This is a genomic window from Rhodococcus sp. AG1013, from assembly GCF_003350365.1.
Lineage (GTDB): Bacteria > Actinomycetota > Actinomycetes > Mycobacteriales > Mycobacteriaceae > Prescottella.
This window is the reverse complement of the sequence record NZ_QQAT01000004.1, coordinates 1-57091: the sequence shown is the minus strand read 5'-3', so window position 1 is coordinate 57091 and position 57091 is coordinate 1. Positions and strand designations below refer to the sequence as shown.

57 protein-coding genes, 1 rRNA gene and 2 pseudogenes (1 of these 60 cut by a window edge) are annotated in these 57091 nt (G+C 69.2%); 22 read left to right on the top strand and 38 right to left on the bottom strand.

What is annotated here, in order from left to right; genetic code table 11:
- Nucleotides 1-347, bottom strand: partial view of a translation elongation factor Ts gene (tsf, locus tag DEU38_RS07310; RefSeq protein ID WP_114719556.1) — the start only. 478 nt of this gene lie to the left of the window's left edge; 347 of the gene's 825 nt are visible here — the first part of the coding sequence; it begins with the start codon at nt 345-347; its stop codon lies beyond the left edge, outside the window.
- Between the two features lie 108 nt (nt 348-455).
- Nucleotides 456-1352, bottom strand: coding sequence for a 30S ribosomal protein S2 (gene rpsB / locus DEU38_RS07305; protein WP_114719554.1), 897 nt, complete (start codon nt 1350-1352; stop codon nt 456-458).
- Between the two features lie 321 nt (nt 1353-1673).
- Between rpsB and DEU38_RS07300 the strand changes: the two genes are divergently transcribed.
- Entirely contained in the window at nt 1674-2255 is a 582-nt protein-coding gene (locus DEU38_RS07300; protein ID WP_114719552.1) for a M23 family metallopeptidase, read from the top strand.
- Here DEU38_RS07300 and DEU38_RS07295 read toward each other — a convergent pair.
- The gene (locus DEU38_RS07295; protein ID WP_114719550.1) at nt 2240-3178 is read right to left on the bottom strand and encodes a tyrosine recombinase XerC; all 939 of its coding nucleotides are present in this window, start codon (nt 3176-3178) and stop codon (nt 2240-2242) included. The two genes, DEU38_RS07300 and DEU38_RS07295, sit on opposite strands and share 16 nt — an antisense overlap.
- Nucleotides 3179-3263: 85 nt before the next feature.
- On the opposite strand from DEU38_RS07295, the gene DEU38_RS07290 reads away from it, so the two are divergent.
- Nucleotides 3264-4499: a multidrug effflux MFS transporter gene (locus DEU38_RS07290; RefSeq protein WP_114719992.1), complete on the top strand. Its 1236-nt coding sequence runs from the start codon at nt 3264-3266 to the stop codon at nt 4497-4499.
- Between the two features lie 8 nt (nt 4500-4507).
- Here the strand turns inward: DEU38_RS07290 and DEU38_RS07285 are convergent, their stop codons facing one another.
- Together DEU38_RS07285 and DEU38_RS07280 are read right to left on the bottom strand one after the other, a co-directional pair.
- Nucleotides 4508-5281, bottom strand: coding sequence for a siderophore-interacting protein (locus DEU38_RS07285; protein WP_114719548.1), 774 nt, complete (start codon nt 5279-5281; stop codon nt 4508-4510).
- A gap of 86 nt (nt 5282-5367) precedes the next feature.
- Nucleotides 5368-6498, bottom strand: coding sequence for a GIY-YIG nuclease family protein (locus tag DEU38_RS07280; RefSeq protein WP_114719546.1), 1131 nt, complete (start codon nt 6496-6498; stop codon nt 5368-5370).
- Nucleotides 6499-6650: 152 nt separating this feature from the next.
- Here DEU38_RS07280 and hadA point away from each other — a divergent pair, with 152 nt between their 5' ends.
- Nucleotides 6651-7184: a (3R)-hydroxyacyl-ACP dehydratase subunit HadA gene (hadA, locus tag DEU38_RS07275; RefSeq protein WP_114719544.1), complete on the top strand. Its 534-nt coding sequence runs from the start codon at nt 6651-6653 to the stop codon at nt 7182-7184.
- A gap of 38 nt (nt 7185-7222) precedes the next feature.
- On the opposite strand, the gene dprA is transcribed toward hadA, so the two are convergent.
- From dprA to DEU38_RS07230, 9 genes are all read right to left on the bottom strand, one after another.
- The gene (gene dprA, locus DEU38_RS07270) at nt 7223-8350 is read right to left on the bottom strand and encodes a DNA-processing protein DprA (RefSeq protein ID WP_114719542.1); all 1128 of its coding nucleotides are present in this window, start codon (nt 8348-8350) and stop codon (nt 7223-7225) included.
- On the bottom strand, nt 8347-9855 hold the full coding sequence (locus tag DEU38_RS07265; protein WP_114719540.1) for a YifB family Mg chelatase-like AAA ATPase: 1509 nt from the start codon (nt 9853-9855) through the stop codon (nt 8347-8349). The genes dprA and DEU38_RS07265 overlap by 4 nt, the downstream gene beginning before the upstream one ends.
- Complete coding sequence (locus DEU38_RS07260) at nt 9855-10211, bottom strand: YraN family protein (protein ID WP_114719538.1); 357 nt, start codon at nt 10209-10211, stop codon at nt 9855-9857. Before DEU38_RS07260 ends, DEU38_RS07265 begins: the two co-directional genes overlap by 1 nt.
- 195 nt (nt 10212-10406) lie before the next feature.
- Nucleotides 10407-10724 (bottom strand): DUF2469 domain-containing protein, encoded by a 318-nt coding sequence (locus DEU38_RS07255; protein ID WP_005513927.1) that lies wholly within the window; start codon nt 10722-10724, stop codon nt 10407-10409.
- A gap of 37 nt (nt 10725-10761) precedes the next feature.
- Complete coding sequence (locus DEU38_RS07250; protein ID WP_114719536.1) at nt 10762-11466, bottom strand: ribonuclease HII; 705 nt, start codon at nt 11464-11466, stop codon at nt 10762-10764.
- On the bottom strand, nt 11463-12230 hold the full coding sequence (gene lepB, locus DEU38_RS07245; RefSeq protein ID WP_181818705.1) for a signal peptidase I: 768 nt from the start codon (nt 12228-12230) through the stop codon (nt 11463-11465). The genes DEU38_RS07250 and lepB overlap by 4 nt, the downstream gene beginning before the upstream one ends.
- A 97-nt stretch (nt 12231-12327) precedes the next feature.
- Nucleotides 12328-12669 (bottom strand): 50S ribosomal protein L19, encoded by a 342-nt coding sequence (gene rplS, locus DEU38_RS07240; protein WP_031939962.1) that lies wholly within the window; start codon nt 12667-12669, stop codon nt 12328-12330.
- 74 nt (nt 12670-12743) lie between these two features.
- The gene (locus DEU38_RS07235; RefSeq protein ID WP_114719532.1) at nt 12744-13628 is read right to left on the bottom strand and encodes a hypothetical protein; all 885 of its coding nucleotides are present in this window, start codon (nt 13626-13628) and stop codon (nt 12744-12746) included.
- The gene (locus tag DEU38_RS07230; protein WP_114719990.1) at nt 13628-14602 is read right to left on the bottom strand and encodes a formylglycine-generating enzyme family protein; all 975 of its coding nucleotides are present in this window, start codon (nt 14600-14602) and stop codon (nt 13628-13630) included. The genes DEU38_RS07235 and DEU38_RS07230 overlap by 1 nt, the downstream gene beginning before the upstream one ends.
- A gap of 109 nt (nt 14603-14711) precedes the next feature.
- Between DEU38_RS07230 and DEU38_RS07225 the strand changes: the two genes are divergently transcribed.
- Nucleotides 14712-15383, top strand: a complete 672-nt coding sequence (locus DEU38_RS07225) for a GAP family protein (protein ID WP_114719530.1) — start codon at nt 14712-14714, stop codon at nt 15381-15383.
- Between the two features lie 59 nt (nt 15384-15442).
- On the opposite strand, the gene DEU38_RS07220 is transcribed toward DEU38_RS07225, so the two are convergent.
- Nucleotides 15443-17809, bottom strand: a complete 2367-nt coding sequence (locus DEU38_RS07220; RefSeq protein ID WP_114719528.1) for a Tex family protein — start codon at nt 17807-17809, stop codon at nt 15443-15445.
- A 40-nt stretch (nt 17810-17849) separates the two neighbouring features.
- On the opposite strand from DEU38_RS07220, the gene DEU38_RS07215 reads away from it, so the two are divergent.
- Entirely contained in the window at nt 17850-18830 is a 981-nt protein-coding gene (locus DEU38_RS07215; RefSeq protein ID WP_114719526.1) for a serine hydrolase, read from the top strand.
- Here DEU38_RS07215 and DEU38_RS07210 read toward each other — a convergent pair.
- The 5 genes from DEU38_RS07210 to rpsP all read right to left on the bottom strand — a co-directional run bounded on the left by DEU38_RS07210 (nt 18827) and on the right by rpsP (nt 22253).
- Nucleotides 18827-20203, bottom strand: a complete 1377-nt coding sequence (locus DEU38_RS07210; RefSeq protein WP_114719524.1) for an FAD-dependent oxidoreductase — start codon at nt 20201-20203, stop codon at nt 18827-18829. The two genes, DEU38_RS07215 and DEU38_RS07210, sit on opposite strands and share 4 nt — an antisense overlap.
- A 78-nt stretch (nt 20204-20281) precedes the next feature.
- Nucleotides 20282-20980 carry a tRNA (guanosine(37)-N1)-methyltransferase TrmD gene (gene trmD, locus DEU38_RS07205; RefSeq protein ID WP_114719522.1) on the bottom strand — a complete coding sequence of 233 codons (699 nt, stop codon included), beginning with the start codon at nt 20978-20980 and terminating at the stop codon, nt 20282-20284.
- A 10-nt stretch (nt 20981-20990) separates the two neighbouring features.
- Nucleotides 20991-21557, bottom strand: coding sequence for a ribosome maturation factor RimM (rimM, locus tag DEU38_RS07200; RefSeq protein ID WP_114719520.1), 567 nt, complete (start codon nt 21555-21557; stop codon nt 20991-20993).
- A 7-nt stretch (nt 21558-21564) separates the two neighbouring features.
- Nucleotides 21565-21807, bottom strand: a complete 243-nt coding sequence (locus tag DEU38_RS07195) for an RNA-binding protein (RefSeq protein ID WP_003939023.1) — start codon at nt 21805-21807, stop codon at nt 21565-21567.
- On the bottom strand, nt 21807-22253 hold the full coding sequence (gene rpsP, locus DEU38_RS07190; RefSeq protein ID WP_114719518.1) for a 30S ribosomal protein S16: 447 nt from the start codon (nt 22251-22253) through the stop codon (nt 21807-21809). Before rpsP ends, DEU38_RS07195 begins: the two co-directional genes overlap by 1 nt.
- 278 nt (nt 22254-22531) lie before the next feature.
- On the opposite strand from rpsP, the gene DEU38_RS07185 reads away from it, so the two are divergent.
- The 4 genes and pseudogenes from DEU38_RS07185 to DEU38_RS29040 all read left to right on the top strand — a co-directional run bounded on the left by DEU38_RS07185 (nt 22532) and on the right by DEU38_RS29040 (nt 24751).
- A complete protein-coding gene (locus DEU38_RS07185) occupies nt 22532-22930 on the top strand; it encodes a transcriptional regulator (RefSeq protein WP_114719517.1) in 399 nt (132 codons plus the stop codon).
- Nucleotides 22927-23313: a DUF3817 domain-containing protein gene (locus DEU38_RS07180; RefSeq protein WP_114719515.1), complete on the top strand. Its 387-nt coding sequence runs from the start codon at nt 22927-22929 to the stop codon at nt 23311-23313. The genes DEU38_RS07185 and DEU38_RS07180 overlap by 4 nt, the downstream gene beginning before the upstream one ends.
- A gap of 95 nt (nt 23314-23408) precedes the next feature.
- A pseudogene (locus DEU38_RS29775) lies at nt 23409-23498 on the top strand (hypothetical protein); the annotation flags it as partial.
- Nucleotides 23499-23505: 7 nt separating this feature from the next.
- Nucleotides 23506-24751 (top strand): annotated as a pseudogene (locus DEU38_RS29040) (IS3 family transposase).
- Between the two features lie 63 nt (nt 24752-24814).
- Here DEU38_RS29040 and rdgB read toward each other — a convergent pair.
- From rdgB to clpS, 7 genes are all read right to left on the bottom strand, one after another.
- The gene (gene rdgB / locus DEU38_RS07170) at nt 24815-25426 is read right to left on the bottom strand and encodes an RdgB/HAM1 family non-canonical purine NTP pyrophosphatase (RefSeq protein WP_114719513.1); all 612 of its coding nucleotides are present in this window, start codon (nt 25424-25426) and stop codon (nt 24815-24817) included.
- Nucleotides 25423-26205, bottom strand: a complete 783-nt coding sequence (gene rph / locus DEU38_RS07165) for a ribonuclease PH (RefSeq protein ID WP_114719511.1) — start codon at nt 26203-26205, stop codon at nt 25423-25425. Before rph ends, rdgB begins: the two co-directional genes overlap by 4 nt.
- Before the next feature lie 54 nt (nt 26206-26259).
- A complete protein-coding gene (locus DEU38_RS07160) occupies nt 26260-27018 on the bottom strand; it encodes a cyclic nucleotide-degrading phosphodiesterase (RefSeq protein WP_174909551.1) in 759 nt (252 codons plus the stop codon).
- A gap of 151 nt (nt 27019-27169) precedes the next feature.
- On the bottom strand, nt 27170-27751 hold the full coding sequence (locus tag DEU38_RS07155) for a rhomboid family intramembrane serine protease (RefSeq protein WP_258557741.1): 582 nt from the start codon (nt 27749-27751) through the stop codon (nt 27170-27172).
- A 125-nt stretch (nt 27752-27876) separates the two neighbouring features.
- On the bottom strand, nt 27877-28953 hold the full coding sequence (locus tag DEU38_RS07150; protein ID WP_114719505.1) for a P1 family peptidase: 1077 nt from the start codon (nt 28951-28953) through the stop codon (nt 27877-27879).
- Complete coding sequence (locus tag DEU38_RS07145; RefSeq protein ID WP_114719503.1) at nt 28950-29525, bottom strand: DUF2017 domain-containing protein; 576 nt, start codon at nt 29523-29525, stop codon at nt 28950-28952. The genes DEU38_RS07150 and DEU38_RS07145 overlap by 4 nt, the downstream gene beginning before the upstream one ends.
- 46 nt (nt 29526-29571) lie before the next feature.
- Entirely contained in the window at nt 29572-29925 is a 354-nt protein-coding gene (clpS, locus tag DEU38_RS07140; protein WP_114719501.1) for an ATP-dependent Clp protease adapter ClpS, read from the bottom strand.
- On the opposite strand from clpS, the gene DEU38_RS07135 reads away from it, so the two are divergent.
- The 6 genes from DEU38_RS07135 to DEU38_RS07110 all read left to right on the top strand — a co-directional run bounded on the left by DEU38_RS07135 (nt 29924) and on the right by DEU38_RS07110 (nt 37082).
- Complete coding sequence (locus tag DEU38_RS07135) at nt 29924-31348, top strand: nicotinate phosphoribosyltransferase (protein ID WP_114719499.1); 1425 nt, start codon at nt 29924-29926, stop codon at nt 31346-31348. The genes clpS and DEU38_RS07135 overlap by 2 nt on opposite strands.
- 14 nt (nt 31349-31362) lie before the next feature.
- Complete coding sequence (locus DEU38_RS07130) at nt 31363-31935, top strand: isochorismatase family protein (protein WP_114719497.1); 573 nt, start codon at nt 31363-31365, stop codon at nt 31933-31935.
- 25 nt (nt 31936-31960) lie between these two features.
- The gene (locus DEU38_RS07125) at nt 31961-34021 is read left to right on the top strand and encodes an ATP-dependent DNA helicase (protein ID WP_114719988.1); all 2061 of its coding nucleotides are present in this window, start codon (nt 31961-31963) and stop codon (nt 34019-34021) included.
- A 67-nt stretch (nt 34022-34088) separates the two neighbouring features.
- The gene (locus tag DEU38_RS07120; protein WP_114719495.1) at nt 34089-35009 is read left to right on the top strand and encodes an ABC transporter ATP-binding protein; all 921 of its coding nucleotides are present in this window, start codon (nt 34089-34091) and stop codon (nt 35007-35009) included.
- The gene (locus DEU38_RS07115; protein WP_258557679.1) at nt 35006-36655 is read left to right on the top strand and encodes an ABC transporter permease; all 1650 of its coding nucleotides are present in this window, start codon (nt 35006-35008) and stop codon (nt 36653-36655) included. Before DEU38_RS07120 ends, DEU38_RS07115 begins: the two co-directional genes overlap by 4 nt.
- Before the next feature lie 85 nt (nt 36656-36740).
- Nucleotides 36741-37082 carry a YciI family protein gene (locus tag DEU38_RS07110; protein ID WP_114719493.1) on the top strand — a complete coding sequence of 114 codons (342 nt, stop codon included), beginning with the start codon at nt 36741-36743 and terminating at the stop codon, nt 37080-37082.
- 52 nt (nt 37083-37134) lie between these two features.
- Here the strand turns inward: DEU38_RS07110 and glgP are convergent, their stop codons facing one another.
- The 3 genes from glgP to DEU38_RS07095 all read right to left on the bottom strand — a co-directional run bounded on the left by glgP (nt 37135) and on the right by DEU38_RS07095 (nt 41772).
- Complete coding sequence (glgP, locus tag DEU38_RS07105; RefSeq protein WP_114719491.1) at nt 37135-39735, bottom strand: alpha-glucan family phosphorylase; 2601 nt, start codon at nt 39733-39735, stop codon at nt 37135-37137.
- A 10-nt stretch (nt 39736-39745) separates the two neighbouring features.
- Nucleotides 39746-41137 (bottom strand): FAD-binding oxidoreductase, encoded by a 1392-nt coding sequence (locus tag DEU38_RS07100; protein WP_114719489.1) that lies wholly within the window; start codon nt 41135-41137, stop codon nt 39746-39748.
- Nucleotides 41138-41208: 71 nt separating this feature from the next.
- Entirely contained in the window at nt 41209-41772 is a 564-nt protein-coding gene (locus DEU38_RS07095; RefSeq protein ID WP_114719487.1) for a peptide deformylase, read from the bottom strand.
- A 45-nt stretch (nt 41773-41817) separates the two neighbouring features.
- Between DEU38_RS07095 and DEU38_RS07090 the strand changes: the two genes are divergently transcribed.
- The 4 genes from DEU38_RS07090 to DEU38_RS07075 all read left to right on the top strand — a co-directional run bounded on the left by DEU38_RS07090 (nt 41818) and on the right by DEU38_RS07075 (nt 48180).
- Nucleotides 41818-42363 (top strand): PadR family transcriptional regulator, encoded by a 546-nt coding sequence (locus DEU38_RS07090; protein WP_114719485.1) that lies wholly within the window; start codon nt 41818-41820, stop codon nt 42361-42363.
- Between the two features lie 127 nt (nt 42364-42490).
- On the top strand, nt 42491-44500 hold the full coding sequence (locus DEU38_RS07085; protein ID WP_114719483.1) for a maltotransferase domain-containing protein: 2010 nt from the start codon (nt 42491-42493) through the stop codon (nt 44498-44500).
- Nucleotides 44497-46692 carry a 1,4-alpha-glucan branching protein GlgB gene (gene glgB / locus DEU38_RS07080; RefSeq protein ID WP_114719481.1) on the top strand — a complete coding sequence of 732 codons (2196 nt, stop codon included), beginning with the start codon at nt 44497-44499 and terminating at the stop codon, nt 46690-46692. The genes DEU38_RS07085 and glgB overlap by 4 nt, the downstream gene beginning before the upstream one ends.
- 27 nt (nt 46693-46719) lie before the next feature.
- The gene (locus tag DEU38_RS07075; RefSeq protein WP_397484393.1) at nt 46720-48180 is read left to right on the top strand and encodes a metallopeptidase; all 1461 of its coding nucleotides are present in this window, start codon (nt 46720-46722) and stop codon (nt 48178-48180) included.
- A 31-nt stretch (nt 48181-48211) separates the two neighbouring features.
- On the opposite strand, the gene DEU38_RS07070 is transcribed toward DEU38_RS07075, so the two are convergent.
- From DEU38_RS07070 to DEU38_RS07060, 3 genes are all read right to left on the bottom strand, one after another.
- A complete protein-coding gene (locus DEU38_RS07070) occupies nt 48212-49123 on the bottom strand; it encodes a tetratricopeptide repeat protein (protein ID WP_114719479.1) in 912 nt (303 codons plus the stop codon).
- A 106-nt stretch (nt 49124-49229) separates the two neighbouring features.
- On the bottom strand, nt 49230-49607 hold the full coding sequence (locus DEU38_RS07065; protein WP_181818704.1) for a DUF3817 domain-containing protein: 378 nt from the start codon (nt 49605-49607) through the stop codon (nt 49230-49232).
- A gap of 78 nt (nt 49608-49685) precedes the next feature.
- Nucleotides 49686-50879, bottom strand: coding sequence for an acetyl-CoA C-acetyltransferase (locus DEU38_RS07060; RefSeq protein ID WP_114719475.1), 1194 nt, complete (start codon nt 50877-50879; stop codon nt 49686-49688).
- 91 nt (nt 50880-50970) lie between these two features.
- On the opposite strand from DEU38_RS07060, the gene mce reads away from it, so the two are divergent.
- Nucleotides 50971-51450, top strand: a complete 480-nt coding sequence (gene mce, locus DEU38_RS07055) for a methylmalonyl-CoA epimerase (protein ID WP_114719473.1) — start codon at nt 50971-50973, stop codon at nt 51448-51450.
- 99 nt (nt 51451-51549) lie between these two features.
- A complete protein-coding gene (locus DEU38_RS07050; protein ID WP_114719471.1) occupies nt 51550-52503 on the top strand; it encodes a hypothetical protein in 954 nt (317 codons plus the stop codon).
- A 5-nt stretch (nt 52504-52508) separates the two neighbouring features.
- Here the strand turns inward: DEU38_RS07050 and DEU38_RS07045 are convergent, their stop codons facing one another.
- Both DEU38_RS07045 and nucS read right to left on the bottom strand, forming a co-directional pair.
- Nucleotides 52509-52841 carry an ATP/GTP-binding protein gene (locus DEU38_RS07045; RefSeq protein ID WP_114719982.1) on the bottom strand — a complete coding sequence of 111 codons (333 nt, stop codon included), beginning with the start codon at nt 52839-52841 and terminating at the stop codon, nt 52509-52511.
- A 41-nt stretch (nt 52842-52882) separates the two neighbouring features.
- Nucleotides 52883-53572, bottom strand: coding sequence for an endonuclease NucS (gene nucS / locus DEU38_RS07040; RefSeq protein WP_114719469.1), 690 nt, complete (start codon nt 53570-53572; stop codon nt 52883-52885).
- Between the two features lie 38 nt (nt 53573-53610).
- Here nucS and DEU38_RS07035 point away from each other — a divergent pair, with 38 nt between their 5' ends.
- Nucleotides 53611-55182, top strand: a complete 1572-nt coding sequence (locus tag DEU38_RS07035) for an adenylate/guanylate cyclase domain-containing protein (protein ID WP_114719467.1) — start codon at nt 53611-53613, stop codon at nt 55180-55182.
- Nucleotides 55183-55184: 2 nt separating this feature from the next.
- On the opposite strand, the gene DEU38_RS07030 is transcribed toward DEU38_RS07035, so the two are convergent.
- The 3 genes from DEU38_RS07030 to rrf form a co-directional block, all read right to left on the bottom strand.
- A complete protein-coding gene (locus DEU38_RS07030; RefSeq protein WP_254622885.1) occupies nt 55185-56414 on the bottom strand; it encodes an MFS transporter in 1230 nt (409 codons plus the stop codon).
- A gap of 62 nt (nt 56415-56476) precedes the next feature.
- Nucleotides 56477-56788 carry a helix-turn-helix transcriptional regulator gene (locus DEU38_RS07025; protein ID WP_114719465.1) on the bottom strand — a complete coding sequence of 104 codons (312 nt, stop codon included), beginning with the start codon at nt 56786-56788 and terminating at the stop codon, nt 56477-56479.
- 209 nt (nt 56789-56997) lie between these two features.
- Nucleotides 56998-57091 (bottom strand): 5S ribosomal RNA (rrf, locus tag DEU38_RS07020); the annotation flags it as partial.

The window sequence follows — 57091 nt, the reverse complement described above, 5'->3', positions numbered from 1 at the left end:
GTCTTGCCGTCGACCGCGAGGGCCTTGAGGGCCTCCAGGTCGGCCGGCTTGCCGGCGGCAGCCACGGCGACGACCTTGTCGGCCAGCTCCTGGAACTCGGCGTTCTTGGCGACGAAGTCGGTCTCGGCGTTGATCTCGATCATGACGCCGTCCTTGGCCGCGACCAGGCCCTCGGCCGTGGTGCGCTCGGCGCGCTTGCCCACGTCCTTGGCACCCTTGATGCGGAGCAGCTCGACAGCCTTGTCGAAGTCGCCGTCCGTCTCAGCGAGCGCGTTCTTGCAGTCCATCATTCCGGAGCCGGTGAGCTCGCGGAGCCGCTTGACGTCAGCGGCGGTGTAGTTCGCCATCGGGGGCAATCCTCCTCGGATGAGTTTCGGATGCCTGACTCAGCGGTGCCAGGCAAAAGCAGCTGAGTGAAACGGCCCCGACCGGGATTACGGTCGGGGCCGAATCAACTAGGCCTGCTTCTCGGCGTCCGCGACGTCCGCGGGAGCCTCGGCGAGCTTGGAATCGGCCTCGGCGACAGCCTCACGCGGGGACTCGGGGCCACCCTCCGTGATCACGTCGGCGGCCGGAGCAGCCTGCGAGAGGAGCTCCTGCTCCCACTCGGCGAGGGGCTCGCCGGCGCCGGCCTCCGGCTTGGCGTCCTTGTCGGCGCTCAGACCGGCACGGGCCTGCACGCCCTCGGCCACCGCCGAAGCGACGACCTTGGTCAGCAGGGCGGCGCTGCGAATCGCATCGTCGTTGCCCGGGATCGGGTAGTCGACGACGTCGGGGTCGCAGTTGGTATCCAGGATCGCGATGACCGGGATGTTCAGCTTGCGCGCCTCGCCGACGGCGATGTGCTCCTTGTTGGTGTCGACGACCCAGATGGCCGACGGAACCTTGGCCATGTCCCGGATGCCACCGAGGGTGCGGTCGAGCTTGGTCATCTCACGCGTGAGCATGAGGATTTCCTTCTTGGTGCGACCCTCGAAACCGCCGGTCTGCTCCATCGACTCGAGCTCCTTCAGGCGCTGCAGGCGCTTGTGGACCGTCGAGAAGTTGGTGAGCATGCCGCCGAGCCAACGCTGGTTGACGTAGGGCATCCCGACGCGAGTTGCCTCGCCCGCGATGGACTCCTGAGCCTGCTTCTTGGTACCGACGAACAGGACGGTGCCGCCGTGGGCGACAGTCTCCTTGACGAACTCGTACGCCTTGTCGATGTACGTCAGCGTCTGCTGCAGGTCAATGATGTAGATGCCGTTGCGGTCGGTGAAGATGAACCGCTTCATCTTCGGGTTCCAACGGCGGGTCTGGTGCCCGAAGTGTGCGCCGCTGTCGAGCAGCTGCCTCATGGTCACAACAGCCATGGCTGTGTACCTCTTCCTTCATTGCCGGTTGCTGCAGTGGTCGGGTGACCTCTGCCCTGGCGCCCGCCCGATCGTCGGACCTGCACGAATGCAGGACCAGCCGAAGACCGGATAATGCGCGGGCGCGCGAAGTCGGACTGTGCGTGCACAGACCGCTCGACAAGTGTACGGCCTCGCCGCCACCGTTCCTAACCCGAGAATCGCGGATCAGGAAGCCGCAGGTGGCGAGTCCGGCCGGCAAATCTGTGGATGACGAATTCGTCCATCCACAGATCGAGGGATGGGCACCGCACGTGACGGATTGCGCGCCAGAGTCGCTCCATGAGGTTTCCCCGCGCCGCCTGCTGCATCGTGATCACGGCAGCACTGTTCTGTTTCTGCGTCTCCCCGTCGGTCGCCTCCCCCACGGTCGCCGCCGCACCGCGACCGGCGCCGCCTCCCGCCGAGCCGGCCCCCACCGCCGACGCGGCACGCGCGGCGTTCGATTGGCCGCTGCACCCCCGACCGAGGGTGACGCGGGCGTTCGACAAGCCCGACCGGAACTGGCTGCCCGGGCACCGCGGCGTCGACCTGGCGGCGGCGCCGGGCCAACCGGTGCTCGCCGCCGGCCCCGGCACGGTGGTCTTCGCCGGTTCGGTCGCCGGGAAGCCCGTCGTCTCGGTCGATCACCCGGGCGGTCTGCGGACCACGTACGAGCCGGTGGACGCGTCGGTCACCGCCGGCCGACGGGTGGAACGCGGCACCGTCCTCGGCACCGTCGCACCCGGGCATCCCGAGTGCGCGGCGACGGCGTGCCTGCACTGGGGGCTGAGGCGGGACCGGGAGTACCTCGACCCGCTGCCGCTGGTTCGGGCGGTGCCGATCCGGCTGTTGCCGACCGCCGCCGGTCAGGCGCGGGGATGAGCCTGGTCGTGGACGGCGCGCAGTCGGGCCACCGAGACGTGCGTGTAGAGCTGGGTGGTCGCCAGACTCGAATGCCCCAGCAGTTCCTGGACCACACGCAGGTCGGCTCCGCCCTCGAGCAGGTGCGTCGCCGCCGAGTGCCGGAGCCCGTGCGGCGCGAGGTCGGGCGCGCCCGGCACGGCCTGGACCACGTCGTGCACGACGCTGCGAGCCTGACGCTGATCGAGACGTCCGCCGCGGCGCCCGAGCAGCAGGGCGTCGCCGGATCGCGCGTTCGCGAGTTCGGGTCGGCCCGCACGCAGCCACGCGTCGATTGCATCCTCCGCGGGCAGGCCGTACGGAACCACGCGTTCCTTGTCGCCCTTGCCGAGCACCTGCAGCACGCGCCGACTGCTGTCGATGTCGGCGACGTCGAGCCCGCACAGTTCGCCGACGCGGATTCCTGTCGAGTAGAGCAGTTCCACGATCAGCCGGTCCCGCAGCGCGATCGGGTCCTCCTGGTCGGCACCGGACTGCGCGGCGGCCATCGCCTCGGCCGCCTGTTCCTGGCGCAGGACCGGCGGGAGCGTGCGGTGCGCTTTCGGCGCGACGAGCCGGACCCCGGGGTCGACCTCCATCCGGCCGGTCCGCTGCGCCCACCCGGTGAACCCCTTCGCCGACGACGTCCGTCGGGCGAGGGTGGTGCGGGCGACACCGGCGGCGGCCTGCCCTCCGAGCCAGCCGCGCAGGACCCGCAGATCGAGATCGGCCAGTGTCGCGTCGGGCCGGTCGCGGGTCCCGTACTCGAGCAGGCTCCGGACGTCGGCGAGATAGGCGCGCACGGTGTGCTCCGAACGCCCCCGCTCGAGCCTCAGATACTCCGCGTAGTCGTCGAGATGCGTGCGCAGCCCGGGCGACAGCTGCGGGTTCGGGTCGACATCCATACCGACAACGGTCGCGGCGTCCTCGCGAATTCGCAAGTGGCCGCGCCGGTAGGGTTCTCGCGTGAATCGCGCTATTCCTGTTCCGCTGCTTTGCGTTCTAGCTCTGATCTCGGCAACTGCTCCCCTGTCGACGGACATGTACCTGCCCGGCCTGCCGTCGATGGCCGACAGCCTCGGCACGTCCCCAACGAACGTTCAGTTGACGCTGACCACCTTCATGGCCGGGCTCGGCATCGGCCAGTTGCTGATCGGGCCGCTGTCCGACGGTCTCGGCCGTCGCAAGTTGTTGATCGGCGCGACCGTCGTGTGCGCGATCAGCGGTCTGCTGTGCGCGATCGCGCCCAACATCGGCGTTCTGATCGCCGCCCGACTGCTCCAGGGTCTCAGTGGCGGCGCAGGAATCGTGTTGGCCCGCGCCGTGATTGCCGACCGAGCCCGGGGCGACTCGGCGGCGCGCCTGTTCAGTCTCATGATGATCATCGGCGGGGTGGCGCCCGTCGTCGCGCCACTCATGGGCGGCGCGCTGCTGGGGCCGATCGGCTGGCGCGGCATCTTCTGGGTCCTCACGGCCGCTTCCGTCCTGATGCTCGTCGGTGTGCTCACCGTCGTCCCGGAGACGCTGCCCGTCGAGCGGCGGCACGGCGGCGGACTGGCCGCGTTGGCGCACAACATCAGGTACGTCGCCACCAACCGCGTGTACGTCGGCTATGCCCTGACGTTCGCGTTCGGATTCGGCGCCCTGTTCTCGTACATCTCGGCGTCGCCGTTCGTGGTGCAGGACGTTCTCGGCCTGACGCCCGGGCAGTTCTCCATCGTGTTCGCGGTCAACTCGCTGGGCATCATGGTCGGCAGCATCGTCAACACCAAGCTGATCGGCCGGTTCGACCCCCGACAACTCCTCGCCTTCGGCGTCAGCCTGCTGGTGGCCTCCGGACTTCTGCTGACCCTCGCGACCACGATCGGCGGCAGCCCCATGTGGCTGGTGCTGCCCTTGATGTTCGGCGTCGTCTCGAGCATCGGCTTCATCATGGGCAACGCGACGGCCTTGGCGCAGGGACGGGTCCCCGAGGCGGCCGGAACCGGTTCGGCGCTGATGGGCGCCGGGCAGTTCGGGCTGGCGGCGCTCATGTCCCCGCTCGTGGGAATCGGCGGCGGCGATTCCGCCGTGCCGATGGCGATCGCGATCCTCGCGTCGGGCGTGATCGCGATGACCGCGCTCACGGTCCTGACCCGCGCCGCCGACCCGAACCCGACGGATACTCCGGAGCACGATCGGACCCAGTCCACGTCACCCCGCCAGGTCGTCGACGAGGCGGGGTGACCGCGACCTCAGACCGACTCGGCAGCCGCCAGTTCGGACTTCCACACGCGGAACCCCTCTTCCGTGCGCCCGCGACGCCAGTACCCGGAGATCGATGCCGAGGCGGCCGGGACGCCGCGTTCCTTCCGGATGTAGGGGCGCAGGCCGTGCATCACGGCCTGCGCCTCCCCATGGATGAACACGTGCACGTCGCCGGGCAGCCAGGCCATCTCGCGGACCGCCGTCACCAGTGGCGAGTTCTCGCCCGCCACATCGTCCCCCGCGATATCGGACGTGACGCCGCGGTGGATCCACGTGATCTCCACGTCGTCACCGGCTGCCAGCGCGACCTCGTCGCGCTCGTCGGCGACCTCGATGAAGACCCTGGCCACCGCGTCGGGCGCGAGGGCAGCGACGGCCGTCGAGATGGCCGGCAGCGCCGATTCGTCACCTGCGATGAGATGCCAGTCGGCATCCGGCCGGGGCGCATAGGCACCGCCGGGACCGCGGACGGTCAGCGTCTCCCCCGGCGCCGCGGACGCGGCCCAGGGCCCCGCGACACCCTCGTCGCCATGAACGACGAAGTCGATCGCCAGCTCGCGCGCGACCGGGTCGACGGATCGGACCGTGTACGTCCGCAGGACCGGGTCGTCCGCGGGACCGAACTCGATCTTCACGTACGAGTCGGTGAACTCGGAAGATTCGAAGGACTCGAAACCCGGATCCCCCAGAACGACGCGAACCATGTGCGGCGCGATTCGCTCGGTGCGCACCACTGTCAACGTCGATGCCTTCCTGGCCACTGCGACACGCTCCTGACGATCCAAACAGCAATTGGTTAGCTTTACCTAACTACCATACAGACCGCGCGGACAGTGGTCGCGCGCCGTCAGCGGCCGTGCGGGCGGGCCAGCGTGAGTCGCTGCACCCAGCCGTGGGTCGGCCATGCCTTGAGTCCCGCGCGATCCGGAGTGACCCGGGTTCCGACGAACTTCGCCTCGAGCTCGGCGTCGACAGAACCGGTGAACCGCCACAGCTGATCGGTGGTCGGACCCACACCTTCCCAGGAGGTGGCGCGGTAGACAGCCCGAACGATGTTGTCCGCGAACACGATCACCGGAAGATCGGCGATGTTGCGGGCGGCCGACCCGGCGCGCCACGGCCCCCGGGCCGCCGCGTACAGATCGTCGGCGGACAACCCCGCGCCGGCCGCGGCGGGAACTCGCACCAGAGCACCCGGCACCGGCAGTTCCGGCGCGGGCAGAGCCGCGTACTGCACGGCCAATTCCTCGACGGACATGGCCCGCTTCTCGAGGTCCATCGGTTCACCGGCGAGGTTCGTCAACACCGGATGCTGCGGCCGGTGCTCGAGCTGACGCAGTGCGTCGGTCACCAGATGCGCCGCCTCCCGTGCCGCGCCGACGGTGTCGTGGGCCGCCTCCAACCGGTGTCGCAGAATGAGGTGATCCACCGAATGCCCGGCCGCATAGATGTCGCGGATCCGGCGGGTCCAGGCGGTGCGGGTCTCGTCGCGATCCGCGTCCCCGACATTCTCGGAGTCGAGCGTGCCCGCCTCCCCCAACGCATCCCATGCATGCGCGTAGACCTGATTGCCGCGTCCCGCGCCGACGTAGAAGATCGAGCGGTCACGGGGGTCCCGCAGCGCGTAGACGTACACGCCCAGGTTCTCGACCACGCGGGCCGGAAGCGGGTTGGGCGACGGCTTACGCTCGCGGGGCTCGGCGGTGATCACCCGCATGACGGCGAGCCGGAGCGCATCGGAGACCACGACGCCGCCGGCGGGCCCGTCGAACAGCACCCCGGACGCGTCGCGCACCGACGTGAAGGTGCGCCCGGCGTTGTCCTGCAGCGAGTTGACGACCGCGGTGAACTCGGCGAGCCGCACCTTGGGGTCGCTCGCCACGCCCCGCCCCTCGTCGTCCGTGAGGAAATCGCGGATTCCCGGTGCGGCCAGCAGCACTCGGGTGATGTCTTCGGGGACGGTCCAGACGGTAGCCATGACGCGACTGTAGGCGATCACCGGACCGCATGCGGTGCACCTTGCTACCCAGTGACCTCGGATCGTTTCCGTATGGAAACGATCCGAGGCCGCTTGTGTCCATCCACGTCCGATATCGGACGCCGGAACCGTTCTTCCGGCACACTCGATCTGTGACCCGATCAGCCGAACCCACCGACAACCGCGCCTCACGCGCCGAGCGTCTGGTGGGCTACAGCTACCGCATGCCCGACTACTACGAGGTGGGCCGGGAGAAGGTTCGCGAGTACGCGACCGCCGTCCAGAACACCCATCCCGCGCACTACGACGAGGAAGCCGCACGCGCGCTCGGCCATTCGGCACTGATCGCGCCGCTCACCTTCGTCTCGGTCATCGGGGCCATTGCCCAGAAGTACCTGCTCGAACAGATCATCACCGGATTCGACCTGAGCCAGATTCTCCAGACGGACCAGAAACTGGTGATCCACCGCCCGATGCGCGCAGGCGACCGGTTGACGGTCGACGTCTCACTCGAGTCGTTTCGGCAGACGGCCGGCAGCGACATCATCGTGACGAAGAACATCGTGTCGGACGACACCGGCGAACCCGTCATCACCACCTTGACCACACTGGTCGGCCGGACCGGCAGCGAGGCCGATCCCGATCGCCTCCGCCGGATCAAGGACGTGATGATGCGCGAGGCGTGATCCGGCGGTCGGCACACTCGGTGGCCGGCGCCTTCCCGTCACCGCCGGAACCAGCCCGTCTCGTCCGACCCGACGAATCCGTCGAGTTCCAGCACCGGCAGCAGGGCCCGCACCCGCGCCACCGGTAGCCCCGACTCCTCCGACAGCTCGCGGGTGCCCCGGGTACCGCTGCCCGGCAGCGCCTCGTACACCGCGGCCGCATCGCCGGTGAGCGCGTCGAGAGCGCGCACCGCCCCGCCGCCGGCAGCCTCGCCACCATCGACACCAATCGGCCCGGCCTCCTCCACGATGTCCTTCGCGCTCGCGACCAGGCGGGCCTCTCCCTCCCGGATCATCCGGTGACACCCGGTCGACGCCGCGGACGTCACCGGTCCCGGCACCGCCAGCACGGGACGGCCCAGCCGCCGGCCCCACGTGGCGGTGTTCCGCGCCCCGCTGCGCCAGCCCGCCTCGACCACCACGACGCCGTCGGACAGGCCCGCCACCAACCGGTTCCGGGCCAGGAATCGATACCGGGCCGGGGTCGTGCCGGGCGGATACTCGCTGATCACCGCGCCGTCACGCGCGATCTGCTGCAGCAACCGCCCGTGCCCGGCGGGATAGGCCCGATCCACCCCGCACGCGAGGACCGCGACCGTGAGACCACCCGAGCCCAGCGCCGCCCGATGCGCGGCGGCGTCGATCCCGAACGCCGCCCCCGACACCACCGTCCACCCGTCGGCCGCGAGATCGCCGACGATCTCGGCGGTGACGTGCTCGCCGTAGGAGCTCGCCGCCCGCGTACCGACGACCGCCACCGACCGGGCCACCAGCTCGTCGAGCGGTCGATCCCCCAGCACCCACAGCGCCAGCGGGCCGCCGTCGTCGCGGCCGTCACCGAGTGCGTCGAACGCCAGCAGTCGCCACCGCGGCCACTCGTCGTCGTCGGGCGTCACCAGACGACCGCCCATGGCCGCGAGCAGATCCAGATCCCGGGCCGCCGTGTCGATGTGCGCCCGCGCCGACGTCCGCCGATCCAGGAAGCTCGACAGATCCCGCTCGCGCACCGCCCGCGCCGCGTCGACCGGGCCGACCGCCGAGACCAACTCCGCGAGCGGTGGACACGACCCCTGCACCACCTTCGACAGATACGCCCACGCCGACAACCGCGGATCGTGCCCACTCATGCCACACCCCGGTCCCGGAACTCGAGCGCCGTCGAGACCTGGTCGCGGCCCGGTGAGTCCAGGCCAGCGAGGTCGCCGAGGGTCCACGCCACCCGCAGCGCACGGTCCGCGCCGCGTGCGGTGACGGCGCCCAGGCGCAGCGCCTTCTCGAGCGGCACGAGCGCCTCTCGCGGCAGCCGGAACCGTTGCCGCAGAGCCGGGCCCGGCACCTCCGCGTTGGTCCGCCATTCGTAGGACCGCCACCGTTCGCCGGCCGCGGCCCGGGCGGCGGCCACCCGACCGCGCACCTGCTCGGTGGTCTCACCCACCTCGTCCATCAACGCCCCGGTCGCCACGGCCTTCATCCGGATGCGCAGGTCGACCCGGTCCAGCAACGGTCCGGAGAGCCGACCCAGGTAGCGGCGGCGAACCGTGGGCGCGCACACGCAGTCCACCTCACGCGCCGGTGCGCACGGACACGGGTTCGCGGCGAGCACCAACTGGAACCGCGCCGGGTAGCGCGCGACCCCGTCCCGCCTGGCGATGCGAACCTCCCCGTCCTCCAACGGCGTCCGCAGGGCCTCGAGCGCCTTGGTTCCCATCTCGGCGCACTCGTCCAGGAACAGGATTCCTCGGTGCGCGCGGCTCACCGCCCCCGGTCGCGCCATCCCGCTGCCACCGCCCACCAGCGCGCTCACCGAAGACGTGTGGTGCGGCGCGATGAACGGCGGCTCGGTGATGAGCGGGCGCTCCGACGTGAGCAGCCCGGCCACGGAGTGAATCGCCGTGACCTCCAGCGCCTCCGGCTCGGTCAGCGCCGGCAGCACACCCGGTAGCCGCTGCGCGAGCATCGTCTTCCCGATGCCGGGTGGACCGGTGAGCATCAGGTGGTGGGCACCGGCGGCCGCCACCTCGATCGCCCACCGCGCCTCCGCCTGTCCCACGACCTCGCTGAGGTCGGCGCGCGACGACGACGCCCCGGTGTCGAACGGCGCGGGTGCGGACAACGTCCCCTTGCCCTGCAGCCACAGCGTGACCGCGGTGAGACGGTCGGCGCCCAGAACCTCGATTCCGTCGACCAACCCGGCCTCCGCCAGCGCCTGGACCGGGACCACCACCGTCGACCATCCCGCGTTCTTCGCCGCCAACACTGCGGGCAGCACGCCGCGGACCGTGCGCAGCCGGCCGTCGAGCGCCAACTCGCCCAACAGCACCGTCTTCGCGAGGCGCGTCCGCGGAACCTGCCGGGCGGCGTCGAGCACGGCGCACGCCAAGGCGAGGTCGTAGACGCTGCCCACCTTCGGAAGCGTCGCCGGCGACAGTGCCAGCGTCACCCGCGATTCGGGCCACTTCTCGCCGGAGTTGGTGACCGCCGCCCGCACCCGATCTCGAGACTCCTGCAGCGCCGTGTCCGGCAACCCCACCAGATGCACCCCGGGCAGTCCGCGGCCGATGTCCGCCTCGATCTCCACGATCTGCCCGTCGACCCCGCTCACCGCCACCGAGTGAGCACGCCCGAGCGCCATCAGAACACCGCCACCAGGTGCGTGACCTCGGGCTCCCGATGCCGAGCCACGAGCACCGACACCACATCGAATCGCACATTCGGCCAGTGCTTCTCGGACGCGGACAGCCAGCGCTGGGCCAACATCCGGATCCGCCTCTGCTTGGCATAGGTCACCGCCTCCGCCGGACTCCCGAATCCCAGCCCCGACCGAGTCTTCACCTCCACGAACACCACGGTGTCGCCGTCCGCGGCCACCACGTCCAGTTCTCCGTGGCGGCACCGCCAGTTCCGGTCCAGGATCTGCAGGCCCGCGTCCGTCAGCACGCGGGCCGCGATTTCCTCCCCCATCGCGCCCAGCGCGATATTGCGTCCCATCCGGGCTTCCCCCTCACCCGGCCGGAACCTCCCGCCGGTGACGAAGACTGTGCCCGTCACCCCTCGGCGCGGCGGAACCCCGAACAGGGAGAACAGATTGCCCTGTGGATGGGTCGGGAGCTGTGGACAACCACCCTCCGAACACACGAGAGCCGCGCACCCCGGAAGATGCGCGGCTCTCGGAAACTCGAACGATCAGCCCAGACCGTTGTCCGGCAGTCGCAGGTCGGACTTCTCCAGCTCCTCGATGTTCACGTCCTTGAACGTGATGACCCGCACGTACTTCACGAAGCGAGCAGGCCGGTACATGTCCCACACCCAGGCGTCGGACATCCGCACCTCGAAGTAGATCTCGCCGTCCGCGCTGTGCGGCAGCAACTCCACGGAGTTCGCGAGATAGAACCGGCGCTCGGTCTCCACGACGTACGAGAACTGACCGACGATGTCCCGGTACTCGCGGTACAGCGACAGTTCCATCTCGGTTTCGTACTTCTCGAGATCCTCGGCACTCATCGGCCTCGACGTCCTCCTGCGTTGTTGTGAATACTCATCATCCCGCACCTACCCCGCGGACCCCGAATCCGTGGCTCCCCGCCGATTCGAACTCGCGGCTCGCCGCGGCTACATTCGCGTACGACATCCGGTGCTCACGGCTCGGCCCCAGTTCGTGGAGCGCGGCCGTGTGCACCGCTGTGCTGTAACCCTTGTGCCCGGCAAAACCGTACCCGGGCAGTTCCTCGTCCATCGCGACCATCGTCCGATCACGGGTGACCTTCGCGAGAACGCTCGCCGCCGCGATGCACGCGGCCGCGGCGTCGCCCCCGATCACCGGCAACGACGGCGCCGGCAGACCCGGCACCCGGAATCCGTCGGTGAGGACGTAGCCGGGCGGCACCGACAGTCCGGCGACCGCCCGGCGCATCCCCTCGATGTTCGCGACGTGGACCCCGATCCGGTCGATCTCGGCGGCGCGGATCTCGACGACACTCCACGCCACCGCGAGCCGCTTGATCACCGGGAACAGCTCCTCACGGACCTTCTCGGTGAGCTTCTTCGAATCGTCCAGCCCGGCCAGGGCCGCGTGCGGCTTGGGTCCGAGCACACACGCCGCGACGACCAGCGGTCCCGCGCAGGCGCCGCGTCCGGCCTCGTCGACGCCGGCCACGGGCCCCAGACCGCATCGCACCAGTGCAGACTCCATGGTCCGCAAGCCGGATGCTCTGCGAATGACGGTTCTCGGTGGCCAGGTACTCACTGCTGCTGAATGTCGGGGGACGAGATCTTGCCCCAGCGTGACGGCGGCAGCACGATGAATGTCGCCTTGCCGATCACGTTGTCGATCGGGATCGTGCCTTGGCGTTCGTCGGAGACGTGGTAGCGCGAGTCCGCCGAGTTACTGCGGTTGTCACCCATCATCCACAAGTTGCCCTCGGGGACGGTGACGGGACCGAAGCAGCGGGCCGACTTCACCGCGGTATCGCACGTCTGCACGCCCGGGATGAACGGGAAGTCCATGGTGATGTACGGCTCGTCGAGCGGTTTGCCGTCGACCAGGACACGGCCCTGGTCGTCGCAGCACTCCACCCTCTGCCCACCGGTGGCGATGACACGCTTCACGAGATCATTCTCGTCCGGCGGGACGAGTCCGACCATGGATCCGAGTTCCTGCGCGCCACGTTTCACGGGGTTCGACGAACGCGTCGACTCGTACCGCTCCGACCACGAATCCGGGCCACGGAAGACGATGACGTCCCCGGGCTTCGGGTCGCCGAAGCGGTAGCTGATCTTCTCGACGACGATGCGGTCACCCGTGCAGCCGGGGCAGCCGTGCAGCGTGGGTTCCATCGACTCGGACGGAATGAGGTACACCCGCGCGATGAACGTCTGCAACAGGAAACTCAGCACCAACGCGACGAGGATGAGGATCGGTATCTCGCGCCAGAACGAGCGGGGCTTCTTCTCCTTGCCCCGACGCGAGCGCTTTTCGGCGCCGTCTCCGTCATTCGCGTCCGACGTCACGGCCGGGTCCTGCGGTGCATCTGCCACTGAGACAGATTAGCCCGACACCGCGTGAAAGCGGTGCCGGGCCAACCGAAGTAGCTCAGAGCGTCGAAGCTCAGCGCTTTTCCTTGATCTTCGCAGCCTTGCCGCGCAGGTCGCGCAGGTAGTACAGCTTGGCGCGACGGACGTCACCGCGGGTGACGACCTCGATCTGGGCCAGGTTGGGGCTGTGGACCGGGAAGGTGCGCTCGACGCCGACGCCGAACGAGATCTTGCGGACGGTGAAGGTCTCGCGAACGCCGCCGCCCTGGCGGCGGATCACGACGCCCTTGAAGACCTGCACGCGCTCCTTCGAGCCCTCGATGACCTTGACGTGCACGTTCAGGGTGTCACCGGCGCGGAACTCCGGAATATCGTTGCGGAGGGACTTGGCGTCCAGGAAATCCAAGGTGTTCATGGTTGTTCCATCCTTGCGTTTTTCGCAGGAGCAGAGGAACCGAGCGGCCGTGGCTCGACTGGTTCGTGCTCAGATCAAGTTGAGTCGCCTTCACCAGGCAACCCGACCATTGTGCCAGACGCCGCACCATGCGTGGAAATCGGCGCCGGTGCGGGTTGCACGGTGCGCTCGAGCTCCGCCTCGGTGGCCGTCAGCGCATGCTCGACGCTCGGTTTACCTGCGACAAGGTCCTGCACATAGATCTTCGCCCGGATCATCGGGCGACGGAACCGCTTCTCACGCTCGATCGCGCGCTGCATCCTGCGGGGCTTCGCCGTATATCGCCATCTCGCCCACGGCGCGCCGGGCCGGCTCAGCCGGATCGCGCCGACCAACAGGATCGGGAACACGAACAGCCCGACGAGTCCCGTCCAGATCTTGCCCTTGAGGATGACGATCGCGGCCAGGGCCAGGTTGACGACCGCGAGAACCACGATGGTCACCCGGACCGCGACGTGCGGATCCTCGCGCCACTCGGTGATATCGAGCAGTTCGAGCGGCTGGAATCCGAGCAGCAGCAACCCGGTCACCGCGAGCGCGACGAAGACCGCGTCCACCGACGCCCGGCCCTGGTCGGACCAGTACACGTCCTTGAGGTAGAAGATCAGGGCGAACTCGTCGAGGACGAGGGCCGCGCCGATCCCGAAGAACGTGGCGATCACCGCACCGGTCGCCTGCGTCGCGTTCTCGTACACCGCGATCAGCGCGACGCCCGAGGCGAACATCGTCACCACCCCGAACACGACGTGATGGATGTGCTGCCCGCCCGGGGTGATGTTCCCGGGCCACCACCGCACCTCGGCTCGGATCATCCGGACGCTGACCCGGATGAAAAGGAACGCGAGCAGGAATCCGAGGAGGAAGAACAGCAGCGGGAGCCGACCGTTGGCGATGATCTCCCGTTCGAGCCAGTGTCGCATCAGGAAGGGACCCGACCACGGACGATGCAGCGGAACCCGATGTGGCAGGTGGACGTCTCCTCGGTTTCCCCCTGTCGGGCCGCCGGACGGTAGCGCAGGCAGTAGTTGGGCGCGCACAGGTGCGATCCGCCCTTGATCACCCGGCGTGGGTACACCTCGCCGTCACGCGCCTCGCCTACCTCCACGCGCGGGTTGCGCGGAATGCAGCACGACGACGCGGGCGCGACGTTCCTGCCGGACGCGCTGTGGTCGACGGTGTGGAAGTCGGTGGTCCACTCCCACACGTTGCCGGCCATGTCGTCGAGGCCGTAGCCGTTGGGCCGGAAACTGCCGACCGGCGACGTGCCGACGAATCCGTCCTCCGCCAGGTTCTCCCACGGGAACTGTCCCTGCCACGTGTTCGCCTGATGCCTGCCGCCCGGCGTGAACTCGTCGCCCCACACGTATGTCTTGCGGTCGAGTCCGCCGCGCGCCGCGAACTCCCATTCGGCCTCGGTTGCCAGTTCCTTGCCCGACCACGCCGCGTACGCGAGCGCGTCGGTGTAGGAGACATGTGTGACGGGGTGCCGCTCGCGGCCCCCGACGTTGCTGCCGGGGCCTTCCGGATGCCGCCAGTCCGCGCCCGGCACCCACGACCACCACTGCTGGTAGTTGTCGAGCGAGACCGGTCGGTCGGGCGGGGTGAACACGAGCGAACCGGGGACGAGCAGCGCCGGGTCGGCATCGGGGTAGTCGGCCGGATCGGGCGCGAGCTCCGCGGTCGTCACATGGCCGGTGGCCTTCGCGAAGCGCCTGAACTCGGCGACCGTCACCTGGTGGGTGTCCATCCAGAAGCCGTCGACGCTGACCTGATGGACCGGACGCTCCTCCGGGTAGAAATCCTCCGATCCCATCCAGAACGTTCCTCCGGGGACCCACACCATGTTCTTCGGCGCACCGGAGGAGTCGGTGGGCACTGACGCGATCGGCTGCATGAACGATGAGCTTTCCATCTGTTCGGGTACCGCGAAAGCCGGAGTCGGATCCGGCGATTCACCCACAACGGGTGGGCCGCGCCGGGGCCTTCGCTGCCAACATTCGAGGATGGGTACCGCTATCGGGGACGTGCTCCCCCTCGCCGTCGGCGTCGCGATCAGTCCGATTCCGATCATCGCGACGATTCTGATGCTGCTCACACCTCGCGCCGGAAGCACCGCGACAACCTTCCTCGCGGGCTGGATCCTCGGGATTGCGGTTGCGTACGCACTGTTCGTGGTGATCGGCAGCGCGATGGACCTGTCGTCGAACTCGGACGGCAACGCCGTGACCGCGACCGTCCGGATCGTCCTCGGCGCCCTGTTGCTGGCCCTGGCCGTGAACCAGTGGCGGGGACGTCCGGCCCCCGGCGAGGAACCGTCGATGCCGGGGTGGCTCGCCGCGATCGACAAGGTGACACCCGTCAAAGCGCTCGGGCTCGGCTTCGCCCTGTCGGCGATCAACCCGAAGAACCTGTTGATGATCGTCGGTGCCGCGGTCGCAGTGTCTCAGCTCGGCGCACCCGTCGGCACGATCGTCGTCGCGGGAGTGGTGTTCACGGTGCTCGCGGCGTGCACGGTGGCCGTCCCCGTGATCGGCTACTTCACCATGCGCGAGCGCGCGACCTCGTGGCTGAACAACCTGAAGACGTGGCTGACCGCCAACAACGCCGCGGTGATGGCGGTCCTGCTGCTGGTGATCGGCGTGATGCTGATCGGCAAGGGCATCGGCGGTTACTGAATCCCCGGACCGCGAAGGAGCCCCGGGACACCGGTCCCGGGGCTCCTTCGGTCTCACCGCTACTTGCCGAATCCGGCCTTGCGCAGCGCGTCGGCCATCGAGCCGCTCGCGGGCCGCTGTTCGGCGCGCCGGTCCCGGCCCTGGCCCTGGCCCTGGCCCTGGCCACCGCGACCCTGCCCGCCCTGCCGCTGACCACTCTGACGCTGACCGCCGTTGCCCTGGCCACCCGGACGCTGACCGCCCTGACGCTGTCCGCCGCGCGGCCCGTTCGGGGCACCGACCTCGTCGTCGAGGCGCAACGTCAGCCCGATGCGCTGGCGTTCGACATCGACCTCGAGCACTTTGACCTTCACGACGTCGCCGGACTTGACGACCTCGCGCGGGTCGCTGACGAACGTGCGCGACATCGCCGACACGTGCACCAGGCCGTCCTGGTGGACGCCCACGTCGACGAACGCGCCGAACGCGGCCACGTTGGTCACGACGCCCTCGAGCACCATGCCGGGCTTCAGGTGCGCGACCTTCTCGATCCCGGCCGCGAACGTGGCCGTCTTGAACTCCGGGCGCGGGTCGCGGCCCGGCTTGTCCAGCTCGGCGATGATGTCGGTGACGGTCGGCAGACCGAACTTCTCGTCGACGAAGTCGGCCGGCCGCAGCTTCTGCAGGACGGCGGTGTTGCCGACCAACTCCCCCACCCCCGAGCCGGAGGACTGCACGATCCGGCGCACCACGGGGTATGCCTCGGGGTGCACGCTGGACGCGTCGAGCGGGTCGTCACCGTTCGGGATCCGTAGGAAGCCGGCGCACTGCTCGAACGCCTTCGGCCCGAGTCGCGGCACGTCCTTGAGCCCCTTGCGGCTGCGGAACGGACCGTTCTGGTCGCGGAACGCGACGATGCTCTCGGCGAGCGAACCGGCGATGCCCGACACCCGCGACAGCAGCGGCACCGACGCGGTGTTGACGTCCACGCCGACCGCGTTCACAGCGTCCTCGACGACCGCGCCGAGCGAGCGCGCGAGCATCGTCTCGGACACGTCGTGCTGGTACTGGCCGACACCGATCGACTTGGGGTCGATCTTCACCAGCTCGGCGAGCGGATCCTGCAGACGCCGCGCGATCGACACCGCGCCCCGGATCGAGACGTCGAGGTCTGGCAGCTCCTGCGACCCGTATGCCGACGCCGAGTACACCGACGCGCCCGCCTCGGAGACCATCACCTTCGTCAGGCCGGCCTCGGGGAACTTCGAGATCAGTTCGGCGGCAAGCGCGTCCGTCTCACGCGATGCGGTGCCGTTGCCGATCGCGACGAGTTCGACGCCGTGCTTGGCGGCGAGCGCGGCCAGGGTCGCGAGCGACTGGTCCCACTTGTTGTGCGGCTGGTGCGGGTAGATGGTGTCGTGCGCGACGACCTTGCCGGTGGCGTCGACGACCGCGACCTTGGTGCCGGTGCGGAAGCCGGGGTCCAGGCCCATCGTCGCGCGGGTGCCGGCCGGCGCCGCCAGCAGCAGGTCCTTGAGGTTGGCCGCGAACACGTCGACGGCGTCCTTCTCGGCGGACTGGCGCAGCCGCATCCGGGTGTCGATGCCGAGGGTGATCAGCATCTTCGTCTTCCATGCCCAACGGACGGTGTCGAGCAGCCAGCGGTCGGCCGGACGGCCGCGGTCGGCGATCCCGAAGCGGGACGCGATCCGGCCCTCGTAGAGGCTGGTCTCCCCCGGCTCGAGCGGCTCGCGATCCGACGCGAGCGTCAGCGACAGGATCTCCTCCTTCTCGCCGCGGAACATCGCGAGGATGCGGTGCGAGGGCAGCTTCTCGAACGGCTCGGAGAACTCGAAGTAGTCGGCGAACTTGGCGCCCTCGGTCTCCTTGCCCTTGCGGACCGACGACTCCACCTGTCCGCGGGTCCACATCAGCTCGCGCAGCTCACCGACGAGGTCGGCGTCCTCCGCGAACCGCTCCACGAGGATCGCGCGGGCACCCTCGAGTTGCTCGCCGTCGTACCGGGCGGGATCGACTGTCGGGTCACCGATCAGTGCATCGGCCACCGGTTCGTGCCCGGCCTCGCGCGCGATCTGCGCCTTGGTGCGCCGCTTGGGCTTGTACGGCAGGTAGATGTCCTCGAGCCGGGCCTTGGTGTCGGCGAGCATGATCTGCTGCTCGAGTGCGGCGTCGAGCTTGTCCTGGGAGCGGATCGACTCGAGGATCGCGACCCGCCTGTCGTCGAGTTCCCGCAGGTAGCGCAGCCGCTCCTCGAGCTGGCGCAGCTGCGCGTCGTCGAGGCCGCCGGTGACCTCCTTGCGGTACCGGGCGATGAACGGAACCGTGGCGCCGCCGTCCAGGAGGTCGACGGCCGCGGCGACCTGACCCTCCCGTACGTCGAGCTCTTCGGCGATGCGCTGGTTCACGGATTTGAGAGCAGTCGTCACGGCGATCGACCCTACCGCTAGCCTGTCCGAGGCGTCGGTCATGAGCCCGGCGAACGGATCGCGGGAGGAACCGGTGGCAGGACGGGCGCGACGCCTCGGCGGCGTGTGCCTCGCGGTGGGCGTGCTCGCCTCGTGCGCGGCGCAGACGACGGGTGACGCGACCCCCGACAGCCGGCACGCCACCGTGCAGGCGGCGACCGTCGATTCGGATCCGGTCCCGACCACCCTCGAGGGCCGGATCGGCAAGGCCGTCTCCGACGCCGCCGACCGGGGCGCCGACCTCACCCTGGCTCTGCTGGACCGGCACCAGAACCGTTACGTCTCGTTCGCCGACACCGAGCCGTTCGCGACCGCATCCGTCGCGAAGCTGTTCATCGCCGACGACCTCCTCTACCGCGAGTCCACCGACGAATTGGAACTGTCCGAGGACGAGCACACCCTCGTCGCGCGGATGCTCGAGGACTCCGACGACGACGCCGCGAACGAACTGTGGAACGAGTACGGCGCCTCCGATCTCGTGCTCGACGTGGCGTCCCGATACGCCCTGTCGACGACGTCGGCGCCCTACGACGACAACTGGTGGAACACCGAGACGACCGCCGCCGACCTGGTCGGCTACTACTCCACGGTGCTCGACGGCCGCGGCGGGCTCGACGCCCCGCACCGCGACGAGTTGCTCGGTTACCTGCGCAACTCGCACCCGACCGCGGCGGACGGCTACGACCAGCGGTTCGGCATTCCCGACGGCCTGCCCGACGAAACCGTCAAGGCCGTAAAGCAGGGCTGGATGTGCTGCCTGGACGATCGCTGGACCCACCTGTCGACCGGGATCGTCGGCGCCGACGACCGCTACGTGTTGGTGCTGCTGTCCCGCGAGGATCTGGACTACGGGGATGAGGACACCGACTACTACCCGGACACCTCGCTGACCGCCGCCGTCGACGACGCCAGCGCCGCGCATGCGCGCGAGACGATCACCGACGCGGCCCGAACCCTGTTCCCGCAGAGGCGGATCGACTAGTCGGCGCGCGCCGCCCCGACGAGATCCTCCGCGGCGATCACCTCACGGGCAGCACGCTCCCCGGACCGCACCGCTCCGTCGACCCACCCGCACATCACCGCCGAACTCTCGGTGCCCGCCCAGTGGATGCGGCCGCACGACGCGCGCAGCGCCGGACCGAACTCGGTGAGAACCCCGGTCGGGGCGTGGCTGAGCATCCCGCCGCCCGAGTACCGCTCGGTGGTCCAGTCCTGCTCGACGTAGTCGACCGGCGCGGCGGCCTGCGGTCCGAACCGCTCGGTGAGGGCGGCCACAACGGCGCCGCGCCGGTCCGCGGGGGTCATCCGGCCGAGCGCGCGGGCCTGCGGCCCCTCCACGATGACGCACATGATTCCCGGCCGCGCGGCGTCGGTGCCCGCGTCGACCGTCACCATGGCCGCCGAACCCGGCGCCGCGGACTGCCCCGACAACCCGTCGGCGCGCCAGAACGGCTCGTCGTAGAGGACCGCGACCTTGAGAATCGATCCGCTCGGCATCCGCTGGTGCAGGAACGTCCGATCTACCGGCAGCAACGGCTCGTAGCGGATCTGACCCGCGATCGCCAGCGGCACCGCGACGATCGCCCGGCGGGCCCGCACCGTCACCTGGTCGCTGCGGACCGTCACCCCGTCCGTGTCCTGTTCGATCACGCGCACGGGCTGCGACAGGTGCAGCGAGCGCCCCAGTTCGGCGGCCATCGGCCGATAGATCGCACCCATGCCGCCCACCGGGCGGGCGTCCTGCGCGGCATCCCTCACTCCGAGCACGAACGACGGCCCGCCACCCGACGCCATCTGGTACAGCACGAACAGGAACGAGACCTCCGACGCGGCCGACGTGTAGCAGCCGGCGATCGCCATCTCGAGGAGTTCGTGGGCCGGCTTCGAGAGCACGTTGTCGTCGAGCCACTTGGCGAGACTGATCCGGTCCCATTCCGCGGCGCGTTTCGCTTCCCACGGCGCATCCAGCGGTATCGACTTGCACAGCTCACCGAGTTCGAGGAACACCGCCCCCAGATTGGCGACGGCCCACGGACTCATCGTCATCGGGATGGTGCCCTGGTAGCGATACTTCTTGCCGTCCACCATCATCATCGCGTCGCCGTCGGTGTACTGGCGGTAGCTCGGGACGCCGAATTCGGTCATCAACGCGTGGATCCGGTCCTGCCCGGGACCGATCCACGCCCCGCCGCGATCGATCCACACACCGTCGTCGCGGGTCTCGGTGAAGGTGCGGCCCCCGATCCGGTCGCGCGCCTCGAGCACCGTGATCGAGCGGCCCGCCTGTTTCAGGCGTAGCGCCGCGGTCAACCCCGCAAATCCGGCCCCCACGACGCAATAGTCGACATCAGTCATTGCCGGTCACCTCGAGTTCATGCCTACTCGCGGGGACCGCTGCGGGTCAATGATGTTCGGGCGGGCTCGAGAAACCGATCAGGAAAGGAGATCGGGGCGACGCTCGGCCGTGCGCTGCAACGACTGCGCCCGACGCCAGGCCGCGACCTTCGCGTGATCGCCGGACAGCAGCACCGGCGGGACGTCGAGTCCGCGCCAGCTCACCGGACGGGTGTAGCTGGGACCCTCGAGCAATCCGTCGGAGAACGAATCCTCTTGGTGCGACTGCTGATTGCCGAGGACACCGGGCAGCAGCCGGACCACGGCCTCGACCATCACGAGAACCGCGGCCTCGCCACCGATCAGGACATAGTCGCCGATCGAGACCTCTTCGACACGCACCCGTCGGGACGCGTCGTCGAACACCCGCTGATCGATGCCCTCGTACCGGCCGCACGCGAACACCAGGTGCTTCTCCTCGGCCCAACGGTGCGCGGTGGCCTGGGTGAACGGCACGCCGGCGGGAGTGGGGACGACGAGCAGGGCCTCGGAATCGGGTTCACCGTCGTCGTCGGTGAGCACCTCGTCGAGTGCGTCGCCCCACACGGTCGGCTTCATGACCATGCCGGGTCCGCCGCCGTACGGGGAATCGTCGACGGCCTTGTGCACGTCGTGGGTCCAGCGCCGCAGATCGTGGACGCCGACGGAGATGAGCCCCTTGTCGATCGCCTTGCCGAGCAGCGCAGCACGCAGCGGCTCGAGGTACTCGGGGAAGATCGTGACTACGTCGAGACGCACGGCGGTTCGGTCACTCCTCGTTTCGGCTGTCGCCGAAGTCGGGGTCCAACAGGCCCTCCGGCGGATCGATCTCGATCACGCCGTCGGCGATCGAGATCGTCGGCACGATTGCCGTGACGAACGGGATCAACAGTTCGCCCGACGTCTGCCCTTCCGGGCGAACGGACAGCAATTCGCCTGCAGCGGAATGCAATACCTCGATCACGGTGCCCACCGGCGTGCCCGCGTCGGGTCGTCCGGCGGCGATACGCACAGCCAGGCCCTCGAGCTCGTGATCGTAGAACTCGTCCGGATCGTCGGACGGGGTCAGTTCGGCGGTGTCGATCAGGAACAGCGTGCCGCGCAACTCGTCCGCAGCGGTGCGATCCGCGACACCGTGAAGGCGCAGCAGAAGCCGCCCGGAATGCTCCCGGGCGGCTTCCACCGTGAATGTGCGCAGCTTCTGCTCGCGCGGCTTGCGGCCACGCAGTTCGGCGCCGACGGCGAACCGCTCGCCGGGCTCGTCAGTGCGAACCTCGACGACCAGCTCTCCCTTGATGCCGTGCGACTTGGCGATGCGGCCTACGACGAGCTCCACTGCCGTACTACTGATCGGTGTCGACGACGTCGACGCGGATCCCACGGCCCCCGATACCGGAGACCAGGGTCCGCAGGGCGGTCGCGGTACGACCACCGCGACCGATCACCTTACCGAGATCGTCGGGGTGCACATGCACCTCGACGGTGCGTCCCCGACGCCCCGTGATCAGCTCGACGCGAACGTCGTCGGGGTTGGCGACGATCCCACGGACGAGATGCTCCACGGCATCGGCGACAACGGCGCTCATTACTCGGCAGCCTCGGTGGACTCGGCGTCGGCAGCAGGAGCCTCGGCCTCTTCCTTCGCGGCCTTCTTCTTCTTGGGGGTGATGGCCTCGGAAACCGGCTCGTTCTCGGCCTGCGCCAGCGCAGCCTGGAACAGCTCCAGCTTGGACGGCTTGGCTTCCTTGGTCTTCAGGGTGCCCTCGGTGCCCGGCAGGCCCTTGAACTTCTGCCAGTCACCGGTGATCTTCAGCAGGTTCTCGACCGGCTCGGTCGGCTGTGCGCCGACACCCAGCCAGTACTGAGCGCGCTCGGAATCGATCTCGATCAGCGAGGGCTCTTCCTTGGGGTGGTACTTGCCGATGGTCTCGATCGCACGGCCGTTGCGGCGGGTGCGAGAGTCCGCGACGATGATCCGGTACTGCGGGTTGCGGATCTTGCCGAGGCGGGTGAGCTTGATCTTGACAGCCACTGCTGCGTATCTCCTTCAGTGCGCACACCAGTGCACACGTGTCACGTGCAATTCGGCGACCTGCCAGGGTGGCGGGTCCGGTTTTGCCTCTCTCCTGTGACCGTCGCGCGGTGCGTAACCGGATGCGACGAACAGCGGTTCATTCTGCCAGACGCCGACGGGTGAGTGAAATGCGGGCCGACCGACCCCGCGCGGGGTGGCCGACAGGTGCACTGCGGGTGACGAGTACCACCAGGCACCCCTACGGGGAGGCTCCCCACCTCGGGTACCGTCGATGTGTGGCCAGAACCGTTCGAAAACGACGCCCCGCGCTGATCGTGTTGGTGATCGTCGCGGCCGCCGGATGCCTCGCGCTCGGCTGGTGGCAGTGGACGCGATTCGAAGCGGCCGGCGGCACCGGCCAGAACCTGGGCTACGCGTTCCAGTGGCCGCTGTTCGCAGCATTCGTCGTGTACGCATACCGCCGCTTCGTCCAGCTCGAGGACGGCGGAGCCGAGGCCGACGAGCAGGCGGCCGCGGACGAACCGACCGACGTCCCCGACGGGCTGCTTCCCGAGCGCCCGAAGGCGCGGACGTCGTCCGACGACGTCGATGATCCCGAGTCTCGGCAGATGCTCGAGTACAACGATTACCTCGCCGGGCTCTCCGCTCGCGAGTCCGATAGGAGCGACAAGTGAGCGGCGGCCCGAACGAGACCACCCCACAGCAGACCACCGCGCCCGCGCCGGCGACGCCCACGGAGGGCGACAGGAAGAAGATCGCCGGGGCACTCCTGCGCTACCGGGTACTCGCGTACGCGACCGGTATCTGGCTGCTCGTGCTCACCGCCGAGATGGTGGCGAAGTACATCTTCGGCGTCGACAACCTGCCGACCTGGATCGCGATCGTGCACGGCTGGGTGTACTTCGTGTACCTGATCCTCACGATGGACCTCGCCGTGAAGGTCCGCTGGCCTGCGAGCCGCACGATCGGCACGCTGCTGGCCGGCACCGTCCCGTTCCTGTCGTTCTTCGTCGAGCACTGGCGCACCGTCCAGGTGAAGCGCGACTTCGGAGTCTGATCCCACCCCGCACACGACGAAGGGCCCGTCCGTCATGAACTGCTCCCCGGAAGTTGGACTGAGAAATTCAGTTCCGACTTCCGGGGAGCAGTTGTATGAGGCCGACGAGTTCACTGTCCGAGGACCAGCGGGTCACAGCGGTAGCGTTGTTCGAGTCAGGCTTGGCCGGTCAGGCGGTCGCGAGGATGTTGGGTGCGAGCCACTCGGCGATCGATCGCTTGTATGACCGGTGGCGGGTTCGAGGCAGAGGAGCGCTGGTGGCCAAGCGTCCGGACAGACGGTCGTACTCGTTCGAGTTCAAACTCGAGGTAGTGCGCCGGTTCCTTGCGGGCGAAACGAAAGTCGCCCTGGCGAGGGAGTTCGACCTGTCCTCGCCGAAACTGATCGAGACGTGGGCGCGCACGTACCGCAACGAAGGCGAGGACGGGCTGCGTCCAAGACAGCTGGGTCGTCCTCCGAAGCCGGCCGATGCCGAGCCGGGTGAGGTCAGCGAGCTCGAACAGCTGCGCCGGGAGAACGAGGTGCTGCGGGCGCAGGTCGCCTACCTGGGAAAATTGCGGGCCTTGAGGGCGCAGCAACGACGGTGAGGGTCGATGCCGTTGTCTCCCTCAAGGCCGAGCACCGTCTCGATGTGCTCCTCGACGTTGCCGGGCTGGCCCGGTCGACGTTCTTCTACCAGCAGGCGCGCCGGCACGCCCCGGACCCGAACGCCGAGCTGAAGGCCGCGATCACCGACGCGTTCGGACACTGCCGCGGCCGCTACGGGCACCGCCGCATCCACCAGGTGCTGGTCGGGGCCGGTTGGCGGGTGGCGAAGAAGACCGTGCTCGCGTTGATGCGCACACTCGGCCTGGTCTGCAGGGTCCGCCGCAAGCGCCGATACACCTCCTACCAGGGTCGGGTCGGCGTGATCGCGGCGAACCTGCTCGACCGCGACTTCACCGCCGACGCCCCGAACCGCAAGTGGGTCACCGATGTGACCGAGTTCCGGGTCGGTGACCGGAAGCTGTATCTGTCGCCGATTATGGTTCTGTTCGACCGCCAGATCATCGCCTACTCGCTCGGGCCGTCACCGAGTCTGGAGCTGACCAACAGCTCCCTGCGATCGGCCCTCGCGACCGTCGACGACGGGAAGAACCTGCTGGTGCACTCCGATCAGGGATTCCAATATCAGCACCCGCCATGGCGGCAGCTACTCGCCGATGCCGGTGCGACACAATCGATGTCCCGCAAGGCGAACTGTTACGACAACGCGGTGATGGAGAACTTCTTCGGCCACCTCAAAGAAGAACTCTTCCACCACACCCGATACCTCGACATCGACGCCCTGGCCACCGCCCTGGACGACTACATCCACTGGTACAACACCGAACGGATCTCCACACGACTCGAGGGCCTGAGCCCGGTGCAATACCGGGCCCAGGCCCTCGCCGCCTAGGCTTTCACTTAGCCAGTCCAACAATCGGGGACCAGTTCATCAGGACGGGCCCTTCGTGCGTCTCTATCCGCGTGCGAGCTGCGCGAGGGCCGGCACCAGCTGGGCCAGCGCGCGTCCGCGGTGCGAGGCCGCGTCCTTCTCCTGCGGCGACAACTCGGCCGACGTCCGCTCCTCACCATCGGGTTCGAAGACGGGGTCGTAGCCGAATCCGTTGTCGCCGCGCGGCTCGCGGACGATCCGCCCACGCCACTCTCCCCGTACCACGATCGGGCCCGCGCCCGGGATCGCGAGCGCGCACGCCGACACGAAGGCCGCGCCACGCCGCTCGTCCGGCGTGTCCGACAGCTGACCCAGCAGCAGCGCGGTGTTCGCGTCGTCGTTTCCGTGGGCACCGCTCCAGCGAGCCGAGAGGACGCCGGGCATGCCGTTCAGGGCATCGACCTCGAGCCCGGAGTCGTCGGCGACGCACGGCAGGCCCGTGGCGGCGGCACCGTCGAGGGCCTTGACGAGCGCGTTGTCCTCGAAGGTCGCGCCGGTCTCCGGGGTCTCCGGAAACTCCGGCACCTCGTCGAGGCCGATCACCTCGAGGCCGTCGATACCGGCGGCGGCGAGCACGCGCCGCAGCTCACCGAGCTTCTTTGCGTTGCGGCTGGCTACCAGGATCCTGCCGCTCAACTGCCGAACGCCTTCTTCTTCGGCTCGGCCGGCTCCGGCAGCGTGCCCGGGTACGGCTCGGCGAGCGCGGCCTGCTGGATCTCGAACAGCTGCTCGCAGCCGGCGAGCGCCGAGTCGAGCAGCTTGTCGAGCGTCGACCGCGGGAACGTGGCACCTTCTCCGGTGCCCTGGATCTCGACGAGGGTGCCGGTGTCGGTCGCGACGACGTTCATGTCGACCTCGGCGCGCGAGTCCTCCTCGTAGGGCAGGTCCAGGCGCACACGTCCGTCGACGACACCGACGCTGACGGCGGCGATGGCGCACGAGATGGGCTGGGGGTCCGCCAGACGCCCGGCTGCGCGCAGGTAGGTCACGGCGTCCACCAGCGCGACGTAGGCGCCGGTGATGGCCGCGGTGCGGGTGCCGCCGTCGGCCTGCAGCACGTCGCAGTCGATCGCGATGGTGTTCTCACCGATCGCGGCGAGGTCGATGCACGCGCGCAGCGAACGACCGACGAGGCGGCTGATCTCCTGGGTGCGCCCGCCGACCTTGCCCTTGACCGATTCGCGGCCGCTGCGGGTGTGCGTGGCGGCCGGGAGCATCGCGTACTCGGCGGTGAGCCAGCCCAGCCCCGAACCCTTGCGCCAGCGCGGCACGCCCTCCTCGACGCTCGCGGTGCACATCACCCGGGTGTTGCCGAACTCCACCAGCACCGAACCCGCCGGGTGGTTGGTGAATCCCCGCGTGATCCGAACCTCGCGGAGCTGATCGTCGGTCCTACCGTCTTCTCGTGTCGTCACGTTCCGAGAGCCTAGTCGCCGCGCGGGAGTGCGCGGGCGGGGCGCCGGTTGCGGTCAGACGGTGTAGACGTCGCCGGCCGACACCGCGTGCACCGGTCCGGAGAACTCGGCCTTGGCCTCGGCGATGACGTCCTCGCGGGACGTCCACGGCGGAATGTGGGTGAGCAGTAGCTCGCCGACCCCTGCACGGGTCGCGATCTGCCCGGCCTCGGTCCCGGACAGGTGGATGCCCTCGGGACGGTCGGGGCTGTGCGTCCACGACGCCTCCGACAACAGCACGTCCGCGCCCCGCGCCAGCTCGACGACGGACTCGCAGATGCCGGTGTCGCCGGTGTAGACGAGGACCCGGCCGGTCTTGCTGGTGACGCGGAACCCGTACGCCTCCGGGGGGTGGTTGACCCGGCGCGCCTCCACCGTGATCTCGCCGATCTCGGCGACGTGGCCGTCGGACCAGCTGCGCAGATCGATGGTGTCGGAGATGTCGTCGAGGTCACCGCCGCACTCGGCCGACGCGACGCCGATACGGCACGCGCTGTCCGTGGGGCCGTAGACGAGGGCCCGGCCGGCCGGCGGATTGGGATGGTAGCGGCGCCACACGAGCAGGCCCGGCATGTCGAGGCAGTGGTCGGCGTGCAGGTGCGACAGCAGGATCGTGGCCTCACCTGGGTCGGCGTATCGTTGCAGCGCGCCGAGCACACCGGGGCCGAAATCCATGACCACCGGCGGGGTACCCGGAGCCGTCACGAGGTAGCCCGAAGCAGCCGAGTCGGGTCCGGAGACGCTGCCCGAACATCCCAGGACCGTAATGCGCATGCAAACCATGCTGCCACGACCACCGCGCTCTCAAAAAGCTTCGGGCACTTTCGGCTGTGTGAACTCACATCTGCCGTCGGATTGTGATCCGTCGGCGCACGGGTCGAGCATGTGATCGCCGAGTCAGCGACCCGCAGATCAGAGGGCGGTTCTAGGTGCGCGGAAGCTGGATCCCGGACGTGCCGACCGTCGGCACCGCGGTCCGGCGCCTGCGCGTGTCGGACGACAGCACCCACGCCGCGACGACGCCTCCGATCGCGCCGAACAGGTGCCCCTGCCACGAGATCCCGTACTGCCCGGGCAACACGCCCCACAGCATGCCGCCGTAGACGAACAACACCACCACACCGAGCAGGATCTGTCCGATGCTGCGGGTGAAGATCCCCCGCACCAGCAGGTACGTGAGCCAGCCGAACACCAGCACCGACGCGCCGAGATGCGCACCGACGCCGCCGGTGAGCCACGTACCGACCCCGCCGATCACCCAGATGATCCCGGTCGCGGCGAGACCGCGACCGATCCCCGACATCAGCACCAGGAACCCGAGGATCAGCAGCGGCACCGTGTTGGCGAACAGGTGTCCCCACCCGAAATGCAGCATCGGCGCGAACAGGATTCCCCACAGGCCGTCGAGCGTGCGCGGTTCGATCCCCCACTGGTCCAGCGGATTGCCGGCAACGGTGTCGACGGCCTCGAGGACGTAGAGGACCATCGCGAACCCACCGATGGTCATCGCCGCCCGCTGCCACAGCGGGCGCGGGACACGAGGCAGGTCGGGGCGCAGTTCTGATCCGGCGGTCACGAATCCGAGCGTACCGACCATCGCCGATGACGGTCGGTGTCGAACGACCGCGCGGTCTAGCCGGAAGTCCCGAACGCCGACGGAAACACGTCGCGGTAGCTCGGGATCCCGGCGACCGCAGTGGCCGACAGGATCGCGTCGACGATCGCCCACTGCACGCATGCGGCGGCGGCCGTGCAGACCGCGTCGAGGATCGGTAGTTCCGTCGGGAAGGCCGCCGGGACACCGTCGGGTGCGGGCACGTCACGGGCGCCGGTGGCGAGCGCGAAGATCGTGTCGCCGTCGAGCGGCGAATGCGCGGGACGGATGGCGCGGGCCAAACCGTCGTGTCCGGCGACCGCGACTCGTCGGCAGGCGGCCTTGGACAGCGTCGCGTCGGTTGCGATGACGCCGATCGTGGTGTTGAGGACCGTCGTCTTGGCCCCCAACTCGTTCGCGGCGGCCAGATCGTCGGGCGACGGCAGTCGCATTCCGCGACGTTCGGCGTCGGCGAGCGACAGCCCCCACGGCAGGCCGGTGTCGGGATCCCACACCGCACCGACCGGATTGGCCACCATGAGCGCGGCGACGGTGACACCGTCGGCCGGACCACCGTCGATGACGGTGCTGGCGGAACCCACCCCGCCCTTGATGACGCCCGCGCGGGCTCCGGTCCCGGCACCGACACTGCCGGTGACGACGGTGCCCGACGCGCGCGACGCCGCACGATGCCCGAACTCGGCGGTGGGCCGGACGTTCCAGTCGCCGACGGGCAGATCGAAGATCACCGCGCCGGGCACGATGGGGACCACCTGGCCGGGCGCCCCCATCGGGATCCCGTGGTCGTGTTCCTCGAGCCACCGCATGACCCCGTCGGCGGCGGCGAGGCCGTACGCACTGCCGCCGGTCAGCAGGACGGCGTGCACCTGCTGCACCGAGTGGCTGGGGTCGAGGAGGTCGGTCTCGCGGGTGCCGGGGCCACCGCCACGCACGTCGACGCCCGCGGTCGCACCGGACGGCACCAGCACCACGGTGCATCCGGTCGCCGCACCGGCGCCGAGCGTCGCGTCGGGATCGAGCAGGTGGTCGTGGCCGACGAGGACGCCGGCGACGTCGGACAGCGAATCCGACGGCCCGGACCGGGGCGCCGTCACGACAGGAGCGCCTGGACGAGGGAGTCCTGCATCCACGTCAACCAGTGGTAGACGTCGAGGTGCGGGGCCCGCGGGTCGCCCTCCTCGAGTTCGTCCGGAGTGTCGGCGTCGATGCCGATGTTCGTTCCCAGGGCCAACCGGACGTCGTTGAGTGCGGCCAACCACGCGTCGGCCTGCTCCGGGGTGATGACGACCTTGCCGCCCTCCGCGGGCACCGTCTGCAGGACCACGGACCCGGCGGCGATCTTCTCGTCGATGATCTCCGGCTCGTGCAGGCTGCGCAGGGCGCTGTTGACGTTGCCGCGCTCGGAATCGTCGTCGGGCCGGTCGGGGTCGGCGCGCTGGAAGTCGGGCAACAGGCGGGCGAGAACCTCGTCGGACGGGGTTTCGCTGTTGCCGGTCCGCAGGCCCGTCAGCGCGGCCAGCTCGTCCGTCGGCGCCGAGGCGGCGCGCTCCTCGAGCAGCCCGGAAACCGACGTCACCAGCGACCGCAGGACCGCCGCCTCGTGGCCGTCCATCTCCGAGCGCAGTTTCAGTCCGCCGAGTGAGTTCTTCCTGGTCCAAGTCCGCACGTCTGTACCCGGGTTCCTAACCGTCGAGAGGGATGGATTCGATCGTCTAGCTGCTGTCGCGCTGCATGGTCGCCCACAGGCCGGCCGCGTGCAGCTTGCGCACGTCGTTCTCGACCTTGTCGCGCGAACCGCTCGACACGACGGCCTTTCCTTCCTTGTGGACCTGCATCATCAGGTCCGTCGCCTTGGCTTTGCTGTAGCCGAAGAGCTTCTGGAAGATGTACGTCACGTAGTGCATGAGGTTGACGGGATCGTCCCAGACGACAGTTACCCACGGCCGATCCTGGGCCTCGGTCATCTCCTCGATTTCCGCCTCGGCAGGAGAGACCTGGGGCGCTGCGGCGGGCATCTTGCCGACCGGAACTGCGGTCGGGAAAGTCATTGTGGAACACGGCGCCATGCGTCCAGGGTACGGCGTGGCTCCGGAACTCGACACCCGCGCCCGGCGCCCGAATCGTAAAGTTGGGCCCGTGGCAACCGTTCCCGCAGAGAGCACCGGACTTCGTCCGAGTACCGCGCTTTTCACCGACCAGTACGAGCTGACGATGCTCGAGGCGGCCCTCACCGACGGCTCGGCGCACCGCCGCTGCAGCTTCGAGGTCTTCGCCCGCCGACTGCCGGACGGGCGCCGGTACGGCGTCGTCGGCGGCATGGGCCGAATCCCGGACGCATTGGCGCACTTCCGCTTCGGCGAACCCGAACTCGAGATCGTCTCGCGCTTCCTCGACAGCTCCACCGTGGACTGGCTGCGCGACTTCCGGTTCTCCGGGGACATCGACGGCTACCGCGAGGGCGAGCTGTACTTCCCCGGATCACCGATCCTGTCCGTGCGGGGCACGTTCGCCGAATGTGTCCTACTCGAGACCCTGGCGTTGTCGATCCTCAACCACGACAGCGCGATCGCGTCGGCGGCCGCCCGCATGGTGAGCGCCGCGGACGGTCGTCGGCTGATCGAGATGGGGTCGCGGCGCGCGCACGAGGAGTCGGCCGTTGCGTGCGCCCGCGCGGCGTACCTCGCGGGGTTCGACGCGACGTCCAATCTCGAGGCGGTCCGCCGTCACGGCGTGCCGGGCGCGGGAACCAGCGCGCACGCCTTCACGCTGCTGCACACCGCGGACGGAGCGCCGCAGGAGGAGGCCGCGTTCCGCGCGCAGGTCGCCGCGCTGGGGGTGGGCACGACACTGTTGGTCGACACCTACGACATCACTCAGGGCGTCAAGAACGCCGTGGCCGCGGCGGGCACCGGGCTCGGCGGCGTGCGCATCGACTCCGGCGACCTGGGTGTGCTCGCCCGCCAGGTCCGCGACCAACTGGACGGCCTCGGCGCGACCGGCACCAGGATCGTCGTCTCGGGTGATCTCGACGAGTACGCCATCGCGGCTCTGCGCGCCGAACCGGTCGACGCGTACGGGGTCGGGACCTCGCTCGTGACGGGATCCGGGGCACCCACGGCGGGCATGGTCTACAAGCTCGTCGAGGTCGACGGCGTTCCCGTCGAGAAGCGCAGCAGCCACAAGCAGTCGCGGGGCGGCACCAAGCGGGCGATGCGGCTGAGCCGCCCGTCCGGCACCGTCGTCGAGGAGGTGCTGTACCTCGCCGGCGCGCCGGCCCCGGAGGTCGGAGACCTCGAGGCGCGGGAACTGCTCACCCCGATGGTGCGCGGCGGCGACCTGGTCGGCGACCTACCGACGCTCGAGAACGCCCGCGCGCTGCTCGCGAGCAATCTCGTGAGCCTGCCCTGGGAGGGGCTCAAGCTCTCGCACGGCGATCCGGCCGTGCCGACCCGTTTCGCCATGTCGGCCGAGCCGACGATCACGACGTGAGAGGAGGGACGAGCGTGACCGGGAAGGCACTGATCGTCGTCGACGTCCAGAACGATTTCTGCGAGGGCGGCGCGCTCGCGGTCACCGGCGGCGCCACCGTCGCGACCGACGTCAACGACCTGTTCGGCCAGGGCTACGCGGCGATCGTCGCGACCCGGGACCACCACGTCGATCCGGGGCCACACTTCTCCGATCACCCCGACTTCGTCGACACATGGCCCCCGCACTGCCGGGCCGGGACGCCGGGCGCGCAGTTCCATCCGGCGCTCGAGACCGCGCCGCTGCAGGAGGTGTTCTCGAAGGGCGAGTACAGCGCCGCGTACTCGGGCTTCGAGGGCGTCTCCGCCCGCGGTGAGTCGCTCGCCGGCTGGCTGCGCCGCCACGGCATCGACGCCGTGGACGTGGTGGGCATCGCGACCGATCACTGCGTCCGCGCGACCGCACTGGACGCGGCCACCGAGGGATTCCGCACGCGGGTGCTGCTCCCCTTCACCGCCGGCGTGTCCCCCGTCACCGTGGAGGCCGCGCTGGCCGAACTCGATGCGGCGGGTGTCGAACTCGTCGGGCAGGTCGGCGACCGCGACTGACGGCCCCGCGCAGTACCCTGTTGCGGTGTCCGACCGTGCCCGAGAGCTGCCCAATGTCCCGGAACTTCTCGAGGTCGCGATCCGGACGTTGGGTGGCAAGCCCCGCAAGAACCAGCTGACGATGGCATCCGCCGTCGCCCACTCGATCGATACCGGCGAGCACCTCGCGGTGCAGGCCGGGACGGGTACCGGCAAGTCGCTCGCCTACCTCGTGCCGAGCGTGCGCCACGCCGTCGAGTCCGGCCGCACCGTCGTCGTTTCGACCGCGACCATCGCTCTGCAGCGCCAGCTCGTCGACCGGGACATGCCGCGCCTGGCGGACGCGCTCACGTCGGCGTTGGGACGGCGCCCCCAGTTCGCGATCCTCAAGGGCCGCGGCAACTACCTGTGCATGAACAAGATCCACACGGGCATGGCGCAGGACGATCCGCCCGAGGCGGAGCTGTTCGACGCGTTCGCGATCAGCCGTCTGGGCCGCGAGGTGCAGCGGCTCACGAAGTGGTCGTCGGACACCGAGACCGGTGACCGCGACGACCTCGTGCCCGGCGTGAGCGACCAGGCCTGGCGGCAGGTCAGCGTCAGCGCCCGCGAATGCCTCGGCAAGTCGCGCTGCCCCGTCGGCGAGGACTGCTTCGCCGAGCGGGCCCGCGCCGAGGCCGCACAGGTCGACGTCGTGGTCACCAACCACGCGATGCTCGCGATCGACGCGATCTCCGGCATCGCGGTGCTGCCCGAACACGACGTCGTCGTCATCGACGAGGCCCACGAACTGGTCGACCGGGTCACCGGCGTCGCGACGGCGGAGCTGTCGGCGTCGGCGATCAGTGCCGCCGCCCGCCGCAGCATCAAGATCGTCGAGGAGCAGGACGTCGACCGGCTCGAGGGTGCCGCCGAGGGCTGGGCCGACCTGCTCGAGGATCTGCCCGCCGGGCGCTGGGACTCGCTGCCCGACGGTGTCTCGATGGCGTTGGCCGCGGTCCGCGACGCCGCCTGGAACGTCCGGACGGCGATCGGGCCGTCCAAGCCCGGCATGGCGGCCGCCGATCCCGAGGCCGCGGCCGCCCGCAACGCCGCACTGTCGGCGATCGACGAGATCCACGACAGCGCGGTCCGGGTGCTCACCGCGTTCGACGAGCCCGACCCGGCCAAACGCAAGGACGTCGTGTGGCTGTCGGTCGACGAGAACCGCGGAAACGTCCGCCGGGTGGTCCGGATGGCGCCGCTGTCGGTGGGCGGGCTGCTGCGGGCGAGCCTGTTCGCGGAGTCGACGGTGGTGCTGACGTCGGCGACGCTCACGGTCGGCGGCTCGTTCGACGGGCTAGCCGTCAACTGGGGTCTGCCGCCGGAGTCGCCGGCGCGCAGCGACACCGCGACCGCGATCGGCAAGGAGGCGCCGTCGGACGCCGGTGTGCTGCGCTGGAATTCGCTCGACGTCGGCTCGCCGTTCGACCACGCGAAGGCCGGGATCATGTACGTCGCCCGGTACCTGCCCCCGCCCGGGCGCGACGGCCTGTCCCCCGCCTTCATGGACGAGATCGCGGAACTGGTGACCGCGGCCGGTGGCCGCACACTGGGACTGTTCTCGTCGATGCGCGCCGCGAAGGCCGCCGCCGAGGAGATGCGCCAACGCCTCGACGTCCCGATCCTGTGCCAGGGCGACGACGCCACGGGCACGCTGGTGAAGAAGTTCGCCGAGGACGAGGCGACGACGCTGTTCGGGACGCTGTCGCTGTGGCAGGGCGTCGACGTTCCCGGCCCGTCGCTGAGTCTGGTGATCCTCGACCGGATCCCGTTCCCGCGCCCGGACGATCCGCTGCTCATCGCCCGCCAGCAGGCCGTCGAGTCGCGCGGCGGCAACGGCTTCCTGTCGGTGGCCGCGAACCACGCCGCCCTGCTGCTGGCGCAGGGGGTGGGGCGTCTGCTGCGCAGCGTGGACGACAAGGGTGTCGTCGCGGTCCTCGACTCCCGTCTGGCCACCGCGCGTTACGGCGGCTACCTGCGGGCGTCGCTGCCGCCGTTCTGGGAGACGGCGGACCCGAAGGTGGTGCGGCAGGCGCTCGCCCGGATCGCGGCGTCGCGGCCCTGAGACGCGGCTGAGCACGCACCCCGGCAAAACTGGGCCGACGCCCCCGCATCCGCCCTATGCTCGGGCGATGGACCCGGTGATCTCGGTTCGTGGCCTCGCCAAGCGTTTCGGTGACGTCCATGCCCTCGACGGCCTCGACCTCGAGGTCGGCCCCGGCGAGGTCCACGGCTTCCTCGGCCCCAACGGATCCGGCAAGTCCACCACCATCCGGGTGCTGCTGGGTCTGCTGCGCGCCGACGGCGGCGAGGTGTCCGTACTCGGCGCCGACCCGTGGCGCGACGCCGTCAGCCTGCACCGGCACCTCGCCTATGTGCCGGGCGATGTGAACCTGTGGCCCAACCTCACCGGCGGCGAGGCCATCGACCTGTTCGGACGGCTCCGCGGGGGCCTCGACGAGGCGCGGCGCCAGGAGCTGATGGAGCGCTTCGAACTCGATCCCACCCGCAAGGGCCGCACGTACTCGAAGGGCAATCGGCAGAAGGTCGCGCTGATCGCGGCGCTGGCCGCCGATGCACAACTGCTGATCCTCGACGAGCCGACGTCGGGCCTGGACCCGTTGATGGAGGCGGTGTTCCAGCAGTGCATCGGCGAGGCGACGCGGGACGGCCGCACGATCCTGCTGTCGAGCCACATCCTGGCCGAGGTGGAGTCGCTGTGCGGGGTGGTCACGATCATCCGCGCCGGCCGGACGGTGCAGAGCGGCACCCTGCGCGAGCTGCGCCACCTGACCCGGACCACGATCACCGCCACCACCCGCGAGGCTCCGGACGGGCTCGCCTCGATGCCGGGTGTGTACAACCTGCAGACGCTCGTCGACCAGGACAACGGCATCACCTTCGACGTCGACTCCGACCGGATCGATTCGGTCATGTCGACGCTCACCGGACTCGGCGTGCTGACGATCACCGCGCACCCGCCGACGCTCGAGGACCTGTTCCTGCGCGAGTACAGCGACGAGTTCGACTCGCTGGGCATCGAGCGACGATGACGGCGCAGGTCGCGGGCGTCGAACGGGTCACCGGACCGGCCGGGACCTCGACGACGGACCGTCTCGCCGGGACGTGGACGCTCACCCGGTTGGCGCTGCGGGTCGACCGGATCCGGCTGCCGGCGTGGGTGATCGCGGTCGGCGGCTCGACGGTGCTGCTGGCGTCGAGCTACCAGACCCTCTACCCCACCCCGGAATCGCGTCAGGCACGCGCCGCCCTCATCGAGTCGCCGGCCGCGACGGCGCTGGCCGGGCCCGGCTACGGACTGTCCGACTACACGCTCGGCGCGATGGTGGCGAACGAGATCGCGGGGATGACGATGATCGCCGTCGCGGTCATGTCGGTGCTGTTGGTGACCCTGCATCTGCGGACCGAGGAGGAGTCCGGCCGCGCCGAGATGCTGCGTTCGGCCGTGGTCGGCAGATTCGCGCCGATCACGTCGGGACTCGCGGTGGTGCTGTTGGCGAACCTGCTGATCGGACTGGTCCTCGGGCTCGGTCTGACCGCGGTGGGACTGCCGGCCGTCGGGTCGTGGAACCTGGCCGCCGGGGTGTTCATGGCCGGTCTGGCGTTCGGCGCGACATCGGCCCTGTTCTCGCAGGTCACCGAGCATGCCCGCACCGCGAGCGGACTGGGTCTGGTCGCGGTCGCGGCCGCGTACCTGCTGCGCGCGATCGGGGACGTCCGCGCCAAGGAGGACGGCAGCGTGTGGTCGTGGCTGTCGCCGATCGGCTGGGCGCAGTCCACCCGCGCGTACGTCGACGAGCGGTGGTGGCCACTGCTGCTGGGCCTCGGCGCGGTGGTCGTCGGTGTCGTCCTCGCCTACGCGGTGGTGGGCCGACGCGACGTCGGCGCCGGCCTGGTGGCCCCGCGGGGCGGCCGGCCCCGCGCGAGCAGCACCCTCACCGGGATCGCCGCGCTGACGGTGCGCATGCAGCGCAACCAGATCGTGGCGTGGGGAATCGGCGTCGTCGCGCTCGCCTTCCCGATCGGGGCGCTGGGCCAGCAGGTCGCCGACTTCGTCAATCAGGACCCCCGCCTGGCCGGGCTGCTGCCGGGAGGCGAGGCCAACGCCGCGCAGGGCGCGTTCGCGCTGTACCTGGTGTTCCTGACCATCATGGCGTGCATGTACGCGCTCACCGCCGTCCAGTCGGCGCGCAACGAGGAGACGTCGGGCCGGGCCGAGGACGTCCTGGCGAGCCCGGTCTCCCGCTGGCGGTGGCTGGGCGCGCAACTGGCCGTGATCACTGTCGCGACCGCGTTGATCGTGCTGGCGGCGGGTGCCGCGATGGGCATCACCGCGGCCGCGACGCTGCACGACGGTTCGATGTTCGGGCGCCTCGTCGGCGCCGCCGCGAACGGACTGCCCGCCACGCTGACGATCATCGGGCTGACCGCGGCGGTGTACGCGTGGTTCCCGCGCCTGCTGGCGGTGGTGTGGGTGTACCTCGGTTACGCCCTGGTGATCGGGATGTTCCTCGAGGTTCTGCCGGACTGGACCGGTTGGGCATCGCCGTTCCACTTCACGCCGAACATGCCGGCCGACGCGTTCGACGTCGTGCCGCTGATCGTGCTGTTCGTCATCGCGGCGGCGCTCTACGTGCTCGCGCTGGTCGGGTTCCGGCGCCGCGACATCCAATCCTGACGGATGAGGATACCGTGGCGAGCAGCGGATGTCCGACGGGGAGCGGGGGTGTCCCGGTGACAGTACGAAAGAAGGAGTCGACGCGATGACGAAGTACCTGATCTCGTTCCCGAGTGGCGCCATGGTCTTTCCCGCCGAGGATCTGCAGGCAGTTTCGGATGCGGCGCACGCGGTGGTCGAGGAGGCGAAGGACGCCGGCGTCTGGGTGTTCGGCGGCGGAATCGACGAGAGCGTTCCGCCCGTCCTGGTCGACGGGGACGGCACGGTGACCGAGGGCACGTACCCGCAGACGAAACAGCTCGAAGGCGGCTACGCGCTCCTCGAGTTGCCCTCCCACGAGGCGGCCCTGGAATGGGCTGCGAAGATCGCGGCTGCCTGCCGGTGCGCGCAGGAGGTCCGCGCGTTCCAGTACGACCCCGCCAGCTGACGGGTTCGGCCTCGCGGGGAATCATGCCCCGCGGTGTCGAAGCGGTCTCGACCTAGACGTACGGCGCCGCGACGAGTCCCAGCTCGGCGTCGGTGGCGAGCAGGTCGTGGTGCGGCAGGACACGGACGGTGTAGCCCACCGACCCCGACACCGGCAACGGTGTGGTGGCCTCGAACACCTCCCCCAGCCCGTCGGTGCCGGTGTGCACCATCGGCACGGCCGTCACGTCGGTGAGGTCCTCGGTGGGGCCCACCTTCCCGAGCACCGCCTGCACGACGACGTCCTCCGGCGACAGCCCACCGAGTCGGACGTACGCGCGCAGCGACAGATCGGCGCCGATCTCGGGGTTGTCGGGCAGCCCGGCGCTGTCGACCTGCGCCACCTGCACGCCCGGCCATACCGCACCCACCCGGCGCCGGTACTCGGCCACCTCGCGGGCGCCGGCGAAGTTGTCGGGCAGCATCTTCCGGGCCGCGGCCGCCGCCGGCGCGTAGTACTCGACGGCGTAGTCGCGGACCATGCGCGACGCCAGCACCTTCGGACCCAGGGTCTGCAGCGTGTGACGGACCATCTCGAGCCAGCGGGTCGGCAGCCCGCCGCCGTCACGGTCGTAGAAGCGTGGCAGCACCGACCGCTCGAGCAACTCGTACAGTGCGGTGGCCTCGAGGTCGTCGCGGCGGGTCTCGTCGGCGACACCGTCGGCGGTGGGGATGGCCCAGCCGTTCTCCCCGTCGAACATCTCGTCCCACCAGCCGTCGCGGATGGACAGGTTCAGTCCGCCGTTGAGCGCCGACTTCATGCCCGACGTCCCGCACGCCTCGAGCGGGCGCAGCGGGTTGTTGAGCCACACGTCGCAACCCCAGTACAGGTACCGCGCCATCGACATGTCGTAGTCGGGCAGGAACACGATCCGGCGCCGGACGTCGTGCTGGTCGGCGAACCGCACCACCTGCTGGATCAGGGCCTTGCCGCCCTCGTCGGCGGGGTGACTCTTGCCGGCGACCACGAGCTGCACCGGACGCTCGTCGTCGAGCAGCAGCGCGCGCAACCGCTCGGGGTCCCGCAGCATCAGGGTGAGGCGCTTGTACGTCGGGACACGCCGCGCGAACCCGACGGTCAGGACGTTCGGGTCGAACACCTCTGTCGTCCAGCCGAGCTCGGCCTCGGTCGCGCCGCGCTCGAGCCATGACGCGCGCACCCGGCGACGAACCTCGTCCACCAACTGCGCACGCAACGTGTTCCGGGTCGACCACAGTTCACCGGAGTCGATCTCCCGCAGCCGTTCCCAGCCGCGGGCCTCCTCCAGCAGGCCCGGCCCCACGAGTCGGCGTCCGAGGTCCATCCACTCACGGGCCGCCCACGTCGGAGCGTGCACGCCGTTGGTGACCGAGCCGATCGGCACCTCGGCGGCGTCGAAGCCGGGCCACAGCGACTCGAACATCTCCCGGCTCACCGCGCCGTGCAGCTTCGAGACCCCGTTCGCGCGCTGGCCCAGCCGAAGTCCCATGTGCGCCATGTTGAACACGCCGGGGTCGTTCTCGCCGCCGAGCGCGAGGATGCGGTCCACCCCCAGTCCGGGCAGCAACGTCGACTCCTGCTCGCCCTCGCTGCCGCCGAAGTAGCGGCGCACCAACTCGGTCGGGAACCGGTCGATACCCGCCGGGACCGGGGTGTGCGTCGTGAACACCGTGCCGGCGCGCACCGCCGCGAGCGCGGCGTCGAAGTCCAGTGCGGAGGTGGTGATCAGCTCCCGGATGCGTTCGAGGCCGAGGAAACCGGCGTGTCCCTCGTTCATGTGGAACACCTCGGGATCGGCGATCCCGTGCGCGCGGGTGTAGGCGCGAACCGCCCGCACACCGCCGATGCCGGCGAGGATCTCCTGCTTGATCCGGTGGTCCTGGTCGCCGCCGTAGAGCCGGTCGGTCACGGCGCGCAGTTCGGGATCGTTCTCCGCGATGTCCGAGTCGAGCAGCAGCAGCGGCACCCGGCCGACCTGCGCGATCCACACCCGGGCCCGCAGCACGCGGCCGCCGGGCATCGCGATGTGGATGAGCACCGGCGCGCCGGGTCCGCCGTTCTCGGCGCTCTCGGTGAGCAGCCGCAGCGGCAGCCCCTGCGGGTCGTGGGCCGGGTAGTGCTCGGCCTGCCAGCCGTCCGCGGTGAGCGACTGCCGGAAGTAGCCGGAGCGGTACAGCAGCCCGACGCCGATCAGCGGCAGCCCCAGATCCGACGCGGCCTTGAGGTGATCGCCGGCGAGGATGCCGAGCCCGCCGGAGTAGTTCGGCAGCACCTCGGTGACACCGAACTCCATCGAGAAGTACGCGATCCCCGTGGCCAGCGCGGCACCCTTGCCGAGCTGGTCCTGGTACCAGCGGGGCCGGGTCAGGTAGTCGTCCAGATCGGCGGCCGAGCGGTCCAGCTCGGCCAGGAACGCCTGGTCGGTCGCCAGTTCGTCGAGCCGGTAGGGATCGACCTCGCCGAGCATCCGGACCGGGTCGTGGCGCACCGCCGTCCACAGGTCGGGGTCGATCGACGCGAACAGATCCTGTGTCTCCGGATGCCACGACCAGCGCAGATTGGTCGACAGCGGCCCCAGGGCCGCGAGACGCTCGGGCAGGTGGGCTCGGACGGTGAACCGACGCAGGGCTTTCACGCCGCGAACACTACCGACTTTCGACACCACCGATCAGCTGAAGTCGGCGGGCCAGGTCCGAGACGAACACCCTCTCCGGGTCCATCCGGTCCCGAACGGCGCGCCATTCGGCGAGCCGCGGATACATCTGCTCGACGCGTTCGGGTCTGGTGCGGGAGTCCTTCGCGAAGTAGAGCCTGCCGCCGGCGGCGAGGACGCGCTCGTCGAGCTCGTCGCAGAATCGGCCGAGTCCCCTCCTCATGGGGAAGTCGAGGCTCAGCATGAATCCCGGGTGCGGCCACGACAGCGGGGCCGGGTTGCCGTCGCCCATCCGCTTGAACACGTTGAGGAACGAACGGTGACCGGACTCGGCGATCCTGCGCACGATGTCGGCGAGCTGCTGCTCGGCACCGAACGGGATCGAGAACTGGTACTGCATGAAGCCTTCGCGCCCGTAGGCCCGATTCCATTCTCCGAGCAGGTCGAGCGGGTGGTAGAACTGCGTCAGATTCTGGATGGTGCCGCGACCGTGCTTCGGGTAGACGCGATACGCGGCCTCCGCAGCGATACGCACGGTGAAGCGGTTGACCATCCCGTTCGGGAAGACGTCCGGGACCGTGAACAGCTGCGGGGCGTTGAACCGCAGGGGATCCCGACGCAGCTTCGGCGGCAGTTGATCGAGCGTCGCCAGCGATCCCCGGGTGAACCCTGCCCGACCCAGCTTCGGACCGGTCGAGATCGTGTCCGGAACCGACATCGAGTAGTCGTAGCCGTCGTCGGAACCGCCGGTCAGCAGTTCCATCGTCTGGTCGAGGTCGGCGGTGCGGTCGTGGTCGGCGATGAAATAGGCGGTCTCGGTGTGCTTCATGCGCACTCGCGCCCGCACCACGATGCCCGTCAATCCCATTCCCCCGACCGTCGCCCAGAACAGGTCGCGATCGGCGCCGGTCGGCGAGAGCGTGCGGATCGTGCCGTCGGCGGCGAGGAGGTCGAGCGACTCGACGTGGTTGCCGAAGCTGCCGTGCGAGTGGTGGTTCTTGCCGTGGATGTCGGCGCCGATCGCGCCGCCGACGGTCACCTGCCGCGTGCCCGGCAGGACCGGCACCCACAGACCGTGGGGCAGAACGGCGCGCATCAGCGCGTCGAGGCTGACGCCGGCATCCGTGTCGACGACGCCCGAAGCCGGATCGATGTGGTGGATGCGGTCGAGGGCGGTCATGTCGACGACGAGCCCGCCCGCGTTCTGTGCCGGGTCGCCGTAGCTGCGTCCCAGGCCGCGGGCGATGACGCCCCGCGGGCCCGATCGCTGCACTGCCGACGCGATCACGTCGAGGTCGGGCGTCGAGAGCACGTCGGCGGTCGATGCCGCACGCCTCCCCCACCCGCTGAGCGAACACCGCGCGGTTTCGAACTCGGCTGTCACAGTCACCGCGCCACGATAGGCGCCGTCGACCGCCGATGTCGCGAGAATCGGTGGGCCTCCGTGGCGACGTTTCAGCCGAGGGCGCCGTCCGTGGATCCGGGGAGCCACGAGCCACCCGGCTCGGTCCAACCCCGCAGCTTGATCATCTTGCGAGCGGCGCGTCGATGACGGCCGATCAAACGATCCACATAGAGACGGCCCTCCAGATGGTCGACCTCGTGTTGGAAGCATCGCGCGAGGTATCCGGTCGCCTCGACGACGATGGGCCGATTTCCCGTGTCGACTCCGCTGACTCGCGCCCAGTCGGCGCGACCCGTGGGGAACCGCTCGCCGGGAACCGAGAGGCACCCCTCGAGTTCATCTGGGTCCGGCATCGTCTCCGGCCGCTCCGAGGTTTCCAACGTCGGATTGATCACGCACCCACGATGACGAACACCGTTGTCGATCAGGTCGTACACGAACACCGCGCGCGGATCACCGATCTGGTTTGCGGCGAGACCCGCACCGTTCGCTGCTGTGTTGGTCTCGAACATGTCGGCGACGAACGCCGCGAGCTCGGAGCCGAAGCGGGTCACAGGGACCGCCGGAGTTGCCAGAAGAGGATCGCCGGCGATCACGATGGGTCTCACAGTCATCCAAACGAGAGTACTCAAATACGAGTACTCGTGTACAAAGGACGAATGAATCCCACGCGGTTGTTCGTTCTGGGAGCACTGGCCAAACGCGGGCCGATGCACGGGCATCAACTGCGCCGGGACGCCCGCGTGGACCGCGCCGACCTGTGGTCGCAGGTGAAACCCGGGTCTCTCTACGGGGCACTGCACAGGCTCACAGAGGAAGGACTCATCCGCCCCCTCCGCACCGAGCAGGACGGGACGTTTCCTGCGAGAACGATCTACGAGATCACCGACGAAGGCGGCCGCGAGCTACGAGCGCTTCGGGACGAAGCCCTCAGCGAGATACATCTCAAGCCCGACCCGGTCGATCTCGCCCTAGCCGTCAGCTCGGACGTCGACCGAGAGATCCTGCGCGGTTACATCAGCGACCGCGTCGCCGCACTGCGCGCACGTCAGTCCCAGTTGAGCCACCAACTCGACCGGCGATGGCCCGACCAGAGCAAAGCGGACGATCTGATCCTCGAACACGCACAGATGCGCGTTCAGGTCGAGATCGATTGGCACGAGCGAGTTCTCGTTCATATCGACAAGCTCGACCAGCACTCCTGACGCGCGCGCGGGCCGACGACACGTGATTCGTCCGCACGATCCCCGCGCGTCGCGATCCACTGAACTACGGTTGACCCATCACGATCGCCCCCACGGGGCAAACGCCTACCGACCGAACGGAGTCCGCGTGCCAGGTCGCCTCGCCATAGACGACGTGCTGCCCTCGATCGACAACGGTCGCTTCCCGGCCAAGGCCGTGGTCGGCGAGGTGTTTCCGGTGTCCGCCACGGTGTGGCGGGAGGGACACGACGCGGTGGCGGCGACGCTGGTCGTCGAGGGCCCCGGCGGACCGTCCGACACGGTGCGGATTCCGATGCACCCCGGGCCGCAGCTGGACTCGTTCCACGCGACGTTCACCCCGACCGCGGTCGGGACGTGGAGCTACCGCATCGAGGCGTGGGGTGACCCGATCACCACGTGGCGGCACGCGGTGGAGGCGAAGCTCGGCGTCGGTCAGGGGCCCGCGGATCTGGCCAACGACCTCGAGCTCGGCGCGCGCCTGTTCGAGCGGGCGGCCGGCGGCGCGGACCGGTTCGACCGCGACCGCCTGCTCGCGGTGGCGGCCTCGCTGCGGTCGGACCGGCAGCTGCCGGTCCGGGTCGCACCGGCGTTCGCGTCCGATGTCGCGGAGGCACTGCGCGCGCGGCCGCTGCGCGAACTGGTGACCGCATCGCGCCCGTACGACGTGGTGGTGGACCGCCGGCGCGCCCTGTTCGGGTCCTGGTACGAGTTCTTTCCCCGCTCCACCGGCGGGTGGGACGCGCACGGCGCCCCGCGACACGGCACGTTCGCGACCGCCGCGGCGGACCTGCCCCGCATCGCCGCGATGGGTTTCGACGTCGTCTACCTGCCGCCGATCCATCCGATCGGCGAGGTGAACCGCAAGGGCCCCAACAACTCCCTCACCGCCGGCCCCGACGACGTCGGCTCACCGTGGGCGATCGGGTCGGCGGACGGCGGTCACGACGCGATCCATTCCGACTTGGGCACCGAGGCCGACTTCGAGGCGTTCGTCGCCGACGCCGCGCGGCTCGGGCTGGAGGTGGCGCTCGATCTCGCGCTGCAGTGCGCCCCCGATCATCCGTGGGCGCAACAGCATCCCGAGTGGTTCACGCAGCTGCCCGACGGCACCATCGCGTTCGCCGAGAACCCGCCCAAGAAGTACCAGGACATCTACCCGATCGACTTCGATCACGATCCCGACGGCATCCATGCCGAGGTGCTGCGCGTCGTCCGGCACTGGGTCCGGCTGGGCGTCAAGATCTTCCGCGTCGACAATCCGCACACCAAGCCGCCGAGCCTGTGGGAGTGGCTGATCGACGAGGTGAAGAGGACCGACCCGGACGTGTTGTTCCTGTCCGAGGCGTTCACTCGGCCCGCACGCCTGTACGGGCTCGCCAAGCGTGGGTTCACGCAGTCGTACACGTACTTCACGTGGCGGGTGAACAAGTGGGAGCTCACCGAATTCGGTCACGAGATCGCCGCGAAGGCCGACGAGGCCCGGCCGAACCTGTTCGTCAATACCCCCGACATCCTGCACGAGAGCCTGCAGCACGGCGGCCCGGGCATGTTCGCGTTGCGGGCCGCGCTCGCGGCGACGCTCTCGCCCACGTGGGGCGTGTATTCCGGCTACGAGCTGTTCGAGCACGTCGCGATCCGCCCCGGCAGCGAGGAGTACCTGGACTCGGAGAAGTACCAGCTGCGCCCCCGCGACTACGCCGATGCCCGGGCCCGCGGTGAATCCCTCGAGCCGTGGATCACGACGCTGAACCGGATCCGGCGAGCACACCCGGCGCTGCAGCAGTTGCGGAACCTGCACTTCCACCACGTCGACAACGACGCGCTCGTCGCGTACTCCAAGTTCGATCCCGTCACCGGCGATGCCGTCCTGACCGTGGTGAACCTCAACCCGTTCGGCGCCGAGCAGGGTTTCGTGTCCCTCGACATGCCGGCCCTCGGCCGCGACTGGCACGACCACCTGTCCGTGCACGACAAGGTCAGCGGCGAACAGTACGAGTGGGGGCAGCACAACTTCGTCCGCCTCGAACCGTGGCGGGCGTCGGCGCATATCCTGGCGCTGCCGCCGATCCCCCTCGAGGCGCGCAGACGCCTCGCCGACCGGGAGCACAATCCGTGACCCCGCCCGTCGAGGTGTGTCCACCGGATCCGCGTGACCTGACTCTGCTCACGCAGGGCACCCACCACGATCCGCACGCGGTCCTGGGTGCGCACCCGCACCCCGACGGCACCGTGATCCGGGCGCTACGCCCGGGCGCCGAATCCGTCTCGGTGCGGATCGGCGGGCGCGATCACCCGCTGCAGCGGGTCGCCGACGACGTCTTCAGCGCGCTGGTCGCGGTCGACGACCTGGCGGACTACCGCCTGGTGGTGACCTACCCGGGCGCGTACACGGTGGTGACCGCCGACGGGTACCGGTTCCTCCCGACCCTCGGCGAACTGGATCTGCACCTGTTCGGGGAGGGCCGGCACGAGCGGCTCTGGGACATCCTCGGCGCGCATCCGCGCACGTACGACACCCCCGACGGCGTCGTGCACGGCACGTCGTTCGCGGTGTGGGCGCCCGGTGCCCGCGGCGTCGCGGTCACCGGCGACGTCGACCTGTGGGGCGGGCGGACCTTCCCGATGCGTGTGCTCGGTTCGACCGGGGTGTGGGAGGTGTTCGTCCCCGACGTCGGACCCGGTGAGATGTACAAGTTCCGGATCCACGGCCGCGACGGCAGCGTCCGCGACAAGGCCGACCCGATGGCGTTCGCGACGGAGGTTCCGCCGGCGACCGCGTCGATCGTCACCGCCTCGACGCACCGATGGTCCGACGGCGAGTGGATGGCGGCCCGCGCCGGCACGGAGCCGAGCCGGGAACCGATGAGCGTGTACGAGGTCCACCTCGGATCGTGGCGTCCCGGACTGAGCTACACCGAACTCGCCGACGAACTGAGCACGTACGTCATCGAGGCCGGGTTCACGCACGTCGAACTGCTGCCCGTGGCCGAGCACCCCTACGGCGGCTCGTGGGGCTACCAGGTGACGTCGTACTACGCGCCGACCGCCCGCTTCGGGACGCCCGACGACTTCCGTGCGTTCGTCGACCGGCTGCACCGGGCCGGGATCGGCGTCATCGTCGACTGGGTGCCGGCGCATTTCCCCAAGGACCACTGGGCGCTGGCCCGGTTCGACGGTTCCCCGCTGTACGAGCACGCGGATCCGCAGCGCGGCGAGCAACTCGACTGGGGCACCTACGTGTTCGACTTCGGCCGCCGCGAGGTCCGGAACTTCCTGGTCGCCAACGCCCTGTTCTGGCTCGACGAGTTCCACGTCGACGGTCTGCGTGTCGATGCCGTGGCCTCGATGCTGTACCTCGACTACTCCAGGCCGTCCGGGCAGTGGACACCCAACGTCCACGGGGGTCGCGAGAATCTCGAGGCGGTGGCGTTTCTGCAGGAGATGAACGCGACCGTGCACAAGCATCACCGGGGTGTCGTGACCGTCGCCGAGGAGTCGACGTCGTGGCCGGGCGTCACGCGCAGCACCAACGTCGGCGGACTCGGGTTCACCATGAAATGGAACATGGGCTGGATGCACGACACCCTCGGGTACCTGCAGCGCGACCCCGTCCACCGCACCTTCCACCACCACGAGATCACGTTCTCGCTCATGTACGCGTGGAGCGAGAACTACCTGCTGCCGATCAGCCACGACGAGGTCGTCCACGGCAAGGGCACGCTGTGGTCGCGCATGCCGGGTGACGACCGTGCGAAGGCCGCGGGCGTGCGTGCGCTGCTGGCGTACATGTGGGCGCACCCCGGCAAGCAGTTGCTGTTCATGGGGCAGGAGTTCGGGCAGCGGGCCGAGTGGTCCGAGGAGCACGGGCTCGACTGGCACGAACTCGAGGACCCGGAGACCGGCGACCTGCACCACAGCGTCCACGCCCTCGTCTGCGATCTCAATGCCGTCTACCGCGCCAATCCGGCGTTGTGGACGCTGGACACCTCCCCCGGCGGATATTCGTGGATCGACGCGAACGACACCGAGAACAACGTGCTGAGCTTCCTGCGGTACGGCAGCGACGGCTCGATCGTCGCCTGCCTGTACAACTTTTCGGGGTCGGCGCACGAGAAGTATCGTGTGGGCTTGCCCGAACCGGGCAATTGGTCTGAGATCCTCAATACCGACGCGCTGCAGTACCAGGGGTCGGGCTTGGGCAACTTCGGCGCGGTGACGGCCCTGGAGCGGCCGTGGCACGGTCGGCCGGCGTCGGCGGAGGTGACACTACCGGCGAGTGCGGCCATCTGGATGCGGCTGGAAAGGTGAGGGACACGCGGTGACTGGGCGGGATCGGTGACACGCACTCGGCGACCGGCAGGCGCCGTCGCGACATCCCTCGTGCTGGTGGCGGTGGCGATGAGCGCGGCCGCCGGATGCTCGTCGACCATCGACGGGCGCGCGGTGTCCATCTACGACGATCCGTTCACGGTGGCCGGACTCCCCGCGCAGGGCGGTCCGAGTGGACCCCGTGAGGGTGCGCCGGACACGTCCCGCACCGTGACCGACGGCGACGGCGGCGCGATCGACACTCTCGCCGCGAACGCGATCGCCGACATCGAGGACTACTGGACGGCGGAATACCCGACGATCTTCAAGGGCAGATTCCAGCCGGTCACCGATCTGTTGTCGTGGAACCCCGACGACACCGGCGGCCACCGATTCTGCGGGATGGCCACCGAGGACCTCGTCAACGCGGCGTACTGCGTCAAGCAGGACACGATCGGCTGGGACCGCTCCTACCTGCTGCCGGGCCTGGTCGACACGTTCGGGCCGATGTCGGTGGTGATGGTGCTGGCGCACGAGTACGGTCACGCGATCCAGCAGAAGGCCGGACTGGTGGGCGAGGACGATCCGGGCATCGTGTTCGAACAACAGGCGGACTGTTTCGCGGGCGCATTCATCCGCCACGTCGCGGAGGGGCGCGCCGCACGTTTCACCCTCAACACGTCCGACGGACTCAACTCGGTTCTCGCAGCGACCGTCTCGGTGCGCGACACCGACCCCAGCGATCCCGAGTCGATTCACGGTTCGGCATTCGAACGCGTCACCGCTGCCCAGATCGGATTCACCGACGGGGCGGGCGCGTGCACCCGCATCGACGCCGACGAGATCACGTCGCGACGGGCCGACCTGCCGCAGCGGTTCGACGGACGCAACGACGACGGTGAGCTGCCGGTGACGGAGGAATCGCTGACGGCGATCTTCGACTCCTTCGGGCGGGTGTTCGCCCTCGCCGACCCGCCCACCCTCGATCTCACCGGGATCGACACCGACTGCCGAGACGCGAGTGCCACCGAACCGGTCTCGTACTGCCCCGCCACCAACACGATCGGCGTCGACGTCCCGGCCCTCGCCGAACGTGGGCGCCCGAGCACGGTGACCGGCGACGACGTCCTCAGCGCCGACGTCACCGGCGACTACGGCGCGTACGTCCTGCTCGCCTCCCGCTACACCCTCGCGGTGCAGAAGGCTGCGGGGCTGTCGCTGTCGGGCCCACAGGCAGCGTTGCGCGCGGCGTGCCTGTCGGGCGCGGTCACCGCGGCGCTCAGTCCGGATCAGGCGGCCCCCACCGACACGCGCACGGTGTGGCTGTCGCCCGGCGATCTCGACGAGGCCATCTCCGGCCTGTTGTCCGACGGCCTGGCCGCGAGCGACGTGGACGGCAACACCGTGCCCAGCGGGTTCTCCCGCGTGGACGCGTTCCGCACCGGTGTCCTCGGCGGACAACAGACCTGCGACGGCCGCTATCGCTGAGGAACGCCGATGGACGCGGGTCCCGCGCCGGTCAGTACAGCGCTGACGCGAGCTTCCGACGGGCCGCGACCAGGACCGGCTCGGCCGGGTCGAACAACTCGAACAGCTCGAGCAGACGGGTCCGCACGGCCGTCCGGTCGTCGCCGGCCGTGCGACGGACGAGCGCGATGAGCCGGTCGAATGCGGCCTCGGGCCGCTGCGAGTACAGCTCGGCGTCGGCCGCGGCGAACTGGGCATCGATCGAGTCGGGCTGCGCGTCCGCGGCCGCGATCGCGTCGTCGGGCAGCTCCTGCACCCGACCGAGGAACCGGACCTGCCGCAGCGCGGCGAGTGCCTGCTCGTTCGCGGGCTCGGAGTTGAGAATCAGGTTGTAGGCGGCCTCGGCACCGGCGAAGTCGCCCTCGTCCAGCGCGTTCTCGGCGGCCACGAAGCGGGGATCCTCGGGTTCGGGCTCCTGCTCGGCGCCGTCAGCGGACGGCGGGCCGGCCAGCTTGCCCTTGACGGCCTCCTGCAGGGCGGCGATCCACTGGCGCAACTGCGGTTCGGGCTGGGCACCGGCGAAGTCCGCGAGCGGCTGGCCACCGGCGATCGCGACCACCGTCGGGACGGACTGGACACCGAACGCCTGCGCGATGCCGGGGTTGGCATCGACATCGATCTTCGCGAGGACCCAGTTGCCGCCGCCCTCGTGTGCGAGCTGCTCGAGCACCGGGGACAGCTGCTTGCAGGGTTCGCACCAGGTGGCCCACAGGTCCACGATCACCAGGACCTGCATGGACCGTTCGAGCACCTCGGCCTGGAAGGTGGCCTCGGTGACGTCGATGACCGGTGCGAGACCGGTGGTGCTCACGGGGGCCGAGTCGCCTGCGGGCGGGCCCGCGGGCGCGCTCGGCGGCTGCTGCGCACGGTCCCTGAGACCGGACAGGTCGACGGCTCCGGACATGGCCGCAGCGGAACGAGGGGACGGACGAGAACCAGGTCGAGTCACGGATTCAGTTTGTCACGAGTGGCGGGCGGGCAGCCATTCCGGCCCGCCACCGGAGCGTCCGTCAGGCGAGAGCGGGCTCGGACTTCGCGGAACCCGTGGTCGACAGCTCGCCGAGGCGCCCGTTGCGCGCGGCCCACATCTCGAACCAGATGGTCATGAACGGCGGAAGGCTGGAGACCATCGCGAGCGCAAGCGTCTTGAAGTCCCACTTGACCGCGCGCGCGGTGAACAGCGCGACGATCACGTAGATCACGAAGATCGCACCGTGGATCGGTCCGAAGATCTTGACGCCGATCTCCGGGCCGCCATTGATCTCCGGGATGTGCTTGAACGCCATGCCGATCAACAGACCGGCCCAACTGAACGCTTCCAGGACGGCCACGCAACGGAAACGTTTGGGCCACGAGCTGAGATCGAAGAAGTTCGCCATGGCCGCCATTGTGCCCGACAAACTACGACACCCCGTAGTTGAGACTCGTCACAGTCTCGACCACGGGGTGCCGTCGAGGGGTATGAACTACTTCTTCGGGACCCGGACGATCAGCGCGTCGCCCTGTCCGCCACCGCCGCACAGCGCCGCCGCGCCGATGCCGCCGCCGCGTCGCTGCAGCTCGAGGACCAGGTGCAGCGCGATGCGGGCACCGGACATGCCGAGCGGGTGACCGATCGCGATCGCGCCACCGTTGACGTTCACCTTCGCGGCGTCGATCCCCAGCTCCCCGGTGGACGCGATACCCACGGCCGCGAACGCCTCGTTGATCTCGACCAGGTCCAGGTCCTTCGGGTCGATGCCCTCACGCTCGCACGCGCGGGCGATCGCGCGCGCCGGCTGCGACTGCAGGGTCGAATCGGGACCCGCGACGACGCCGTGCGCGCCGATCTCCGCGATCCACTCGAGACCCAGCTCCTCGGCCTTGGCCTTGCTCATCACGACCACGGCAGCCGCACCGTCGGAGATCTGCGACGCGGTGCCGGCGGTGATCGAACCGTCCTTGGCGAACGCCGGACGCAGCTTGGCCAGCGACTCGACGGTGGTGTCGGCGCGGATGCCCTCGTCCTCGGTCACGACGATCGGCTCACCGCGACGCTGCGGGATCGTCACCGGCACGACCTCGTCGGCGAACAGCCCGTCCTTCCACGCACGGGCAGCGTTCTGGTGCGAGGCGGCCGCGAACGCGTCCTGCGCCTCGCGGGTGATGCGCTGGTCCTCGTCCTGGTTGCGCTGCTCGGTGAGGTTGCCCATCGGCTGGTCGGTGAAGATGTCGTGCAGGCCGTCGTACGCCATGTGATCGCGCAGCGTCACATCGCCGTACTTGAAGCCCTCACGGCTCTTCTCGAGCATGTGCGGTGCCCGCGACATCGATTCCTGGCCGCCCGCGACGACGACGTCGAACTCGCCGGCACGGATCAACTGGTCGGCCAGCGCGATCGCGTCGACACCCGACAGGCACACCTTGTTGACGGTCAGAGCGGGAACACTCATCGGGATGCCCGCGGCCACGGCCGCCTGACGTGCCGGCATCTGCCCCGCGCCGGCGGTGAGGACCTGACCCATGATCACGTACTCGACCTGCTCGGGCGCCACCCCGGCCTTCTCCAGCGCACCCTTGATCGCTACACCGCCGAGGTCGGAGCCCGAAAGGTCCTTCAGGGATCCGAGCAGCCGTCCGACGGGGGTCCGGGCCCCGGCAACGATGACAGAAGTGGTCAAGATTCCTCCAGCGGTCGATCTTGGTCCGGGGCGGCGGTCTGAGCCGTGACCCGGCGCGAACAGTTCAAACGGTAGCGCTACCGTCTGATACATGACATCTTCCTCCCCCAGCACCGCCGCGAGCGGACTGACCTCCGAGCTCGTGACCGCGATCGACCACGTCGGTATCGCAGTGCCGGATCTCGACGCCGCCATCGCGTGGTACGGCAAGCACCTCGGCATGGTCAACCTGCACGAAGAGGTCAACGAGGAGCAGGGCGTCCGCGAGGCCATGCTCGGATACCCGGGCCAGGTTGCCGGCGCCACCGCGATCCAGCTCCTCGCTCCTCTGAACGAGAACTCCACGATCGCCAAGTTCATCGATCGCAGTGGCCCGGGCCTGCAGCAGCTGGCCTTCCGCGTCACCGATATCGACGCGATCAGCGCGCAGCTCCGCGCCGACGGCGTGCGTCTGCTGTACGACGCACCGCGCCGCGGCACCGCCGACTCGCGCATCAACTTCATCCACCCGAAGGACGGCGGCGGCGTGCTCATCGAGCTCGTCGAGCCGGCAGCCGACGGCGGACACTGACCCGGAGTTTTCCGATGCCGCCGCGGAGTGGGCAAGGTGTGACGACGCCGGTCCCACTCCGCGGGCGCCGAGGCCATCGTCGCCGGTAGATTGGCAGCCATGGCCTACGATCACGACCGCGGCATGCCGTTCACCATCGTCCGCAAGGGATACGACAAGGACGAGGTTCGGCGCTACTACGACCGTTTCGATTCCGAGCTCCGCCTCACCGCGACCGACCGCGACGCGGCCGCCGCGCAGGCTCGGGAACTGGCCATTCAGCTCGAGGACGCGCGGGACGAGATCGACGAACTGCGCCGCGACGTCGACCGGCTGTCGGTGCCGCCCACCACCGCGGAGGGCATGAGCGAACGCATCTCTCGCATGCTGCGCCTGGCCTCCGACGAGGCCTCCGAGGTGCGCGCGAAGGCGGAAGCCGATGCCGCGGAGATGGTTTCGGTCGCCGAGCAGGAGAGCGAGCGACTCCGTCAGCTCTACGAGACGAAAATGAGCGAACTCGAGGACCGGCGTGCGGCCCTCGAACGCGAACACGAACAGACCATGACGGCGGCCCGGGCCGAGGGCACCCGGATCGTCGAAGCGGCCGTGGCCGAGCGCGACCGTCTCACCGCCGAGGCCGAGGCGAAGCGCGCGCAGGTCCAGCAGGACTTCGAGATCACGATGGCCGAGCGCCGCGCCAAGGCACTCGCGGCCATCGAGGAACTCGAGACCAACAGCAAGGCCGAAGCCCACCGTCGTCTCACCGACGCCAGCCGGGAGGCGCAGCGACGCCTGCAGGTCGCCACCGAACAGTCCGAGCGCAAGATCGCGCACGCGAAGGAACTCGCCGAGGAACTGCGGGTGTTGCGCAGTCGAATCCTCGCTCAGCTGCTCGGTATTCGAGGCCAGCTCGATTCGGTACCGGCGATGCTCGCCTCGGTCAACCGCGAGTCCGAACTCCTCGACAACGCCGAGTCCTCGGCGGCGTCGGACGGTGAATCAGCCGATTCGGGTGACGGATCCGACGAATCCGATTCGCCGTCGGACGAGCAGCTGCCCGCGCGAACCAAGTAGCTCGGCTAGGACCAGCGACGCGTCAGTCCCCGTGTGCGACGGCCGGCCCAGCACCCCGTGTGCCAGTGCCGGCGGTCGTCCGCGCCACCGGAGTCGGACGGCCACGCCACGACGTGCGCGACACCGGGTCGCACCTCCTGATCGCAGCCCGGGCAGCGGTACGTCTTCGTGGCCCGCGCACCCGGAATCTGCCGGACCATGAAACGTTCGTCGTCGTAGCCGGACGGACCCGACTCCTCGCGGGCGAGAGCGTTTCCGAACAGGCTGCCGTCACCGACATGCGCATCGGCCGACTCGCTGCGACGGTGGGGTTTACGGGACTGATTGCGACGCGGCACCACACCAGTCTAGGGGCCGGTCGTCACGCTCCTGCGAGCGCTCAGAACAAGCGGAACTCGGTACTCTCGGTGCCCCGCAGCGCCTCGTAGTCGAGGACCAGGCAGCGAATACCGCGGTCCGTCGCGAGCGTCTTGGCCTGCGGCTTGATCTGCTGAGCCGCGAAGACACCGGTCACGGGGGCCAGCAGCGGATCCCGATTGAGCAGTTCGAGGTACCGGGTGAGCTGTTCGACGCCGTCGATCTCGCCGCGCCGCTTGATCTCGACGGCAACCGTGGCCCCGTCGGCGTTGCGGCACAGCAGGTCGACGGGACCGATCGCCGTCATGTACTCGCGGCGGATGAGCGTGAACCCCTCCCCCAGCGTTTCGACGTGTTCGGCCAGGAGCTCCTGCAGATGCGCCTCGACGCCGTCCTTCACGAGTCCGGGATCGATGCCGAGTTCGTGACTCGAGTCGTGCTCGATCTCCTCGATGGTGATCTGCAGTTCCTCGCCGGCCTTGTTCGTCACCACCCACAGCTGCTTGGGGGCACCGTCTTCGGTCTCGCCGTCGGTGGTCTCGGCAAGCCAGCACGGCGGGCTCATCCAGTTCAGCGGCTTGTACGCGCGATCGTCGGCGTGGATGCTGACCGAGCCGTCCGCCTTGATGAGGAGCAGCCGTCGGGCCATCGGCAGGTGGGACGTCAGGCGACCGACGTAATCGACACGGCAACGAGCAATGACAAGACGCACTCGGCCCACCCTAGTGGATCGAATACTCTCGAACGACCATGGACCCGCGCCGACCCGTCGACACGCCACTAGGCTCCCGTCTGCTCGGAACGCCCTCGGAGACACCGCGCATCCGACGGATCCGGGTCCAGACGCTCCTCACCACGTCCCTGCTCGGGGCCAACCTCGTCGGCGCCACCGTCGTCGCGGTGCTCGTGACCTTCGTCGTGCCCGGACCGGAGCTGCTCGAGCCGAAGTTCCGGTTCCTCAACTTCGTCTTCGTCCCGGTGTACCTGGCCGTCGCACTGATCGTGGGAACCATCATGGGGACCACGCGCGCACTGCACAGCCTGCAGTGGATCGTGCAAGACAGGCCACCCACCGAAGCGGACAGGCTGACGGCACTGACGATGCCGTGGCGGCTGACCAGGATGCAGATCGGCCAGTGGACGATCGCACTTCTCCTGCTGACCCCCGCGTATGCCCTCGTCGACCCGGAGACCGTTCCGAAGATCGCGTTCACCATCGCGTTCGGCGGCATCACCATCTGCGCCTTCAGCCACCTCTTCAGTGAGTTCGCGCTGCGACCGGCCTCGGCCCGCGCGCTCGAGACCGGCGGACGGCCGAATGTGCGACTCGGCGGCGTCGTCGGACGCACCCTGCTCGCCTGGATCCTCGGCACCGGGGTCCCGGTCGCCGGGCTGATGATCGTCGCGGCGTACAGCCTCACCAGCCGCGACACCACACTTCCCCAACTCGTCATCGCCGTTCTCGGGCTCGGTGCGATCACCCTCTTCTTCGGACTACTGCTGATCCTTCTCAACGCCCGCGCGACGGTCGCACCCATCCGCTCCGTCAAATCCGGCATGAGCCGGATCGAGGAAGGCATCCTCGATACCCGGGTCGTCGTGTACGACGGCACCGAACTCGGCGAACTCCAGTCCGGGTTCAATCGGATGGCCGACGGCCTGCGCGAGCGCGAGCGGATCCGGGACCTCTTCGGGCGGCATGTCGGCCAGGATGTCGCCGAGGCCGCACTCGTCGCGCCGCTCCGCCTCGGTGGTGAGGAACGCGACGTCGCGATCTTCTTCGTCGACCTGGTCGGCTCGACGGAACTCGCCGCCACGCGACCGCCCGGTGAGGTGGTCGACCTTCTCAACCGGTTCTTCGAGGTGGTGGTCGACGAGGTCGACCGCCACGGCGGGTTCGTCAACAAGTTCGAGGGCGATGCTGCACTCGCGATATTCGGTGCGCCGCGCGATCTTCCGGACGCCGCCGGTCACGCGCTGGCCGCGGCGCGAGCCATCCGACGCCGACTCCCGATCGAGGTTCCGGAGTGCCATGCCGCCATCGGCGTTGCGGCCGGCACCGCAGTCGCCGGAAACGTCGGGGCCCGTGAACGGTTCGAGTACACCGTGATCGGGGATCCGGTGAACGAGGCCGCGCGGCTGTCGGAGCTGGCGAAGAGCATCCCGGGAGCCTTGATCGCCTCGGACCGCGCGGTCGCCGCCGCCGATCCGTGGGAGTCGCGGCTGTGGATGCTCGGCGACGCGGTGACGCTCCGCGGCCGGGTGGTCCCCACCCGTTTGGCCATGCCCGTCGACGCTCCGGCAGTGGAATCGATCGGCTGACGTCACGCGCGGGCAGCCACGGTTTTCTCGGGCTGAGCGAGGAGACTGTCAACGGAAGGCCGGCCGACCGTGAGGCGCGCGACGATCGCGATGAGCGCGAGGACGGCAAACACAAACCCTGCCCAGGGAACCTGGTGGATCCCGAACTGCGACACGAACCAGCCACCCACGGCGGTACCCACCGCGATGCCGAGGTTCGAGAACGAGATGAAGAGACTGTTGCCGAACTCGGGCGCCGCTGACGCGTCGACGCCCAGCCAACTCTGACTCACGATGAGGCCGCCGGAATGCACTGTGCCCCAGACGATCACCACCGCCACCATGGGGACCAGGTACGGCCCTGCGGCGTAGACGAGCAGGTACAGGCCGGCACAGAGAATCGGGAAGCCGAGGACCGTGCGGACCAGGTTCTTCTGCAGGAGACCGCCGAAGAGGAAGTTCCCGATCGTCATCACCACGCCGAACATCATCAGCATGACACCGGTCCAGGCACCGTCCATATCCGTGACCTGGATCAGGTATTCGGCGAAGTAGCTGTAGACGGAGAACATCGCGGCGAAGACGAACACGATGGAGGCGATCGTCAACCAGAGTCGTGGTCGGCGCATGATGCGGACCTGCGCACCGTAGGAGATCCGCTGCCCGACAGGCTCGGCCGGCAGCAGAGCGAGGATGCCAACGAAGGCGACGAGGTTGACTACGCCGCCGAACGAGAACGCCGCCGCCACGGAGATGTGCTCGGAAAGGTACGCGGTCAGCGGAACGCCGAATGCGAAACCGATTGTGACGCCGGCGAACACCTTCGTCGCCGCGCGCGTGGCCTGTTCGGCGGGCACAAGACGGGCTGCAGTCGCCAGGGCCACCGAGAAGAAGACCGGGTGGAACAGGGCGGGGATGACACGGAATGCGAACATCACCTCGAAGCTGCTGGTCGCCGCGTACACGAAGTTCGACAGCGCGAAGACTGCGATCGCCGCGAGCAGTACGGTCTTCCTGTTGATTGCGGATGCCAGCAGCGTCACGAACGGCCCGAATGCCGCGACCACAAGGGCGAATATCCCGACCAACCAGCCGGCCGTCGCGGGCGCGATGGCAAACTTCTCGGAGATCTGGGGCAGCACCCCGATGATCCCCATTTCCGTCGTGATGATCCCGAACACGCCCACGGCGAGCACGAGAATGATGTGGCTCGACTTCTTCATCGGTTCCTTCCACGCGAGGCGCAAGACCACGCGAGAATCCTTTTACATCGATACATCTAGATATCTAGATCGATTGCGGCGCGCGAATGCCCTCACAACGAGTTGCGCACATAGTCCGAGAACTCCTCGATCACCCCCTCGTTCCTGCGGTAGTACGTCCACTTACCGACGCGATCCGACTCCAGCAGGCCGGCGTCTTTCATGATCTGGAGATAGCTCGAGACGACCGACTGCGCCAGGCCTGCCTTCGACTGGATGTCCCCGACGCACACGCCGATGTGGAATCCGAGATCCTGCTGAACGTACGACTGCTCATCGAAGTAGCGCGCCGGCTCCTTCAGCCACTGCATGATCTGCAATCGCGTCGGGTTGGACAGCGCCTTGAAAATCGCCAACGGCTCCACCGCGCGTCCGCCTCTCCACTCACAGCCCGCCCATACGCGAACATATCTATTTTTATAGATGCATCATCGGAAGTCAACTGGGCTCCAATCCGTCTGGTCACCCGGATCCCGCTCTCGCCGTCTGCCGGGCGGGTGGGGTTTTCGGGTGCAGACATGCGGAAATGCCGAAGGCCCCCACCCTGATGGGTGGGGGCCTTCGGTGAAAGGGTGTTCGGCGGTGTCCTACTCTCCCACACCCTGTCGGGTGCAGTACCATCGGCGCTGGAGGGCTTAGCTTCCGGGTTCGGAATGGGACCGGGCGTT

What these genes read in the sequence shown, in the direction of transcription:
- DEU38_RS07095 (WP_114719487.1), bottom strand. Translation starts at nt 41,772, where the DNA reads ATGACTGTGAGACCCATCGTGATCGCCGGCGATCCTCTTCTGGCAACT.
- dprA (WP_114719542.1), bottom strand. Translation starts at nt 8,350, where the DNA reads ATGAGTGGGCACGATCCGCGGTTGTCGGCGTGGGCGTATCTGTCGAAG.
- DEU38_RS07050 (WP_114719471.1), top strand. Translation starts at nt 51,550, where the DNA reads ATGGCCTACGATCACGACCGCGGCATGCCGTTCACCATCGTCCGCAAG.
- DEU38_RS07265 (WP_114719540.1), bottom strand. Translation starts at nt 9,855, where the DNA reads ATGGCGCTCGGGCGTGCTCACTCGGTGGCGGTGAGCGGGGTCGACGGG.
- DEU38_RS07295 (WP_114719550.1), bottom strand. Translation starts at nt 3,178, where the DNA reads ATGGATGTCGACCCGAACCCGCAGCTGTCGCCCGGGCTGCGCACGCAT.
- DEU38_RS07210 (WP_114719524.1), bottom strand. Translation starts at nt 20,203, where the DNA reads ATGACTGATGTCGACTATTGCGTCGTGGGGGCCGGATTTGCGGGGTTG.
- DEU38_RS07300 (WP_114719552.1), top strand. Translation starts at nt 1,674, where the DNA reads ATGAGGTTTCCCCGCGCCGCCTGCTGCATCGTGATCACGGCAGCACTG.
- DEU38_RS07155 (WP_258557741.1), bottom strand. Translation starts at nt 27,751, where the DNA reads ATGACCATCGGTGGGTTCGCGATGGTCCTCTACGTCCTCGAGGCCGTC.
- DEU38_RS07195 (WP_003939023.1), bottom strand. Translation starts at nt 21,807, where the DNA reads ATGAGCGCCGTTGTCGCCGATGCCGTGGAGCATCTCGTCCGTGGGATC.
- DEU38_RS07225 (WP_114719530.1), top strand. Translation starts at nt 14,712, where the DNA reads ATGGGTACCGCTATCGGGGACGTGCTCCCCCTCGCCGTCGGCGTCGCG.
- DEU38_RS07280 (WP_114719546.1), bottom strand. Translation starts at nt 6,498, where the DNA reads ATGGCTACCGTCTGGACCGTCCCCGAAGACATCACCCGAGTGCTGCTG.
- rpsB (WP_114719554.1), bottom strand. Translation starts at nt 1,352, where the DNA reads ATGGCTGTTGTGACCATGAGGCAGCTGCTCGACAGCGGCGCACACTTC.
- DEU38_RS07260 (WP_114719538.1), bottom strand. Translation starts at nt 10,211, where the DNA reads ATGGGACGCAATATCGCGCTGGGCGCGATGGGGGAGGAAATCGCGGCC.
- mce (WP_114719473.1), top strand. Translation starts at nt 50,971, where the DNA reads ATGACATCTTCCTCCCCCAGCACCGCCGCGAGCGGACTGACCTCCGAG.
- DEU38_RS07120 (WP_114719495.1), top strand. Translation starts at nt 34,089, where the DNA reads ATGGACCCGGTGATCTCGGTTCGTGGCCTCGCCAAGCGTTTCGGTGAC.
- DEU38_RS07135 (WP_114719499.1), top strand. Translation starts at nt 29,924, where the DNA reads ATGCGTCCAGGGTACGGCGTGGCTCCGGAACTCGACACCCGCGCCCGG.
- rplS (WP_031939962.1), bottom strand. Translation starts at nt 12,669, where the DNA reads ATGAACACCTTGGATTTCCTGGACGCCAAGTCCCTCCGCAACGATATT.
- DEU38_RS07255 (WP_005513927.1), bottom strand. Translation starts at nt 10,724, where the DNA reads ATGAGTGCCGAGGATCTCGAGAAGTACGAAACCGAGATGGAACTGTCG.
- DEU38_RS07235 (WP_114719532.1), bottom strand. Translation starts at nt 13,628, where the DNA reads ATGCGACACTGGCTCGAACGGGAGATCATCGCCAACGGTCGGCTCCCG.
- DEU38_RS07070 (WP_114719479.1), bottom strand. Translation starts at nt 49,123, where the DNA reads ATGTCCGGAGCCGTCGACCTGTCCGGTCTCAGGGACCGTGCGCAGCAG.
- DEU38_RS07090 (WP_114719485.1), top strand. Translation starts at nt 41,818, where the DNA reads ATGAATCCCACGCGGTTGTTCGTTCTGGGAGCACTGGCCAAACGCGGG.
- DEU38_RS07160 (WP_174909551.1), bottom strand. Translation starts at nt 27,018, where the DNA reads ATGCGCATTACGGTCCTGGGATGTTCGGGCAGCGTCTCCGGACCCGAC.
- DEU38_RS07110 (WP_114719493.1), top strand. Translation starts at nt 36,741, where the DNA reads ATGACGAAGTACCTGATCTCGTTCCCGAGTGGCGCCATGGTCTTTCCC.
- DEU38_RS07035 (WP_114719467.1), top strand. Translation starts at nt 53,611, where the DNA reads ATGGACCCGCGCCGACCCGTCGACACGCCACTAGGCTCCCGTCTGCTC.
- clpS (WP_114719501.1), bottom strand. Translation starts at nt 29,925, where the DNA reads ATGGCGCCGTGTTCCACAATGACTTTCCCGACCGCAGTTCCGGTCGGC.
- DEU38_RS07065 (WP_181818704.1), bottom strand. Translation starts at nt 49,607, where the DNA reads ATGGCGGCCATGGCGAACTTCTTCGATCTCAGCTCGTGGCCCAAACGT.
- DEU38_RS07230 (WP_114719990.1), bottom strand. Translation starts at nt 14,602, where the DNA reads ATGCAGCCGATCGCGTCAGTGCCCACCGACTCCTCCGGTGCGCCGAAG.
- DEU38_RS07215 (WP_114719526.1), top strand. Translation starts at nt 17,850, where the DNA reads ATGAGCCCGGCGAACGGATCGCGGGAGGAACCGGTGGCAGGACGGGCG.
- DEU38_RS07115 (WP_258557679.1), top strand. Translation starts at nt 35,006, where the DNA reads ATGACGGCGCAGGTCGCGGGCGTCGAACGGGTCACCGGACCGGCCGGG.